Annotated in this window: 48 protein-coding genes and 1 pseudogene (1 of these 49 running past the window's edge); 24 read left to right on the top strand and 25 right to left on the bottom strand. The window is 66.2% G+C overall.

What is annotated here, in order from left to right:
- The 3 genes from XARJCFBP2528_RS06380 to XARJCFBP2528_RS06370 form a co-directional block, all read right to left on the bottom strand.
- Positions 1-163: the start of a host attachment family protein gene (locus tag XARJCFBP2528_RS06380; RefSeq protein WP_016902952.1), read on the bottom strand. The gene continues 236 nt to the left of window position 1, outside the view; only the first 163 of its 399 coding nucleotides appear in the window; its start codon is at positions 161-163; the stop codon falls past the left edge of the window.
- 102 nt (positions 164-265) lie between these two features.
- A complete protein-coding gene (locus tag XARJCFBP2528_RS06375) occupies positions 266-1,402 on the bottom strand; it encodes an alpha/beta hydrolase (RefSeq protein ID WP_026064427.1) in 1,137 nt (378 codons plus the stop codon).
- 311 nt (positions 1,403-1,713) lie between these two features.
- Complete coding sequence (locus tag XARJCFBP2528_RS06370; RefSeq protein WP_026064426.1) at positions 1,714-2,169, bottom strand: NUDIX hydrolase; 456 nt, start codon at positions 2,167-2,169, stop codon at positions 1,714-1,716.
- Positions 2,170-2,492: 323 nt separating this feature from the next.
- Here XARJCFBP2528_RS06370 and XARJCFBP2528_RS06365 point away from each other — a divergent pair, with 323 nt between their 5' ends.
- The 4 genes from XARJCFBP2528_RS06365 to XARJCFBP2528_RS06350 all read left to right on the top strand — a co-directional run bounded on the left by XARJCFBP2528_RS06365 (position 2,493) and on the right by XARJCFBP2528_RS06350 (position 6,025).
- Positions 2,493-3,149: an SDR family oxidoreductase gene (locus tag XARJCFBP2528_RS06365; protein WP_016902949.1), complete on the top strand. Its 657-nt coding sequence runs from the start codon at positions 2,493-2,495 to the stop codon at positions 3,147-3,149.
- 110 nt (positions 3,150-3,259) lie between these two features.
- The gene (locus XARJCFBP2528_RS06360) at positions 3,260-4,330 is read left to right on the top strand and encodes a M4 family metallopeptidase (protein WP_016902948.1); all 1,071 of its coding nucleotides are present in this window, start codon (positions 3,260-3,262) and stop codon (positions 4,328-4,330) included.
- Positions 4,327-4,638, top strand: coding sequence for a protealysin inhibitor emfourin (locus XARJCFBP2528_RS06355; protein WP_026064425.1), 312 nt, complete (start codon positions 4,327-4,329; stop codon positions 4,636-4,638). Before XARJCFBP2528_RS06360 ends, XARJCFBP2528_RS06355 begins: the two co-directional genes overlap by 4 nt.
- 244 nt (positions 4,639-4,882) lie before the next feature.
- Complete coding sequence (locus XARJCFBP2528_RS06350) at positions 4,883-6,025, top strand: HDOD domain-containing protein (protein WP_016902946.1); 1,143 nt, start codon at positions 4,883-4,885, stop codon at positions 6,023-6,025.
- A gap of 64 nt (positions 6,026-6,089) precedes the next feature.
- Here the strand turns inward: XARJCFBP2528_RS06350 and XARJCFBP2528_RS06345 are convergent, their stop codons facing one another.
- Positions 6,090-8,378, bottom strand: coding sequence for an ATP-binding protein (locus XARJCFBP2528_RS06345; RefSeq protein ID WP_026064424.1), 2,289 nt, complete (start codon positions 8,376-8,378; stop codon positions 6,090-6,092).
- Between the two features lie 169 nt (positions 8,379-8,547).
- Here XARJCFBP2528_RS06345 and XARJCFBP2528_RS06340 point away from each other — a divergent pair, with 169 nt between their 5' ends.
- Positions 8,548-8,727 (top strand): CsbD family protein, encoded by a 180-nt coding sequence (locus tag XARJCFBP2528_RS06340; protein ID WP_016902944.1) that lies wholly within the window; start codon positions 8,548-8,550, stop codon positions 8,725-8,727.
- Positions 8,728-8,994: 267 nt separating this feature from the next.
- Here the strand turns inward: XARJCFBP2528_RS06340 and XARJCFBP2528_RS06335 are convergent, their stop codons facing one another.
- Positions 8,995-9,372 (bottom strand): winged helix-turn-helix transcriptional regulator, encoded by a 378-nt coding sequence (locus XARJCFBP2528_RS06335; protein ID WP_016902943.1) that lies wholly within the window; start codon positions 9,370-9,372, stop codon positions 8,995-8,997.
- A gap of 92 nt (positions 9,373-9,464) precedes the next feature.
- Between XARJCFBP2528_RS06335 and XARJCFBP2528_RS06330 the strand changes: the two genes are divergently transcribed.
- Positions 9,465-9,872 carry a DoxX family protein gene (locus tag XARJCFBP2528_RS06330; protein WP_016902942.1) on the top strand — a complete coding sequence of 136 codons (408 nt, stop codon included), beginning with the start codon at positions 9,465-9,467 and terminating at the stop codon, positions 9,870-9,872.
- A gap of 75 nt (positions 9,873-9,947) precedes the next feature.
- Here XARJCFBP2528_RS06330 and XARJCFBP2528_RS06325 read toward each other — a convergent pair whose 3' ends face one another.
- The 5 genes from XARJCFBP2528_RS06325 to XARJCFBP2528_RS06305 form a co-directional block, all read right to left on the bottom strand.
- Positions 9,948-12,032 (bottom strand): S9 family peptidase, encoded by a 2,085-nt coding sequence (locus XARJCFBP2528_RS06325; RefSeq protein ID WP_016902941.1) that lies wholly within the window; start codon positions 12,030-12,032, stop codon positions 9,948-9,950.
- Positions 12,033-12,244: 212 nt separating this feature from the next.
- Positions 12,245-12,880: a hypothetical protein gene (locus tag XARJCFBP2528_RS06320; RefSeq protein WP_016902940.1), complete on the bottom strand. Its 636-nt coding sequence runs from the start codon at positions 12,878-12,880 to the stop codon at positions 12,245-12,247.
- A gap of 497 nt (positions 12,881-13,377) precedes the next feature.
- Complete coding sequence (locus tag XARJCFBP2528_RS06315) at positions 13,378-13,797, bottom strand: hypothetical protein (RefSeq protein ID WP_016902939.1); 420 nt, start codon at positions 13,795-13,797, stop codon at positions 13,378-13,380.
- A 237-nt stretch (positions 13,798-14,034) separates the two neighbouring features.
- On the bottom strand, positions 14,035-14,772 hold the full coding sequence (locus tag XARJCFBP2528_RS06310; RefSeq protein WP_230673955.1) for an RNA polymerase sigma factor: 738 nt from the start codon (positions 14,770-14,772) through the stop codon (positions 14,035-14,037).
- Positions 14,765-15,187 carry a SymE family type I addiction module toxin gene (locus XARJCFBP2528_RS06305; RefSeq protein WP_024940049.1) on the bottom strand — a complete coding sequence of 141 codons (423 nt, stop codon included), beginning with the start codon at positions 15,185-15,187 and terminating at the stop codon, positions 14,765-14,767. Before XARJCFBP2528_RS06305 ends, XARJCFBP2528_RS06310 begins: the two co-directional genes overlap by 8 nt.
- A gap of 604 nt (positions 15,188-15,791) precedes the next feature.
- On the opposite strand from XARJCFBP2528_RS06305, the gene XARJCFBP2528_RS06300 reads away from it, so the two are divergent.
- The 3 genes from XARJCFBP2528_RS06300 (at position 15,792) to XARJCFBP2528_RS06290 (ending at position 18,617) form a co-directional block, all read left to right on the top strand.
- Positions 15,792-16,013: an XAC0095 family protein gene (locus tag XARJCFBP2528_RS06300; RefSeq protein WP_024940050.1), complete on the top strand. Its 222-nt coding sequence runs from the start codon at positions 15,792-15,794 to the stop codon at positions 16,011-16,013.
- Positions 16,014-16,143: 130 nt separating this feature from the next.
- A complete protein-coding gene (locus XARJCFBP2528_RS06295) occupies positions 16,144-16,590 on the top strand; it encodes a hypothetical protein (RefSeq protein WP_016902935.1) in 447 nt (148 codons plus the stop codon).
- Positions 16,591-16,721: 131 nt separating this feature from the next.
- Positions 16,722-18,617, top strand: coding sequence for a DUF262 domain-containing protein (locus XARJCFBP2528_RS06290; RefSeq protein WP_016902934.1), 1,896 nt, complete (start codon positions 16,722-16,724; stop codon positions 18,615-18,617).
- A gap of 136 nt (positions 18,618-18,753) precedes the next feature.
- On the opposite strand, the gene XARJCFBP2528_RS06285 is transcribed toward XARJCFBP2528_RS06290, so the two are convergent.
- A complete protein-coding gene (locus XARJCFBP2528_RS06285) occupies positions 18,754-19,095 on the bottom strand; it encodes a winged helix-turn-helix transcriptional regulator (RefSeq protein WP_016902933.1) in 342 nt (113 codons plus the stop codon).
- 88 nt (positions 19,096-19,183) lie between these two features.
- Between XARJCFBP2528_RS06285 and XARJCFBP2528_RS06280 the strand changes: the two genes are divergently transcribed.
- The gene (locus XARJCFBP2528_RS06280; RefSeq protein ID WP_016902932.1) at positions 19,184-19,510 is read left to right on the top strand and encodes a nuclear transport factor 2 family protein; all 327 of its coding nucleotides are present in this window, start codon (positions 19,184-19,186) and stop codon (positions 19,508-19,510) included.
- 144 nt (positions 19,511-19,654) lie between these two features.
- Here XARJCFBP2528_RS06280 and XARJCFBP2528_RS06275 read toward each other — a convergent pair whose 3' ends face one another.
- Together XARJCFBP2528_RS06275 and XARJCFBP2528_RS06270 are read right to left on the bottom strand one after the other, a co-directional pair.
- A complete protein-coding gene (locus tag XARJCFBP2528_RS06275; protein WP_100224774.1) occupies positions 19,655-20,131 on the bottom strand; it encodes a hypothetical protein in 477 nt (158 codons plus the stop codon).
- A gap of 139 nt (positions 20,132-20,270) precedes the next feature.
- Positions 20,271-21,023, bottom strand: coding sequence for an SDR family oxidoreductase (locus XARJCFBP2528_RS06270; protein WP_016902930.1), 753 nt, complete (start codon positions 21,021-21,023; stop codon positions 20,271-20,273).
- Positions 21,024-21,161: 138 nt separating this feature from the next.
- On the opposite strand from XARJCFBP2528_RS06270, the gene XARJCFBP2528_RS06265 reads away from it, so the two are divergent.
- Complete coding sequence (locus XARJCFBP2528_RS06265; RefSeq protein ID WP_016902929.1) at positions 21,162-22,055, top strand: LysR family transcriptional regulator; 894 nt, start codon at positions 21,162-21,164, stop codon at positions 22,053-22,055.
- A 10-nt stretch (positions 22,056-22,065) separates the two neighbouring features.
- Here the strand turns inward: XARJCFBP2528_RS06265 and XARJCFBP2528_RS06260 are convergent, their stop codons facing one another.
- Complete coding sequence (locus XARJCFBP2528_RS06260) at positions 22,066-22,779, bottom strand: hypothetical protein (RefSeq protein WP_016902928.1); 714 nt, start codon at positions 22,777-22,779, stop codon at positions 22,066-22,068.
- A gap of 456 nt (positions 22,780-23,235) precedes the next feature.
- On the opposite strand from XARJCFBP2528_RS06260, the gene XARJCFBP2528_RS06255 reads away from it, so the two are divergent.
- Positions 23,236-24,327, top strand: a complete 1,092-nt coding sequence (locus XARJCFBP2528_RS06255) for an ATP-grasp fold amidoligase family protein (protein WP_026064423.1) — start codon at positions 23,236-23,238, stop codon at positions 24,325-24,327.
- Between the two features lie 159 nt (positions 24,328-24,486).
- Here XARJCFBP2528_RS06255 and XARJCFBP2528_RS22145 read toward each other — a convergent pair whose 3' ends face one another.
- On the bottom strand, positions 24,487-24,705 hold the full coding sequence (locus XARJCFBP2528_RS22145; protein WP_230673957.1) for a YciI family protein: 219 nt from the start codon (positions 24,703-24,705) through the stop codon (positions 24,487-24,489).
- Positions 24,706-24,727: 22 nt separating this feature from the next.
- On the opposite strand from XARJCFBP2528_RS22145, the gene XARJCFBP2528_RS06250 reads away from it, so the two are divergent.
- Together XARJCFBP2528_RS06250 and XARJCFBP2528_RS06245 are read left to right on the top strand one after the other, a co-directional pair.
- Complete coding sequence (locus XARJCFBP2528_RS06250; protein WP_016902925.1) at positions 24,728-25,081, top strand: winged helix-turn-helix transcriptional regulator; 354 nt, start codon at positions 24,728-24,730, stop codon at positions 25,079-25,081.
- 169 nt (positions 25,082-25,250) lie between these two features.
- A complete protein-coding gene (locus XARJCFBP2528_RS06245; protein ID WP_016902924.1) occupies positions 25,251-25,772 on the top strand; it encodes a hypothetical protein in 522 nt (173 codons plus the stop codon).
- Positions 25,773-25,890: 118 nt separating this feature from the next.
- Here XARJCFBP2528_RS06245 and XARJCFBP2528_RS06240 read toward each other — a convergent pair whose 3' ends face one another.
- The 3 genes from XARJCFBP2528_RS06240 to trhA are packed head-to-tail and all read right to left on the bottom strand — an operon-like array spanning position 25,891 to position 27,153.
- Positions 25,891-26,190 carry a type II toxin-antitoxin system RelE/ParE family toxin gene (locus XARJCFBP2528_RS06240; protein WP_016902923.1) on the bottom strand — a complete coding sequence of 100 codons (300 nt, stop codon included), beginning with the start codon at positions 26,188-26,190 and terminating at the stop codon, positions 25,891-25,893.
- Entirely contained in the window at positions 26,178-26,435 is a 258-nt protein-coding gene (locus XARJCFBP2528_RS06235) for a type II toxin-antitoxin system Phd/YefM family antitoxin (RefSeq protein WP_016902922.1), read from the bottom strand. The genes XARJCFBP2528_RS06240 and XARJCFBP2528_RS06235 overlap by 13 nt, the downstream gene beginning before the upstream one ends.
- Before the next feature lie 55 nt (positions 26,436-26,490).
- A complete protein-coding gene (gene trhA, locus XARJCFBP2528_RS06230; protein ID WP_039511099.1) occupies positions 26,491-27,153 on the bottom strand; it encodes a PAQR family membrane homeostasis protein TrhA in 663 nt (220 codons plus the stop codon).
- Between the two features lie 173 nt (positions 27,154-27,326).
- Here trhA and XARJCFBP2528_RS06225 point away from each other — a divergent pair, with 173 nt between their 5' ends.
- Together XARJCFBP2528_RS06225 and XARJCFBP2528_RS06220 are read left to right on the top strand one after the other, a co-directional pair.
- On the top strand, positions 27,327-29,822 hold the full coding sequence (locus XARJCFBP2528_RS06225; protein WP_016904859.1) for a DEAD/DEAH box helicase: 2,496 nt from the start codon (positions 27,327-27,329) through the stop codon (positions 29,820-29,822).
- Entirely contained in the window at positions 29,819-31,327 is a 1,509-nt protein-coding gene (locus XARJCFBP2528_RS06220) for a ribonuclease H-like domain-containing protein (protein ID WP_016904858.1), read from the top strand. Before XARJCFBP2528_RS06225 ends, XARJCFBP2528_RS06220 begins: the two co-directional genes overlap by 4 nt.
- 184 nt (positions 31,328-31,511) lie before the next feature.
- Here the strand turns inward: XARJCFBP2528_RS06220 and avrBs2 are convergent, their stop codons facing one another.
- Both avrBs2 and XARJCFBP2528_RS06210 read right to left on the bottom strand, forming a co-directional pair.
- Positions 31,512-33,668 carry a type III secretion system effector avirulence protein AvrBs2 gene (gene avrBs2, locus XARJCFBP2528_RS06215; protein ID WP_047124510.1) on the bottom strand — a complete coding sequence of 719 codons (2,157 nt, stop codon included), beginning with the start codon at positions 33,666-33,668 and terminating at the stop codon, positions 31,512-31,514.
- Positions 33,669-33,810: 142 nt separating this feature from the next.
- Positions 33,811-34,968 carry an ROK family protein gene (locus XARJCFBP2528_RS06210; RefSeq protein ID WP_016901601.1) on the bottom strand — a complete coding sequence of 386 codons (1,158 nt, stop codon included), beginning with the start codon at positions 34,966-34,968 and terminating at the stop codon, positions 33,811-33,813.
- A gap of 105 nt (positions 34,969-35,073) precedes the next feature.
- Here XARJCFBP2528_RS06210 and XARJCFBP2528_RS06205 point away from each other — a divergent pair, with 105 nt between their 5' ends.
- Together XARJCFBP2528_RS06205 and XARJCFBP2528_RS06200 are read left to right on the top strand one after the other, a co-directional pair.
- Positions 35,074-37,737: a TonB-dependent receptor gene (locus XARJCFBP2528_RS06205; protein ID WP_369919589.1), complete on the top strand. Its 2,664-nt coding sequence runs from the start codon at positions 35,074-35,076 to the stop codon at positions 37,735-37,737.
- A gap of 10 nt (positions 37,738-37,747) precedes the next feature.
- Positions 37,748-38,536 carry a DUF1868 domain-containing protein gene (locus tag XARJCFBP2528_RS06200; protein WP_016901599.1) on the top strand — a complete coding sequence of 263 codons (789 nt, stop codon included), beginning with the start codon at positions 37,748-37,750 and terminating at the stop codon, positions 38,534-38,536.
- Positions 38,537-38,755: 219 nt separating this feature from the next.
- Here XARJCFBP2528_RS06200 and XARJCFBP2528_RS06195 read toward each other — a convergent pair whose 3' ends face one another.
- From XARJCFBP2528_RS06195 to XARJCFBP2528_RS06185, 3 genes are all read right to left on the bottom strand, one after another.
- Positions 38,756-39,871: a saccharopine dehydrogenase NADP-binding domain-containing protein gene (locus XARJCFBP2528_RS06195; protein ID WP_323217388.1), complete on the bottom strand. Its 1,116-nt coding sequence runs from the start codon at positions 39,869-39,871 to the stop codon at positions 38,756-38,758.
- A gap of 211 nt (positions 39,872-40,082) precedes the next feature.
- Complete coding sequence (locus XARJCFBP2528_RS06190) at positions 40,083-41,933, bottom strand: M56 family metallopeptidase (protein ID WP_016901598.1); 1,851 nt, start codon at positions 41,931-41,933, stop codon at positions 40,083-40,085.
- Between the two features lie 2 nt (positions 41,934-41,935).
- Positions 41,936-42,334 (bottom strand): BlaI/MecI/CopY family transcriptional regulator, encoded by a 399-nt coding sequence (locus tag XARJCFBP2528_RS06185; protein WP_016901597.1) that lies wholly within the window; start codon positions 42,332-42,334, stop codon positions 41,936-41,938.
- A gap of 87 nt (positions 42,335-42,421) precedes the next feature.
- Between XARJCFBP2528_RS06185 and XARJCFBP2528_RS24090 the strand changes: the two are divergent.
- The 4 genes and pseudogenes from XARJCFBP2528_RS24090 to XARJCFBP2528_RS06170 all read left to right on the top strand — a co-directional run.
- A pseudogene (locus XARJCFBP2528_RS24090) lies at positions 42,422-42,836 on the top strand (trypsin); the annotation flags it as partial.
- A 133-nt stretch (positions 42,837-42,969) separates the two neighbouring features.
- The gene (locus tag XARJCFBP2528_RS06180; RefSeq protein WP_047124509.1) at positions 42,970-51,630 is read left to right on the top strand and encodes a glycoside hydrolase family 94 protein; all 8,661 of its coding nucleotides are present in this window, start codon (positions 42,970-42,972) and stop codon (positions 51,628-51,630) included.
- Positions 51,627-51,848 carry a hypothetical protein gene (locus XARJCFBP2528_RS23290; protein ID WP_026064120.1) on the top strand — a complete coding sequence of 74 codons (222 nt, stop codon included), beginning with the start codon at positions 51,627-51,629 and terminating at the stop codon, positions 51,846-51,848. Before XARJCFBP2528_RS06180 ends, XARJCFBP2528_RS23290 begins: the two co-directional genes overlap by 4 nt.
- 276 nt (positions 51,849-52,124) lie before the next feature.
- A complete protein-coding gene (locus tag XARJCFBP2528_RS06170; RefSeq protein WP_016901594.1) occupies positions 52,125-52,469 on the top strand; it encodes a hypothetical protein in 345 nt (114 codons plus the stop codon).
- 311 nt (positions 52,470-52,780) lie between these two features.
- On the opposite strand, the gene XARJCFBP2528_RS23280 is transcribed toward XARJCFBP2528_RS06170, so the two are convergent.
- Positions 52,781-52,930 carry a hypothetical protein gene (locus XARJCFBP2528_RS23280; RefSeq protein ID WP_016901593.1) on the bottom strand — a complete coding sequence of 50 codons (150 nt, stop codon included), beginning with the start codon at positions 52,928-52,930 and terminating at the stop codon, positions 52,781-52,783.
- 534 nt (positions 52,931-53,464) lie between these two features.
- On the opposite strand from XARJCFBP2528_RS23280, the gene XARJCFBP2528_RS06165 reads away from it, so the two are divergent.
- Positions 53,465-54,028, top strand: a complete 564-nt coding sequence (locus tag XARJCFBP2528_RS06165) for a class I SAM-dependent methyltransferase (RefSeq protein WP_230673960.1) — start codon at positions 53,465-53,467, stop codon at positions 54,026-54,028.
- Between the two features lie 2 nt (positions 54,029-54,030).
- Here the strand turns inward: XARJCFBP2528_RS06165 and XARJCFBP2528_RS06160 are convergent, their stop codons facing one another.
- The gene (locus XARJCFBP2528_RS06160; protein WP_026064118.1) at positions 54,031-55,332 is read right to left on the bottom strand and encodes a DNA topoisomerase IB; all 1,302 of its coding nucleotides are present in this window, start codon (positions 55,330-55,332) and stop codon (positions 54,031-54,033) included.
- A gap of 58 nt (positions 55,333-55,390) precedes the next feature.
- Between XARJCFBP2528_RS06160 and XARJCFBP2528_RS06155 the strand changes: the two genes are divergently transcribed.
- Positions 55,391-55,771, top strand: coding sequence for an I78 family peptidase inhibitor (locus XARJCFBP2528_RS06155; protein WP_016901590.1), 381 nt, complete (start codon positions 55,391-55,393; stop codon positions 55,769-55,771).
- The last annotated feature ends 106 nt before the right edge of the window (positions 55,772-55,877 follow it).

Raw genomic sequence — 55,877 nt, 5'->3', positions numbered from 1 at the left:
GCGGCGCCTTGCCGGCCGGGCCATCGTCGTCGACGTTCTGCACGTCGGTGCGCGCGTGCTGGCGCAGCACCACCTTGGCTTCGTTGCCGGTGTTGGTGAACCAGCGCGCTTCACCGCCATCGGCCACCACCACCAACGCACCCTGAGGAATTTGCAGACTCATTCGATTCTCCTGATCAACAGCGGCGTTGCATGTGCAACGCCAGTCGGCCTCAACCTAGGTCAGAGGATGTAAGCGCCGCGCCTAGCCGGTGTCAGCGTGGCGTTAGCGTGGTGCAGCCAGCGGCGGCGGCGGCAGGCCCAGGTGCTTGCTGAAGAAACGCGCGGCCACCCGCAGCGCCTGCTGGCTCTCCGGCAGTGCGCTGGTGAGGTGGAAGGCGTGCCCCAGCCCATCCCACACATGCAGATCCGATTCGCGGCCCAGATCCACCAGGCGCGCATGCGTGTAGGCGGCATTGCTCAGCTCGGCAGCACGCGTGGCGGTGAGAAACAGCGTTGGCGGGAACTGCTGCAGCACCGCATCGGAAAACACCGGCGACACCAGCGGATCGTGAAAGTCCACGTTGTCGCCGTAGTACAGGTCTTCCCAGATCGGCAACGCACCGGCCTTGTCCGGCAACAAGGCATCGTTGACTGCCGCCACCACAATGCGCGAATCGCCGCGGTAGCGCGCATCACCTGCGGCGCAGAACAGCCCGGCCGCCGCCGGCATCGGCAGCTTCTCCTTGGCAAACCACGCCAGCGATTCACCGGTGAGCACCCCGCCTGCCGAACAACCGAACAGGCCGATGCGCTCTGGCGGATAGGTCTTGAGCGCGGCGCGATACACCGCCGCCACATCCTCGCTGGCAGCCGGGAAATGGTGCTCGGGCCCCATGCGGTAATCCACCGCGACCACGGTCATGCCGGTCATCGCCGCCAGCGGAATGGCTTCCATCAAGCCGAACGAGGCCGCGCTGCCCATCACGAAGCTACCGCCATGCAGTTCGATCAACATGCGCTTGGCCTGCTCGGGTGTGCGCGTGCGCGGCTCCACCCGCAGCACCGGCACACCGTTCCAGGTTTCGGGCGTGATCTCCACCGCGTAGCGCGTACGCAGCTGCGCAATCACGCCTTTGGCCCAACGCTCGGTGTCGGCGCGGATGCTCGGCAATTGCTTGAGCAAGGTGGCGTTGTCGGCCTTGTCCAACGGATCGGCGCGGGCCACCCCGGCGGCCATATGCGCACGCGCGGCCGGGCTCAGATATTCCGACACCGGCAGGTCGAATGCGGGCACATGCCGGATGCCATCGCGGGCCGATGCGGTCGCCGGTGGTGCCGGCTCGGCGGCGGTTGCGTGCACGCTGCACGCGGTACAGATCAACGCGAGCGCCAGCGTCTTGTTCAACCAATGACGTGTCATGCAGTGCCCTCCCAGGCAAGTCGAACCAGCGAGGATAGCGCCAGCGGACGGCGCAGATGATGTGCAGGAAGTCGTGCAGACACGCGCGTTGCATGTAACGACGCGATGTACCGCAAATGCTGCAACTACGCACACCGCAGCGTGCAATCAGGCCATCGCATCAAGCGTTCGCAAGCGGTCGGCATCGCAGGCAGCGCATGTGTCGCTGTGCATCCGCGCGAACATCGCGGTCCCGCAAGCATCACCACCAACACTGCGCATGCCGGTGCATCGCCGCCGGCACCTAGTCCAGCGGCATTGATGCATCGCACTCAGGCGGCAGGTGCCGACGCCGCAGTTGGCAGGTGCTGCAACGCCTGCAACGTGGAGGTGGTCAGCGGCGACGGCAGTGCGTCCAGTGCGAACCAGCCGATGTCGGCGATCGCCTCGGGCTCGCGGCGCTCGGCGTGCTCGCGGCCCTGGATCGCGGCCAGATACACCGGCGCGACCCAATGCTGCGGCGGCGTCAGGTCCGGCTCGAAGTAGCTGACGATGCACAGCACGCCTTGCAGCTGCACGTGCAGGCCGGTTTCTTCCAGCACTTCGCGCACCACCGCGTGTTCCACCGTTTCCATCCAGTCCACCTTGCCGCCGGGCAGGCCCCAATGGCCTTGCTCGGGCGCACGCCCGCGCTGCACCAGCAGCAGGCGGCCATCGGCGCGGCGGATGAACGCGCCGCAGCCAACGCGTGGACGTAGGTCGGTATCGATTGAGTTGGACATAGGCATTCCGGACGTTGTGGCGCGTAGTGTCCCAGATGTGCGGCAGGCAGGTGGTGCATCTGCGCCTTGCATGCCGGTGACGAGGATGCCGGCAAGGCTGCGCGATGCCGCCCGGTCGATGCGGTGCATCGCACGCGCCTGCTCGCGTGATGCACGGGGCGATCGCCATGGCGCCGCACTACGCAAGCACACGCTGCATCGAATCCACGCACCTGCAAGTGCATGCGCATGCGGAGCGCCTCTCCACGCCTATCCACGCTGCCTTAGCGCCAGGTTGGCGAGGATGCGTGCAGCCCGCGCCGTGATGGCGCACCGTCTTGGAGGTTGGAATGTCGCGTATCGTCGTGATCGGTGGCCATGGCAAGGTCGCGCGTCTGCTGACGCCGTTGCTGGTGCGCGGTGGGCACTCGGTCAGCGCGCTGTTTCGCAATCCTGCGCACGCAGACGATGTGATTGCCGACGGCGCCACCCCGCAGGTGTTCGATATCGAACATGCCGACACCGATGCCATCGCCGCGCAACTGGCCGGCCACGATGCGGTGGTGTGGTCGGCCGGCGCCGGTGGCGGCAATGCGGCGCGCACCTACGCGGTGGACCGCGATGCGGCGATCCGGTCGATGCATGCCGCCGCGCAGGCACGCGTGCGCCGCTACGTGATGGTGTCCTATCTCGGTGCCGGGCTGGAACACGGCATCGGCCCGGACGATGGCTTCTTCGCCTACGCGCAGGCCAAGGCCGCCGCCGATGCGCAGCTGCGCACCACCCCGCTGGACTGGACCGTGCTGGGGCCGGGGCGGCTCACGCAGGAGCCGCCAAGCGGCCGCATCACCCGCGATCCGGGCAGCGATGCCGATGGCGGCGTGTCGCGCGCCAACGTGGCGCAGGTCATCGCCGCGGCATTGGCCATGCCGGCCACCATCGGCAAGACGGTGGGCTTCATCGACGGGCAGACGCCGATCCAGCAGGCCTTGTCGCAGCTGGAATGAACGCCAGGCCTATCGCGATGCCTGCGTGCGGCGCACCGTGCACTGGCCTAACGAATTCCTAAAGCCAGCCTCGGCATAGTCACAGACGCAGCCCATCGTGGAGGTCGCTTATGTCTGCATTCGTCACGCCACGCCGTGCCGGCATCCTGCCGCCGTACCTGCTGGACCATGTGGCCCGGGCGGCACCCGAGCGTGCACGCCAGTGCGCGCTGCTGTCGCGGCAGATCACCGCGCAGCTGCGCCAGCAGCGCGCGCTCGGCCTGCTCGCACGGGCCCATGCGCTGGCCGCCGATGCTGCCAGCGCCCCCACCGCGCAAGCCGTGCAGCGGCAGATCTACGACGCCCAACAAGGCACCGCGCTGCCCGGCACGCTGGTGCGTGCCGAAGGCGCTGCCGCCACCGACGATGTGGCGGTGACCGAGGCCTACGATTATCTCGGCGCCACGCACGACTTCTTCCAGACGGTATACGGGCGCAATTCCATCGACGGCGACGGCATGCCGTTGATCGGCACCGTGCATTACGAGCGTGGCTACGACAACGCGTTCTGGAACGGCGAGCAGATGGTGTTCGGCGATGGCGATGGCGAGGTCTTCAACCGCTTCACCATCGCCATCGACGTGGTGGGCCACGAGCTGACCCACGGCGTGACCGAGCGCACCGCCAACCTGATCTACCAGGGCCAGTCCGGTGCCTTGAACGAGTCGCTGTCGGATGTGTTCGGCGTATTGATCAAGCAGTACACGTTGCAGCAGCAGGCAAGCGAGGCGGACTGGATCATCGGCGCCGGCTTGTTGATGCCCGGCATCAACGGCGTGGGCCTGCGCTCGATGCGCGCGCCCGGCACGGCGTACGATGACCCGGCCCTGGGCAAGGATCCGCAACCGGCCAGCATGGCCGGCTACGTCGACACACAAGAGGACGATGGCGGCGTGCACTACAACTCCGGCATTCCCAATCACGCGTTCTATCGCGCGGCCGTGGCCATCGGTGGCTACGCCTGGGAGAAGGCCGGGCGCATCTGGTACCGCGCGCTCAGCGGCGGCGACCTGGCCGCCGGCGCGGACTTCGCCACCTTTGCCGCGCTCACCGTCAGCATTGCCGGTGCGGACTACGGCGCCGGCAGTGCCGAGGCAACCGCGGTGCAACAGGCCTGGCGCGACGTGGGCGTGCTGGCATGAGTCCACAGCGTCCACCGGTGGATGCAGGCGTGACCTTGCGGCTGGCACGCGAAGGCGGGGTCGCCGCCTTCCCCGCCATGCGGCGCGAACGCCAGCTGGTGATGGATGACCTGGACGAGGCGCAGCGCCTGCAGCTGCGCACCTTGCTGGACCAGTGCCTGGTGCATGCGCTGCCGCGCCCGCAGGCCGGTGGCGGCGACCGCCGTTATTTCAGCATTGCCTGGGACGGTGCCAGCGAACCGCTGCGCATCCCCGAAGAACATGCACCGGCCGCGATCGTGCGGCTGTGGAAACAGGGCACGCTGTAGCGCGTTTGTGCCGCAATGCCGCCGCAAACGATACAGCGCGCGTACCCATCGCCATCCACAAACGAAGACACCGCGCAGTGCGCGGTGTCTTCGTATCGAAAGTGGTCCAACTGCGGATGCCTGCACCCTTTAAGCTGCCTAGATGCTCTAGGGCTGCACAGCTGGTGACGCATAGTGCGGCCTGCGGCGTTAGCGCCACGTGCAGCGCAGCGGTCAACTTGAAGACACCCTACTCATCGCTGCAGTGCAGCAGGTCATTGCCGGTATCCGGCCCTGGCGCGCGCGCGTGGCGGGCGCCATTGGCATCGCACGCCGCCGCACGGCTGCCTCTGCCGCGTCTGCCACCGTCACGCATGCCGCAGCGGCGCCGCACGTGCCGCAGCCGGCGGCTGAGCAGGTGCCGCCGCCGCCGCAGGCCCAGGCGCATGCCGCCGCTGCAGCACAGCCCTTGCCGTCCGGGCCGCCACCGATGCAGCCGCTGCTGCGCCGCATGTATGCCGCGGTGATGTCCACCCCGGCGCTGGCCGACGGCTACCTGCCGACCGACCCGGCCCAGGCCGCGGTGCTGGCGGCGGTGGGCGCTGCGCTCGACCACGTGGACCTGCGTCCGCAGCTGTTGCCGCGCCGCCCGCAGTTGTTGCCGCAGCTGATGCGCGCGGTCAACGACCCGGATGCTTCCGGCCGCGGCATCGCCGCGATCATCGCGCAGGACCCGGCGCTGGCCGCCAACCTGCTGCGCATCGCCAACAGCGCGCTGTATCGCCCGCAGGGCGGCCCGCTGGAAAGCCTGGAGCGGGCCGTGGTGCATATCGGCACCGAGGGCGTGCGCCAGATCGTTGCCGCCGCGGTGATGCAGCCGGTGCTGAGCCTGGAGGGCGGGCTCTACGCGCGCCTGCCGGCGGCGGTGTGGGACTACGCCCTGCGGACCGCCGCCGCCGCGGCGGCCTACATGCGCGAGCGCGGTGGCGACACCTTGTCGGCACAACTGGCCGGCCTGCTGCAAGGCCTGGGTGCGGTGGTGATCCTGCGCGTGCTGCGCGATGCCTACGCCGAGCGCCCGAGCCTGCCCTACAGCCTGGAAGTGGCCGCCGCGCTGGTCGAGCGCCACACCGCCGCCGTCGCCAAGACCATTGCCACCACCTGGGACCTGCCGGCCGCGCTGGGCACCGCGCTGGACGAGCAACGCCCCGAGCACGACACCACCCTGCTCACCAGCTCGCTCGGCATGGCGCTGCGTTACGGCCGGCTGGCCGCCGCGCTGGCCATGCTCGCCCGCCACGGCGCCGAGCAGGAGGAGCATGCGCTGGGCGTGCTGTCCACGCTGGAGCCGGACCACGCGGCCAACGCCGCGCTCTGGCAACGGCTGGTCGCCGCCAGCGTGGAGTGAGGCCGGCCCGGTTGCCGCAACGCACCTGCCCTGACCGGCACAGGCGCAGGCGCAGCGCCAGCACTCAGCACTCGCTCGCAATCATCTCCTTGACCCGCGCCGCCAGCAGGCTGACGCTGAACGGCTTGGCCAGCACCGCCATGCCCGGTTCCAGGTGGCGGTCGTTCAACTGCGCGTGTTCGGCAAAGCCGGTGATGAACAGCACCTTGAGCCTGGGCCGGCCCACGCGCGCGGCATCGGCCATCTGCCGGCCGTTCATGCCGCCGGGCAGGCCCACGTCGCTGATCAGCAGGTCGATGCGCGCCGGCGACTGCAGGATACCCAGCCCGGTGGCGCTGTCGCCGGCTTCCAGCACGGTGTAGCCCAGCTCTTCCAGCACCTCGGTAAACAGCAGGCGGATGGACGGTTCGTCGTCGACGATCAATACGGTTTCGCCGGCCAGCGAGGGCGCCAGTTCCAGCGTGGCGGCACCGCCGTCGCTGCTGTCGTCGGCACCGGCATGCCGCGGCAGGTAAATGCACACCGTCGAGCCCTTGCCCACTTCCGAATGGATGCGCACCTGCCCGCCGGATTGCTTGGCAAACCCGTAGATCATCGACAGGCCCAGGCCGGTGCCCTCGCCGATCGGCTTGGTGGTGAAGAACGGATCGAACGCGCGCGCCACCACATCCGGCGGCATGCCGGTGCCGGTATCGCTCACGCACAGCGACAGGTAGTAGCCTTCCGGCATGCCCAGCTGCTGGCCCATCTCGCGGTCGATCCGGCGGTTGCTGGTCTGCACGCACAGGCGCCCGCCGTCGGGCATCGCATCGCGCGCGTTGATGCACAGGTTGAGCAGCGCGTTCTCCAGCTGCGGCGCATCCACCAGCGCCAGCCACAGTTCGGCCGCGGCAAGGTTTTCCACGCAGATCCCCGGGCCCACCGTGCGCTGGATCAGCTCCAGCATGTCCACCACCAGCCGGTTGACGTTGGTCGGCTTGGGCAACAGCGTCTGCCGCCGCGCAAATGCCAGCAGCCGGTGGGTCAGCGCAGCCGCGCGCGTGGTGGCGCCCTGCGCGGTGGCCACGTAGCGCTCCAGGTCGCGGAAGCGGCCTTGTTCGATGCGCAGGCTCATCAGCTCCAGCGCGCCGGAAATGCCCGCCAATAGATTGTTGAAGTCGTGCGCCAGCCCGCCGGTGAGCTGCCCCACCGCTTCCATCTTCTGCGATTGGCGCAGCGCCTCTTCCACCGTCATCAGCTCGCGCGTGCGCTCGGTGACCCGCTGCTCCAGCGTGTCGCTCAGCTCGCGCAGTGCCGCCAGCGCGCGGTCGCGCTCTTCCGACAGCGCGTGGCGCGCCTCAATGTCCAGCAGCACGCCGGGAAAGCGCAGCGGCGTGCCATCGGCGCCCTTTTCGACCCGGCCGTTGGCTTCCAGCCAGTAATACTTTCCGTCGCGCCGCTTGACCCGGTACTGGTGCGCGTAGGCACCGCCACGGGCGAGCGCTTCGCCAATGGCCGCGCGCAGCCCCTCGCGGTCGTCCGGGTGCACGGTCTGGATCACCTGCTCCAGCGACAGGCCGGTGCGGCTGGTGGACGGATCGAAGCCGAAGTTCTGCGCAAACGCCTCGTCCACCGAAAACGCGTCGGTGGGCAGGTCCCAGATCCAGGTGCCGATGATCGCCCCGGCCGCCAGCGCCAGCTGCACGCGCTCGGCATTGCGGCGCGCCACGGTTTCCGCCTCCAGCGCGCGATCGCGCTCGCTGGTGCGGTTGACCACCTCGTGCACCAGGTGGGTGTTCTCGTTGCTCAGCATCGCGTGCTGGATGTCGCGGTTGCGGTCGGCCGCCACCTGCGCGGTGGTTTCGATGGCGATATTCATCAGCCCCACGATGCTGCCGTCTTCGCCGCGGATCGGCGAGGCGGTGGCATTCCAGTAGGTCATCTCGTTGACGCCGTTGCGCAGCATCGGCAAGGCGATGACCCCCTGGCCGAAGCCCTCACCGGTTTGCATCACCCGGGCGAAGTCCTGTGCGATGGGCGCGTAGGTTTCCTTCCATACCTCGGTCACCGGCTGGCCCAGCGCCTGCGGATGACGGTCGCCCATCGATTGCACGTACACGTCGTTGTAGAGCAGGCGCAGCTCCGGCCCCCACAGCACCGCACCGAGCAGGGTGGAGTTGAGCACCACCGACAACGACGAACGCAGCGACTGCGGCCAGGTCTCCGGCGCCCCCAGCGGCGTAGTGGCCCAGTCGTGTGCGCGCATCAACGCGCCCATCTCGCCGCCCCCCGCAAGAAACTCCAGGCCGGCGGACTCGATGGCGGGGCGCTGTGTGCTCACGTGACGGCATTGCCTGGCGGAAAGTGCGCGCATTGTGGCACGCAGCGACCTCAGCAAGCCGTGCAGACGCGCGCGTGCCCCGCGGTGGCGCTGCGCGCGCCAGCTGGGCGTGCTGACGCGGGGATGACGGCATGCCCACGTCGCACTCACGTCCTGCGGGTACAGACTGGGCCGCAACATCCCCAACCGTATGAGGCACCCCGTGGACAAGAACCGTATCGAAGGTACCGCCAAGCAGGTCAAGGGTTCCATCAAGGAAACCGTTGGCCGTGTCACCGGCGACAAGAGCACCGAGCTGGAAGGCGCTGCCGAAAAGAATGTCGGCAAGGTGCAGAACAAGGCTGGCCAGGTCGCCGACAAAGTGCGCGACGCCGCCAAGTAACGCTGGCAAGTCAGCAACGTAGGCAGGCATTACGCCCGCCGCGCTGAAGCAGTGAATTGGCCGTCAGGCGTCAGGTTTGACGATGCAGACGCTATACCCCACTTCGGCGAGAGATCGCACCAACGCCCCGACCTGATCGGGGCGTTGGCGTTTTTGGGTTTGTAAATCGTTTTTGATTTACCAGGCTGACGGCCAGGATTGTTTGCACGTCGCCGCAACAATGATCAAGCCACGTGCACGCGCACAACGCACTCCCGGGCGTGCGTCCTAAACGCTGGGCTTGCGGCCGCGTGCAGCGGGCCGCTTTGCAACGCTGTCGCCATGTTGCTGCCACCACGCGGTCAGCGCCTCCATCGTTGGGCCCAGTCCGCGCGCCTTTGGCGTGATGGCGTATTCCACGCGCGGTGGCACCTGCGCAAACACGGTGCGCGTGACCAGGCCATCTGCTTCCAGCTCGCGCAATTGCGCGGTGAGCATGTGTTGGGTAACGCCGGGGATGGCCTTGCGCAGCTCGCCAAAGCGATACACGCGCTGATTGAGCAGCCACATGATTTCCAGTTTCCATTTACCTGACAGCAACGCAAATGCACGGCGCATCTGTTCGTGCATGTTGCGCTCGCCGTCCTCAATGGTCTGCTTTTTCATACTAGGCCCTGGTAATTCATCCTACTTTTCAATCGGTATCTTAGGCGACATTCTGATGGCCGGTTGCATTTAAATATTAACTGGCAAACAGCATGAGCATTTCTATTTACTGGATCAGTACCGCCCTGCTGTGCCTGTTGTACCTGGCCTCTGCCGGCATGTATCTGGCCAAGGGCGAGTTCGTGCGCAAGGCGCAGGCCGAGCTGGGGTATTCGGCACCGTTACTGGTGCCATGGATGATCGTCATCAAGATCCTGGGCCCGGTGGCGATTGTGTGGCGCTTCAACACCGCGTTGAGCGATCTGGCCTACGCCGGCATGTTCTACCACCTGCTGTTGTCGGGCATGGCGCATCTGGGTGTGCGCAAGCCCAAGGGCGCGGTACCGGCCGTGTTGGGGCTGCTCTTCCTGCTCGCTTCGTTCGGTACGCAAAACGCCGCGCGCCAGCCGCCCTCGCCCTATGCACCCACTGCAGCGGCCATCCACGCAACGCTGCAGTGAGGCAACACAGGGTTAGGCGCTGCCGGCTGGGTGGCTATACCGCACCAACTCCCAGCCGGCACCCTCACCCGCAGGCTAATTCCGGATCGCCTGCGTATGCGTCTTCAATGCATCGGCAAGGCCATTGATCTGCTCGGCGCCGGCGGGCACGGTGATGCTGGAGCCGGTGAGGTCGCTGCCGATGGGTTGCACGCGGCCGCCCAGGCACTGGCCCAGGAAGGTTTCGGCCACCGCGTTGAAGGCTTTGCTGTTTTCCGGGCGCTTGAAGCCGTGGCCTTCGTCCGGGAACAGTACGTAGGTCACCGGGATGTTCTTGGCCGTCATCGCGTTGACGATCTGCTCGCTCTCGGCGCGGTTGGTGCGTGGGTCGTTGGCGCCCTGGCCGATCAGCAGCGGCCTGCGGATCTTGTCCACATGCGTCACCGGCGAGCGTTCGGTGAGCCACTGCTTGCCCTGCGCGGTGGCCGGGTCGCCCATGCGTTTGATCGCCTGCTTGTAGAACCCCGTCCAGTACGGCGGGATGGTGGCCAGCAGCGTGTTGAGGTTGGCCGGGCCCACGATGTCCACCGCGCACTTGAAGGTGTCCGGGGTGAAGGTCAGCCCCACCAAGCTGGCGTAACCGCCGTAGCTGCCGCCCATGATGGCCACGTTGTCCGGCGTGGTGACGCCCTGGGCGACCGCCCACTGCACCGCGTCGAGCAGATCGTCGTGCATCTTGCCGGCCCACTCGCCGTTGCCGGCATTGGTGAAGGCCTTGCCGAAGCCGGTGGAGCCGCGGTAGTTCACCGCCAGCACCGCGTAGCCGCGGTTGGCGAACCATTGCGTATAAGCGCCGTAGCTGTTGTAGCTGTCACGCAGCCAGGGGCCGCCATGCACGAACACCACCAGCGGCACCGGCTTGTCGGCCTTGCCATCGTGGTTGGCGTCCGCATCGGCCGGCAGGGTGAGGTAGCTCACCAGACGCAGCCCGTCGCGCGCAGTCAGCGTCTGCGGCCAGCTCGGCACCAGCGGCTTGCCTTCCAGGGCGGGATACGCAGAAAACAGCTTGGTCAGCTTGGCCGTGGCGCGGTCGTAGCGGTAGTAGCGCAGCGGCGTTTCTGCAGCCGAATAGCTCACGATCCAGGTGGCATCGTCCTGGGTGCGTGCTTCCACCTTTGCATCGCCCGGGCCCAGCGCCTTCAAGGCCTGCAGGTCCTTGGCGATGCCCTTGTCCAGCACGGTCCATTCCCGGCGCAGGTACTCCACCGAGGCGGCCTGCACGGCACCGGTGGTTGGATCTTTCAGCACGCTGTCCACATCGGCGCGCGCGTCTTCTGTGAGCAGCGTGCGCGCGTGGGTGGCGGTGTCCACCGCGTACAGCGCGGCGGTGTCGCGGTTGCGCGAGTCGCGCAGGTACAGCGTGTTGCCATCGTTGCTCAGGCCCACCACTTCGGTGGTCAAGACATCTTCGAACGGAACGCGTTCCAGCGTTTTCCAGGCGCTGCCCTGGCGGGCAAGCACCTCAACCCCACCGTCTTCGGTGACGCGTGTTGCGTAGCGCAGCTGCAAGTCACCATCGAGCAGATAGGTTTCGATGTGTTGGGTGTTCTTCTCCACCAGCGTGCGTTGGCCGATGGCCAGATCCACGCGATACAGGTCGTGCCACTTCGCGTCGCGGTTGTTGATGCCGACCATGAGCTGATCCGGGTGCTGCGCGCTCAGGCCGTACAGCTCCACACGGGTCTTGTCGAACGGGGTCAGGGCCTTGCTGCTGCCGTCGGCCAGGTTCAGCGCATACAGGTGGAAGTTTTCATCCCCGCCCTGGTCGCGCTTGTACAGCAGCGTGCCGGCACGGTAGCTCCAGGAATACTCGCTGATGCCGCGCCCGCTGTCCTGGGTGACCGCGCGCGCCTTGTCGGGCGCGTCGATCGGCGCCACCCACAGATTGGGTACGCCCTTTAGCGGCGCCACCCAACTGATGTACGCGCCGTCCGGGCTCACCAGCACGTGCACCTTCTCGGCGGCGCCAAACAGCGCCTCGCGGGTGAGCAACTCGGGCGGCGCAGCGGTCTTGGCGGGCGCTGCGGTGGCAGCGCCGGCAGGCGTGGCGTGCTGTGCGGATTTGTCGCTGCAGGCACACAGGGCCACCAGCAGGCTGGAAACAAGGAGCAGGCGTTGCATGAAACCTCCGCTGCGGCGCCGGCCGGGTGGCCGAAATGTCCCGCTGGGCGCGCAGCATAGGGTGGCCCCTGCCCGATAGCTGAACCCCATGCGCGCTGCTACGCGTCTGCGGTCATATGTTCCGAAACGGAACCACCTGCCCGCAGTCACTTTTTGGTTACCGCGATAGGTGCCACTTGTGAACGGGCTCGTGCAGCTGGTGCACGGCTCGCTTAATCGGATTTCTTCCAGTTCGGGTTATTTCCCAATGTCGGGTACCGCCTGACCAGCGTGTGCAGTGCGCCGGCCAATGCAACCGGGTCTTTGCGCAACGGCCAGACGATGTCCAAGAGTCCCCCTGACAGGGCCGCTCCCTCCGTAAGCTTTCTAAGAAGATTCTGTATGCGTCTTCCATGTTCTTCGCTCGGCGCGTCGTAGGTCTCCTCGACTCCGGACACCAGGTTCGCAGCCTGCGCTGCCACGTCTCGATCGAGGACCAGGCCCTCCTTGAACCGCAGGAACTTTTCATCGCCCCCTGCCTTGGCCACCTGGATCTCAAGATCGACATCCGCCGCAAGTTGCCGCATCTTTTTGAACGTGGCGCGGCCCGCGTATTGCTCGATGCCCTCGACAGGCGGCGCAGCTGCGTCCGGGTTCGCATAATGATTCGCGATCCGGTTCTGGATCTGCTCAATTCTTTCAGCAATATCGTCGCTACCGCCAACGGCCCGTTTTCCGAGTGCGCAGTCACTCATGTGCTTGAGCAGCCTAAGCGCTGATTTGTGTTCGGCACGGAGCGCTTCATTGTTGAGGATGGGACCAATCTGATTGAGCAACGCGTGCGCCATCCCCTGCATCTGCAACAGCATGCGAGTTTCCACGCCCGAGCGCTGTGGCCGCGTTGGCTGTGACGTCGTTGATCGCGATGTAGTTGGCCGTGACGTTGGCCGTGATGGAGTTGTCGGGCGCGACGGGCGCGGCGAGCGGCGCTGCAGGCCCTGCAGTGGCGACTGATCCGGCAAGGGTGTGGATGGCGTCGGCCGCTGCGGCGTCGCCTGGGGCGTGGGTTCGTGCTGCGCGTAGGTCACATGCGCATGCGTGCTACTGACATTGTTTGAAAAACAGTTGCCCATCGCTTTTTCCTGAGACGCCAATGCCGGGCGGCAAGTAGACCAGGGCTTACCCCGGCACTGCGCAAGCACACGCGAATGGGCGATTGTGTATCCGAAGCGACGCACTGCTGCTCAGCAGGCATGGAGATGCCAGCACATAGACGAAGTCCACGACGGGTTGCGGCCCGTTGAAGACCAACTCAGAGCCAACCTGGAGCACGGGGCGGCAAGGCACTGCTCTGATCCCGGTGCAGTTAGACCGCGCTGACGCCGACCAAAACCCGCGTCAGTAGTACATAGGCGATCAGCGCCAGCGTTGCGAAAACAAGACCATTCGCTATCAAGTGGGAGCGGTTGCTACGGCTGCCAGCTGCAGCACGTTGCACCGTCTGTGCCCGGTTAACACGGTAAAGCAAGAGCGCCAGGCCAACCATGATCACTGCGCTACAGCCGAAGGCGGCAGGATGATTGGAGATGAGATAGCCCTGCAAGAATTTACCGTGACTCGGAACTGCAGCCTCCCAGCCGGCTGGTAAGGATTTACCTTGAAGATCGAGAGTAGCGATGGGTTTGGCTGCAAGGAACGTGGACGTAACATAAAACGAGATGAGCAACGGCAGCCATATCAATAGCTCAACTATGTATAGGAGTGGGAACTTTACATTTTTCAGCATATCGTTCTGCTATCTCAACCTAATAATCAATACTTTGAATAATCGAGATTTCGCTCCCAATCGTGCCTCGAGCGGATTTCCTCGCGACCTCTGGTTGAATGAGCGTCACCTACTTGTGATCCGTAGGGCCGCGTGCCACAACCGCTGCTAACTTAGCCGAATACCTAGGTGCGATGAATCCTGGCAGTGCCCGCTGGTCGTGACGCACCGCCACCTGCACGGTGCATTGCCCTGGCGTTACTCGCTCACCGCCGCGCGGCAGGCGGCCAGGGCGCGGCTGATGTGCTTTTCCACCATCTTGACCGAGATGCCCATGACGGCGGCGACTTCCGGGTAGGTGAGGCCGTGGAAGCGGTTGAGCATGAAGGCCTGGCGGCACTTGGGCGGCAGCGCGGGCAGCGTGCGGGTGTGCAGGTACTGCAGGGTGCGGCGGGCGTCCACCAGCTGGTCCACCGCCGTGCCGGCGGCGGCGAGCGGTTCGCTGCCCTCCAGCGGCACATGGCGGGAGGCGTGCCTGCGGTGGCGCGTGCGCCAATGCTCCAGCACCACGTTGTGGGCGATGCGGTACAGCAGCAGCTTGTAGCTGTGGATGTCTGGCGTGTCGCGGTAGGCCAGCAGGCGCAGCAGCGCTTCCTGGGCGAGGTCGGCGGCGGTGTGCGGGTCGCGCAGACGCCGCCGCATGTAGGTGAGCAGCTCCGCCTGCAGCTGCACCACGGCCTGGTCGAAGCGCTCCCTGGCTGGCGCGGGCTCCTCGCGCACCTGCCAGCGCGTGGTGAAGCGGCCAAGCGCGTAGATGCCCGCCATGGGCGCGCGGGCCGGCAACTCGCGCACGGCGTAGGCGCTGCGGTGGCGCCACGGGCGGCTGCCGTATCGCTCAACCGGCACCGCGCTTGCGGCGTATGCGCGTGCCGCGATCACCTGGTCGATGACACCGTGGCGGTCTGCATGCGACGCGCCGGTCATGCCCTCACTCATCATGCGACGTCTCCAGCAACGGGCCGGGCACATGTGGTGCGCACATGCGCTGCGGCGTAATCAGCGTGGGTCTTACAACGCTGATGACCAGCTCGCCATCGCGCTGGCGGATGTGCAGCTTGCTGCCGATGGCAAAGCCCAATTGTTCCAGCCAGCGGCCGCGTAGGCGCAGGGTGGGAATGCGCTGGTGACTGTCGGGATAGTACCCATAGCCGACGGTGCACTGCTGCGGCGCACGCGGGCGGCCGGGCCGTCGTGGTGTGTGGGGTTCGGCGCGAGCTTCGGGGATGGGCGTGCGCTCGAGGTAGCGCCGCGGCTGGATCGAGGGATCCAGCGAGCGCCAGACGACTTCGGTAGGCGGTGGTGCCGTGGCGCGCTTGCGCGATGGCTTGGGACTGGACGTGGACCGACGCATGGCAAAGCCCTCCTTGACGAACAGGCCCCGTCGCACGACGCGACGGGATGTCGGGAGGCTAGAAACCACACACAGACGGCGGGCGTTTTCCCAAAGGGATTCGCATTAGACGCTTTTCGACGCAAGTGTCACGCCGATTACGCATGCAAGAAACTGCAGGCACAAAAAACCCACCGGTTTGACGGAGGTGGGTGCCGCTGTGTGAGGAGTTTCTAGGCTCCTTGCAGCGAGATTGCTACGCGTTGGGTAGTGTGTCAACTGGTTGCAGCGACTCATTGCAGTGCTGCGCTTAGCCAAAAAGTTCTTTTATGCAGGCGGCTTCTCCGCACTCGGACAGTCGACTCAGCTTGACCCTGCCCTGCGCCACCCGCACACTTCCATCCGGAGCCTAGAAACTCACCACACAGCGGTACCCACCTCCGAGTTTTGGTGGGTTTTTTGTGCTCGGCCATCTGGCCTGGCACTGCTCGGCGTTCCTACGCCGGGAGGGCGGCGAATACAACACCCGCAAGGGGAATAAGCCCGCCGGCTGTGTGCGGTTTCTAGCCTCCCGGCATCCCGCTGCGTTGTGCAGCGGGAGCTGCCTCACGGCAAGGAGAGCGGCATGCACAACGAACCCGGTTACTGGATGTCCGAAGGCACGCAATACCACCTGCTGCGCGTACGCGACCAACTGCGCCTGCTCGCTACCCTGGCCACACCACGTACCCGCGACGAAGCCACGCTTTGGACGCCAACAATTCCACTACAGCAATGGGCCCATTGCCTGCAGCACTTGGCCGAGCAGGTGGATGATGTGCTCAGTGATCTAGGCAGCGCGAAGTAGCGGCACCATCCTTGTGTGCATTGGGAAAAAAACGCACCCAAAGACAGCGCCCCGAATACTAAGCGGACTGAACCACCCACGTCTCAACAACGTAGGCTAGGATCGGTGCGTCAAAGGGGGGGGGAACACCATGGACAGGGTCATCAACGCGCACCGTGTCGTGCTGGCACTAACAACGCTGTGCTTGCTTGCGTACGGACAAGGCGTGGCGGCGCAGAGCATGCGCTCAGCCGCAGGTAAGGCGAACAGCAAGTACATCCCGCCAACGCGGCAGCCGTACAACTCCATGGCGCGCGACACCACGCCCTTCAATTGCGAGCAATACCGCGCGCACCCGCACCCGGGCATGGTGCGTTACTGCCAGGGCATCGAGAACATGACCCTTCGTAATGAGGCACGTAGCCAGGGGCGTCCCGCTCCATCGGATTCGATCATCTTGCTGCCGGGACTGGGCACTACAGAGGCCAAACAGCTTGGCTATACGTGCGTGGCTGGGCAAGCGATGAAGCGGCTACGGAATGGATGGGAGCAGGTTTCGGCTGCTGCGGGTGGGTGGCAGCGCTGTCGGGATGGTTAAGTGAAGCTGACCAAGTTGCAGAGCTTGGCCTTCACTGATGCGCCGTTTCCTGCTTCAGAGCAATGCGTGCCACATTGACACGAGATTACTGAATCAAACAGATTTTACTTTTAGCCAAGGATAGCGAGACGATGCAAATTACATTCGATAGAAAAACCGTGAACGAGTGCTTGCGTCAGAAATTCTCGTTACCTACCTTCCAGCGCGATTACAAATGGGAGCTAAAGCATCTAACGGATCTTTTGACGGATATCCAGGAATCGTTCGCTGCCTCTTGGAAAAACACCGACAGTCGGACCGAGGTTCTTGGTTACCCCGTTTACTTTCTTGGCACCATCATCACTACCGATGCAGGGCATGGCGCTAAGGCTATAATTGATGGACAGCAGCGGGTGACAACGCTTCTTCTTCTAATGAGCTATCTCGATCGAGTGGCTTCTAAAAATCCTGCACTTGGCATGTCTCCAGTCGAGGAAGCGATTAGGCGGCGCATTGCCGGCACAAGTCAGTTTAATCTTGAAATGGATGTCAATCGGCGACAACTATTTGACATTTTGTTAAACCACGCTTTGAACGATGAAGAACTCACCGAGGCGGTCGACTCGATACTTAATATTGATCCGGGAACCAAGCGGCTATGGGAACTATACCAAGGCATTCCCAGCATGATTTCTGACACAATTAGTAGTAACAACCTGATCCCGCACTTGGCAGACTTCATAACCGAACGCGTGTGCCTTTTCGAAATTGGTGTGCCGAAGGAACAAGATGGGCATCGCGTCTTCGTGACTATGAACGACCGAGGTCTGAAGCTTACTCCGATTGATCTACTTAAGGGATTCCTGCTGTCAGGAATATCGGTCGATTACGAGAACAAGCAGGCACATGCAGCTTGGATAGGGGTTATCCGCGTTCTGCAAGAAATCGGCAGCGACGAAGACTCAAACTTTTTCAAGACTTGGCTTCGCGCACGCTTTGCAAAAACGATTCGCGGTAAGAATCGTGGCGATGCGCCAGCCGATTTCGAAATCATAGGTGACAGTTACCATCGATGGGTCATGGATAACAAGTCTTCGCTCTGCCTGAAGAATGGCGATGACTATTATCGGCTGATGACGCGAGAAATACCTTTCTACGCCGAAATTTATCAACGGATCAAAAAATATGAAGAGAGCTACGATCATGAGTACCGTCACGTTTTTTACAACGGTGCCCGTTCGCTAACGCTGCAGACGATGGCGATCCTTTCCGCTATCAAGCCAAGCGATATTGAGGATGATGTTAAGCGAAAAATAAAATGCATTTCTTATGTTCTAGACCATCTTGCCACAGCGAGAGCATGTCAAGGAAAGGAGAATACTTACGACAACGTGCGTGACATCATCTTTGATCTTGCTTTAGAGATGCGCGATCTCGACAGCTCTGCTCTTTCTGCGTTAATTGACGCAAAGATTGCCACTGGCGATTACGTCGTCAATCTGAAATTGGTAAATTTTGATCAAACAAAGAAGCAAGATTTGCTGCACCTGATGGCGCGGCTCGCCGATTCTCTAGAGCGCGGGATAGGCATTACTGGTGCCGTCGGCTTTAGCGCGTACGCTGATAGAACTGTTGGAAGCAGAACTTTTGACGTGGAGCATTTACTTCCTGTCCCGATGGCAGAAACTGCGGCTGAAATCATCGCAGCTGGCGGCACCTCTTTTGCCAGCACGAGCGACTACCAAACTCGCCGTTCAATGATTGGCGGCCTTATCCTTCTTCCCCGAGGAAAGAACAGGTCGCTGAAGTCAATGAAATACACAGAAAAATTGACAAGGTATGCCTCCGAAAATGTGCTTGCGCAGAGCCTGACAAAATCCTTCTACCTGAACAATCCGAACATCATTCGCTATACCTCCACCTCTGGGGTGCCGCTCACTGCTCATGACTACGTGGACCCGCTCATCATTGATGCCCGAACCAATATGTATCAGGCGGTTGCCGCTGACCTTTGGAGCTCTGGGACCCTCAAGAGCGTCATGGTTTGAGGGGTGAACCTCTATCAGCGGAGCTGCTATTTAGCAGTTCCGCTGGCCGACCATCGCGGATCGGCTGCTTCGACCAATTACCGTGACTAGAACTTTTATCAACTTTGAAAGCGTGTGACTGCATTTCTAAATATTATTATCGTGACAAAAACTGCGTCGTCGACGAACTCACGAAGTCTAGAAATTCATTCAATGCAGGACACAATGCCAGGCCCCATGGTGTGAGGCGGTAATCCACCTGCGGCGGTACCTGCGCGTAGACGGTGCGCAGCACCAGGCCATCACGTTCTAGCTGGCGTAGCTGTTGGGCCAGCATCTTCTGCGAGATGGCGGGAATCAGCCGCTCCAGGTCCGAGTAGCGCTGCACCTTGCCGTCGAACAGGTGGAACAGCAGCAGCAGTTTCCAGCGGCCTTCGATGAGTTTGAGCAGGGCTTCGACATCGCACGCGGCGGTGTCCGGGGTGTGCGGCTTTCCCATGGGTGCGTGACTTACCTTTGCGTGCGTTCTTGCGGCAGGTGATGCCGCTGCCGATCATGGCATACCGTTTCCACCGAGCACCGCCGCCATGTCGCTTGCCCTGCCCGCCGCCATTGCCTGCTTTTTTACCGCCAGCAACGCCGGCGATGCCACGGAGCTGCTGCCGCACCTGGCCGACGATGCGGTGGTGCACGACGAGCACCGCCAGCACCGTGGCGCTGCCGCCATTGCGGCCTGGCTGGCACAGGCGCAGGCCACCACGCCGTATCGTGCGGTGCCGGTTGGCGTGCACACCCAGGGCGAGCAAGTGAGTGTGACCGCGCAGGTGTCCGGCGATTTCCCGCAGAGCCCGCTGCAGCTGGAGCATGTGTTCCAGCTGGTGGGCGGCAAGGTTGCGGCGTTGCGGATTCATTGACGCGGCATGCCGGCGTGTTGCGCCGGTAGCACGTGCCCGGATGCGGACCTTCCATAGCCGCATGACGCAACCGCACGCGTGGTTAGTGAGCGATTGCTTGGTATCTCGACGCGCGTTGCGCCTCTGAGCAAATGTAGGGCGGCGCTAGTCGCCTTCTGCCTGAAGTCGAAACACCCTGCCGCCCTGTTCCGTCTCTTCGCCAAAGGTGACTGTGACCGTCGCGCCTGCGTTGATGGCCTCATGACGAAAGGACAGCTCGGCGTGATGCAGTCTCACGCTGCTGTCAAATGTGGTGCCGCTCGATAGGCAGGCCACCGAGTCCATTACCGTGGCGTCTGCAAGCTCTGTTTGCCCATGCTGCATCAGGTAGGCGCAGACGGCCTGCGCGGCGGGGTCCCCACCGTGCTCACACCGTTTGGCGGAAAGCGCCTGCTCTTGCGCATGCTTGAAGTTGGTTCCCCATGAGGTGTGGAACGCAAAACTACGCACCTGGCCCGGCTGTACTGCACCGACAAAGGCGCGCAAGACCTCGCATAACTCAGCGGCAGGGGCCGCGTGGGCGGTTGCCATTGCTGTTAGCAGGATCGCGGGGACAGCGGCATAGACGAATAAAGCGCGCACGTGTCATCCGCTGAAGAGGGCGTGCGCATTATTGAGTCGCTGCACTTGCGCCGCAACGTGGACCCACGCTGCGGCGCTCGGTGTCGCGCCTGAAGGGTGTGTGGGCGTGGCCGTTCGCCTGCCACTGCCTTCGAAACGCTCAGCCGTTGAGCGTGCGGCCGCCGTCGACGATGAGTTCCGAGCCCACCGTCCAGCGGGATTCGTCCGAGGCCAGGTACAGCACGGCCTTGGCCACTTCGTCCGGGGTGCCGAAGCGGCCGAGGGGGATGGTGGCGGCGATGTCCTGGTTGACCTGGTCGCGGTATGCGTCGGGGATGCCGAGCTTGTCGTAGAGCGGGGTTTCCACCGGGCCGGGGCTGACCGCGTTGAGGCGGATGCCGCGCGCCAGCAGTTCGCTGGAGAGGGTCCTGGCCATGCTCAGGAACGCCGCCTTGGTGGCCGCATACACCGATGAGCGGGCCGCGCCCACATGCGCGTTGATGGAGGTGTTGAGCACCACTGCGGCGCGGTTGGCGAACACCGGCAGCAGCGCCTGCATAAGGAAGTACGGGCCTTTGACGTTGATGGCGAAGGAGGCGTCGAAGGCCTGCTCGGTCCAGTCTTCGATCGGCGCCCACACCGACACGCCGGCATTGAGGAAGGCGATGTCGAGCTGGCCGTAATGCGCCTGCACCGCCTGCGCCAGCTGCTGCTGCGCGGCAACGCTGGCCGAATCGGCCCGCAGCACCAGCACCTCGGCACCCAGTGCGGCCTTGGCGCTGGCGATGGACTCGGGGTTGTTGCCGGTGACGATGACGCGGGCGCCTTCGGCCAGGAACTGGCGGGCGGTCTCCAGGCCAATACCGCTGGTGCCGCCGGTGATGAGGGTGCGTTTGCCTGCTAGACGGGACATGGGGTGCTCCTGGGAGGTGGCAGGCCCGCCGCGCGTGGCCGGCCTTCATGGGGTGCAGCGTGCGCCCATGCCCAATGTGGCGGAAGACCGCGCCGGCACATACCATTCATGCGTTCTGCGCATGAATGGGAGTGGGCGATGGACCGGTTTCTGCTGATGACCTGCTTTGCGCGTGCGGTGGAAACCGGCAGCTTTTCTGCGGCCGGGCGCGACCTGGGCCTGGGCCAACCCAATGTCAGCCGCCACGTGGCAGCGCTGGAAGAGCACCTGCACACCCGGCTGCTCAACCGCTCCACCCGCAAGCTGGTGCTGACACCGGAGGGAGAGCGCTACTACGCGGAAGTGCGCCGCATCCTGGATGCGGTGGGCGAGTCGGAGATGGCGCTGCACGACAACGTGCAGCCGTCCGGCTTGCTGCGGGTGGCCTGCCCCACGGCGCTGTCGCACCACTATGTGATGCCGCTGGTGCCGGAGTTTTTGCGGCGCTTTCCGGGCCTGCAGCTGGATCTGCAGATCAACGACCGCTTCGTCAATCTGCTCGACGAGGGCGCGGAACTCGCCATCCGCATCGGCCACCTGGAAAACAGTGCGCTACGCGCACGGCGGATCGGCACGTTCAAGCGCGTGTGCGTGGCAAGCAATGCCTATCTTGCCGAGCGCGGCGTGCCCCGCGTGCCCGAGGACCTGCGCCAGCACGATTGCGTGCTGTACACCCTGCTGGCCTCCGGGGCGACCTGGCGTTTCAAGGATGTGGAAGTGCCGGTGTCCGGCCGGATCCGGGTCAATTCGCCGGAGGCCGCGCGCGAGTCGGTGAGTGCGGGCCTGGGCATCGGGCAGGGGCCGGAGTGGTTGTTCGAGCAGGGGCTCAAGGCCGGGCAGCTGCAAATCGTGCTGGGCGAATTCTCCGCACCTGCGGTGCCCATGCACATCCTGTATGCGGCCAACCGGCTGATGCCGAAGCGCGCGATCGTGTTTATGGATTTTATTGCCGAGGCGTTTGCGAAGATTCCGCAACTGAATGTGGGGGGCTGATCGCCCGGCGTTATTCCAGCGGCCGTGGCGAGGGGCGCTGATACTTGGAAAACGTCTTGTGCAGGGACGCGGCGCGCTCGTCGGCAACGACGTTTTCAACACTGCTCAGGCCACGCGATGCGATGACGGCCGAGGCTTTTGCATCGCCCAGCAGATAGGCCAGACGCAGGTAGGCCAGGCTGTCGACCAGGTTCTTGTTTGCGGTGTCGCTGACGTACACGTCCGACAGCCCGTAGTACGCATACAGGTTCCCCGCCACCGCGGCCCGCCGCAGGATGCCGATGCCCTGATAAAAACGGCCCGCCAGTGCGGTCTTTTTGCCGTAGATCACCGTTGCGGGCTGGTTGCCTGCCTGCGACTCGGCCTTGAGCTGGTCCAGCGTCAGGGTTTCCAACCGGGCCAGTTCGTGTTCCGTCGGGTAGCCGTGGCGCAGCAGCCACTGCGCCTCTGCATCGGAGTTGGCGATCAATGGCCCACCGGCCGGGCAGGCATTGGGGCCCTGCGGGCAGAGATAGCGCCTTGCCTGCTGGCTGACCGAAGGCGGATGGCTGTTGGCCGCCTGGGCGGGCGGCAGTGCGGCGGCGTTGCCATCTGCGGTGGCGGGGCTGGCTGCTGCCTGCGCCGATGTGGGCGCCTTATCGGCTTGTGCGGGCTGGTCTGTGTCTGCGCAGGCGGCAAGCGCAAGGCACAGCGCTGCCAGGGCCAGGAATTTGGTGACGTGCATGGGCCATCCGTTGCGGGCTGCAGTGGTATCGCCTGATATTGCTCGATCCTGGGCGGCGATGCGACTGCGTCCCCTGAGTGCGGGCCTGCGCTGGCATTCAACGCCTGGCGCTTCCCCCTGGGTGCACCTCCCCATCGTGGCGCAGCGCACACGCCGCCATTTGAGTTACGCGACCTCCGCCTACGCCCCTGACCGGCGCTGTGCCCAAGCGGCGCCCGGCCGTGGCTGCGTCGTCCTGGCTCGCGCGGCTGCCGCAACGCAGCAAAGCGGACGCAACAGCAGCCGCCAAGCCCGTCTTCAAGCCCTAAAACGCACTGATCTTTGCGAAATCGGTCTGCTTGAGACGTTTCGCAACCCTCTTCTTACTTTTCCCGTATACCGTGACTAGCATCACACTTAATTGTGACTTGCGTCTCACTAAACGACAAGAAGAGGGATCTGGCGATGGACAACGGGATGGGGCTGCAGACGCAGCCGCTGGGAGCGCGGGTTGGGGCAGCAGGTGAGCCGTGGGCTGCGCTGCTGCCGGGGTTGACGCGGTTTGCAGGCGACGCCCGCCCGGCCGCATTGCCTGGCGCAGCTGCGCCGGCCACCGACGCCATCAGCCTCAAGCGCCTGCTGCGCAAGGGCGCGCGCGGCCTGCTGCGCACCCTGCCCTGGCGGCACCAGGACCGGCTGTACTACCTGCACACCTTCGGCCGGCTGCCGGATCTGTACGCGCCCAAGTGCTTCAACGAGAAGGTCCTCTACCGCAAGTGCGTGCACGGCGATTACCCGCTGTACCGGCGGCTGGCGGACAAGTTTGCGGTGCGCCCGTATGTGGCGGCCAGGATCGGCGAGGCGCACCTGATCCCGCTGCTGCTGGACAGCACCGACCCGCAGGAGCTGCTGCGCCTGCCGCAGTGGCGGCAGACCGTGATCAAGGCCAACCATGGCGCGGCGATGGTGGAGGTGGTGCGCGATGAGCCGGACGCGCAGCAGAAGCGCCGCATCATCGAGCGCTGCGGCCAATGGCTGCAGACCGACTTCTCCGACAAGGTGCGCGAGATCCATTACCGCGATATTCCGCCGCGCATTTTGGTGGAGCAGTACATCGGCGATGCGCAGCAGGTGCCGGTGGACTACAAGTTCCACATGTTCCGGCAGGCCGATGGCAGTTTCCAGTACGTGCTGCAGGTGATCTACGGGCGCTTCGACACGCCCAAGCTGGCGATGACCTTCTTCGTGAACAACCTGCACACGGCCTTCCACCGCATCCGCGACGACGGGCGCACCCCGCCCTGCGCGCCCGCGCTGCTGGAGCAGGCGCTGGGCCTGAGCCAACAGCTGGCCGGCGACTTCGACTACGTGCGGGTGGACTGGTACATCCAGCATGGCCAGGTCTTCTTTGGCGAGCTGACCTTCACCCCGGGCGCGGGGCTGGTCACCGGCCTGGACCGCGGGCTGGACCGGATGATGGGCGACATGTGGGTGCAGCGGCGTGCGCCGGTGGAGGCGGCGTTTCCCAAGCGTGGCTTGGGGGCCAGCGCGCGGGTGCCGGTGCGGTGAGAGCGCTCGCCCGCCCCATTCGAAAGACTGGCTACTGACAGCGTGGCCTGAGCGCAGCCCGCCTGCGGCCGCCATGGCTTGCTGCAAGCGCGGCGCACGCTCGCCACCGCAACGTGCTGCTGCGATGACGATTTGAGCGTGCCGCCTGCAGCGCGGCGTTTATCCGCGCGCCTTCAAATGCAGCATGGGGTAATGCGCATACTGCCCGACCCCGTGTTTGATGATCGGGTCTTGTGCGGTGATGGCGGCAATGTCCTGGTCGTCGGCAATCTGATACAGCGACAGACCAAAGCCGCCGGTTTCATCGATGACCGGGCCATGCGCCAGCAGGATTCCCTCGGCCAGGCGCTGGTCCAGAAACGCGGCATGCTGCTGCATCAGGGCTTTTTCCTGATCCGACATGGTGGCCAGAAAGTCCGGGCTGACCCGCTTCGATCAGTTCCGGCAGAGCCTGGGGATTGCCCCGACCATGCTGACCAAGCGGCTGGCGACGCTGACCGAGGAGCGGCTGCTGGAAAAGCGCCTGTATTCCACCCGCCCGCCGCGCGAGGAGTACGTGCTGACCCAGGCAGGGCGCGACTACCTGCCGGTGCTGTTCATGATCGGCGCGTGGGGCCGCAAACACCGTGGCGAGGGCAAGTTGCTACGTTTTCTGGATGCGGAAACCGGCACCGAGCTGCAGCCGGTTGCCATCGACGCAGTTACCGGTGCAGAGATCGGCACGCGCGCGATCCGCATGGTGATGCCGGAATGAGCGCGGCGGCGTGGTTGATGGCTCTCAGCATGCGTTGACGCCTGACGCGCTACCCTCGCGCGCCCTGGCTGCCCCGACCTGGGCGATTGCGTGACGCGTTGACGGCATGTTGCGCGCCGATGTCGAGGGCAGCCGCGCCGCTCTTCCATTCACTACAAGGACGTCACCGTTGTCGCACGTTTCTCTACGCCGCTTCCTGCCGCTCGCCTGTCTGGGCCTGCTGTCTGCCTGCAACGGTGGCACGGCCACCCCCAGCGCGCCGCGCCCGGAGTCCGAGCACTTCACCCTTGCCGAGCTGCAGCAGCTTGGCTGCACCGTCACCGCCACGCCCAAACGCGATGTCCGCAAGATCCCGTTGCTGGGCGAGGTCGATGGCTATGGCGTGACCAGCACCAACGCCTGCGCGACCCACATGATCAGCCTGCTGCAGCCGATGAGCTACGAAGACGCGGTGTGGGAGGGCGCACGCAGCGCCGCCGGCACCTTTGCCAAGGAGCACGGGCTGGAGCGCGAGAGTTATGAAGGCCGGCTCGGTGAGTACAGCGAGATCGAGGTGTTCAGCCGCGGCGGCAAGCCGGTGGGCTTTGAATACAACGTGCAGGCAAAGGGCACGTTGCATTCGGTGGTCGTGCTCTCCGACAGCATCGCGCCGGATGCGGCGTTCGAAGCGGTGATGAAGACCAAGCTGTGAGGGTGTGAGCCGCTTTTTAATTGAGCGGGTGGCGCTGTAAGCCGTGCCTGCGCGCGGTGTGGGCGCATGCGCCGCAACGCGTGTGCAATGCGATGCAGTTGGAAGATGGACGCGCCTGTCAGCGCGAAAGACGATTCTTCCGAAGTAACCGCTCCGAGCGCATCACGTGAACCACGACAACGCGTTGCCCGTCCACACGGTAGAACACGCGGCAAGGTGGCTCGACGATTTGACGGTAGCGGGAGCGCTTGAGCTCCTGCGGCCGGCTTCCACTCTCCGGGTGTTCGGCCAATTGCTCGACATGCGCAAACACCCGTCTCACCAGTGCCGCTGCGGCGGCAGCGTCCTCAAGCGCAATGTAGTCGGCAATCGCGTCCAGGTCGGCCACTGCCGGCTCAGACCAGACTATTTCAGCCATCGCGCCAGGCGTTGTTTGGCTTGCTCGTGGCTCAGGCTGCGGCCTTCGGCTACCGCCATTTCACCACGGGCAATTCCTTCGAGGATCGCCATGCGCTGTTGCATGCGTTCATAGCTGGCGACGTCCACCAGGTATGCGCTGGGCAGGCCATGCTGGGTGATCAGGATCGGCTCCTTGTCGCGCTCGACATCTGCGAGGAGCTCGGTGGCCTGCCGCTTGAGCGTGGTGACAAGTTCTGTGCGCATGCAGTGACACTAAAGTATCACTGCGGGTGGGGCAAGTCGGCTGTGCCGGGCGAGGCTACACCCCGCCCAACGGCTGCAGGCACAACCAGATTGCGCACCAGTGCGAGAGCGCGCCGCCCAGCACGTGGGCGTGCCAGATGGCGCGGTTGTAGACCAGCGACTTGCGCACGTAGAAGGTGACGCCCACGGTGTAGAACGCGCCGCCGGCGGCGATCAGCCACAGCACCGTGCTGTCCAGGCCGGCGAGCAGTGGCTTGATCACCACGATGCCCGCCCAGCCCAGCAACAGGTAGATCACCACCCAGAAGCCCTTGGCGATGCCGGGCAGGAACAGCTTGGCGAACACGCCGAACAAGGCCACACCCCACACGCCCAGGATCATCGCCCAGCGCCAGGTGCCGTCGAGGGCGACCAGCAGGAACGGGGTGTAGGAGCCGGCAATCATCACGAAAATGCCGGCGTGGTCGAACTTGCGCAGCATCGGCTGGCGTTGCGGCGGGGCGAAGTTGTACGCCGCCGAGCAGCCGAACATCACCAGCAGCCCCAGCGCGTAGACGCAGGTGGCCAGCAGCATGGTTTGGTTGGCATGCGCGCGCCAGACCATCCAGGCGCCGCCGACGATGGCCAGGAACAGGCCGGCGGCATGCACGATCACATCGGCACGGCGGGCGGAACGGGTCTTGTAGTGCGGCGCGGTGAGGCTGGGAGAAACGGGCACGGCGGTTCTTCGAGATGGGGGAGCCACAGCGTGCAAGGCAACGGTGACGCGGTGGAGGCAATAGAATACCCGGCTTGCTGAATCCGCTCAGTGACACAGGCTCGCTGGTTCGGCGCTGGTCTCATACCCTGAGACACCTCCCCTGTCTCATGCCCCTCTTTGGGAGCCGCCGTATGCCTCCGTTTGCCCTCGCTCCCCGCACCGAAACCGCCGAGCGCGCGCTGGCCACCACCGATGGCCGGCCCAGCCGCGATGGCGCACTGCTCACCGAACGCCTGGAACGGCGTTACCACGACCGCATCACCGGCAGCTTTACCCTGCCCGGGCGCGACGGCCGTTATGCGCCGATTCCCGCCGACGTGCCGGCCGCGCTGGCCGACGCCTTGCGCGCGCGCGGCATCAGCCAGCTCTACAGCCACCAGGCCGATGCCTGGGCAGCCACCCAACGCGGCGAACATGTGGCGATCGTGACGCCCACCGCGTCGGGCAAATCGCTGTGCTACACGCTGCCGGTGGTGAGCGCGGCGATGAGCTCCGGGGCCAAGGCGCTGTACCTGTTCCCGACCAAGGCGCTGGCGCAGGACCAGGTGGCCGAGCTGCTGGAGTTGAACCGCGCCGGCGAGCTGGGGGTGAAGGCCTTCACCTTCGACGGCGATACGCCCGGCGATGCGCGCCAGGCGATCCGCCTGCATGGCGACATCGTGGTGAGCAACCCGGACATGCTGCACCAGGCGATCCTGCCGCATCACACCAAGTGGGCGCAGTTCTTCGAGAACCTGCGCTATGTGGTGATCGACGAGATCCACACCTACCGCGGCGTGTTCGGCAGCCACGTTACCAATGTGCTGCGCCGGCTCAAGCGCATCTGCGCGTTCTATGGCGCCAACCCGCAGTTCATCCTGTGCTCGGCCACCATCGGCAACCCGCATGCGCACGCGCAGGCCCTGATCGAAGAGCAGGTGCATGCGATCACCGAATCCGGCGCGCCCACCGGCGACAAGCACGTGCTGCTGTGGAACCCGCCGGTGGTCAATGCGGATTTGGGGCTGCGCGCATCGGCACGCTCGCAGAGCAACCGCATCGCACGCATTGCGATCAAGAGCGGCCTGAAGACGCTGGTGTTCGCGCAGACGCGCCTGATGGTGGAGGTGCTGACCAAGTACCTGAAGGACATCTTCGACCACGACCCGCGCAAGCCGCCACGCATCCGTGCGTACCGCGGCGGCTACCTGCCCACCGAGCGGCGCGAGGTGGAGCGCGCGATGCGCGCCGGCAATATCGACGGCATCGTGTCCACCTCGGCGCTGGAGCTGGGCGTGGATATCGGCGCGCTGGATGTGGTGATCCTCAACGGCTACCCCGGCAGCGTGGCGGCGACCTGGCAGCGCTTCGGCCGCGCCGGGCGCCGCCAGCAACCGGCGCTGGGCGTGCTGGTGGCCAGTTCGCAGCCGCTGGACCAGTACGTGGTGCGGCACCCGGATTTCTTTGCCGATGCCTCGCCCGAACATGCGCGCATTGCGCCGGACCAGCCGCTGATCCTGTTCGACCACATCCGCTGCGCGGCATTCGAGCTGCCGTTCATTGCCAGCGAACCGTTCGGGCCGATCGACCCGCTGGTGTTCCTGGAAGCGCTGGCCGAGAGCGAAGTGATCCACCAGGAAGGCGACCGCTGGGAGTGGATCGCCGACAGCTACCCGGCCAATGCGGTGAGCCTGCGCTCGGTGGCCGACGGCAACTTCGTGGTGGTGGACAAGAGCGACGGCAAGCAGCAGATCATCGCCGAGGTGGATTATTCGGCCGCGGCGCTGACCTTGTACGAAGGCGCCATCCACATGGTGCAGAGCACGCCGTACCAGGTGGAGCGGCTGGACTGGGAAGGCCGCAAGGCCTATGTCACGCGCACGCATGTGGACTACTACACCGACAGCATCGACTACACCAAGCTGAAGGTGCTGGACCGCTTCGACGGCGGCGTGGCCGGGCGCGGCGACTCGCATCACGGCGAGGTGCATGTGGTGCGGCGCGTGTCCGGCTACAAGAAGATCCGCTATTACACGCACGAGAACATCGGCTACGGGCCGGTCAATCTGCCCGACCAGGAACTGCACACCACTGCGGTGTGGTGGCAGTTGCCGCAGGCCACGTTGGGCAAGGCGTTCGCCTCCAAGCAGGATGCGCTGGATGGGTTCCTGGGTGCGGCCTATGCGCTGCACGTGGTGGCCACGGTGGCAGTGATGGCCGATGCGCGCGACCTGCAAAAAGCGGTGGGCAATGGCGACGGCGCGTGGTTTGCGGTGGCCGACCAGACCGGGCGCGGGCAGCTGCGCGGCGTGGACGAGGGCGAAGAAGGCGCGGTGGAATTGCAGCAGGCCTTCGTGCCCACGGTGTATCTGTACGACAACTTCCCCGGCGGGGTGGGCCTGAGCGAGCCGCTGTGGCTGCGCCAGGCCGAGCTGCTGCAGCGCGCCGACGAGCTGGTGCGGCGTTGCGACTGCAGCGCCGGCTGCCCGGCCTGCGTGGGCCCGGTGCTGGCCGCGCATGAGGAAGGCAAGGGCGAGTCGCCCAAGTCGCTGGCCTTGACCGTGCTGGCGCTGTTGTTCGATGCGGATGCGCCGTTGCGGCATGCCACCCAGGTGGACGATGACCTGGCGCTGGACGTGCTTGCATGAGCGTGAGTGCGGACCGGTTGCGCTTGTTGCGGCGTCAGGCCGGGCATGCCGATGTGCCGGCGCCGGCGGCGCTTGCAGATGGCGCTGCAGTGGATGGTGCGGATGTTTCCGCTGCGCGCGATGCGCAGGCCGATGCCCACCCGCTGCGCGCGGCGGCGGTGGCGCGCACCTCGGGCGAGGCAGTCGGTGCGGATGCAGTGGCAGGCGATGCGCGCACGCGTGCCGCAGGTGACATGCCTGCGGCGGCGCAGCCAATGCGTGCGCTGGCAGCGCCGGTGCCTGGCAGCGATCCTGGGGTGAGCGCAGAACGCTTGCGCCTGCTGCGCCGCCAGGTCGGCGGGCTGACGCCCACGGCGCGCAAGGACGATGCGGCGATGCCGACGCGCGCGCAACGCCAGCCTGCGCCGGGTGCTGCTGCGTCTGGGTCACGCGCTTTGCCGCGCGAGGCGGCTGTGCGAAGCACGCAGCCCGGCAGCGCAGAGGCTGCCGGTGCACCGCGTGCCCCGCCCAGCGCACCGGCCATGACGCGCCGCGCCCTGCAGGCACCGGTTGCTGCAGCGCCTGCGCGCGATAGCTCGGCGTTTGCCTGGGTGGACCACGATGTGCGCCACAAGCCGGCAGGTGCGGCGGCCGATGCGGCAGCGCGCGTGCCGGCTGTGCGCGCGACACCGGCTGCGCCCACATCACTGCCGGCACCGCAGCGCCGCACCGATATCGCCGGCCTGCGCAAGATGATCGGCCTGCGCGAGCGCGCGGTCTCGACGCACGCGCCGGTGCGCGCGGCGTCCACCGATCGGCATCTGCCCGGCAACGAGATCGCGCCCGGCCTGCACCTGATCGAAGCCTTCCTGCCGCAGGCGATCCCGCGCCAGGCGCTGTCGCTGGCGTTCGCCAAGCGCGAGGACGCGGTGGACCCGATGGATCTATTGTTCTTCGATACCGAAACCACCGGCCTGGCCGGCGGCACCGGCACGCGCGCCTTCATGATCGGCGTGGCCGATTGGTACACCGACGCTACGCAGGGCAGCGGGCTGCGCGTGCGTCAGTTGATGATGTCCACGATGGCGGCCGAAAGCGCGATGCTGGATCTGTTCCGCAGCTGGCTGTCGCCGCAGACGGTGCTGTCCAGCTACAACGGCCGCTGCTACGACGCGCCGTTGTTGAAGACGCGCTACCGGCTGGCGCGGCGCGGCGACCCGATCTCTGCGCTGGATCATGTGGACCTGCTGTTCCCCACCCGGCGCCGCTATCGCGGCACCTGGGAGAACTGCAAGCTGGCCACCATCGAACGGCAGCTGCTGCGCGTAGTGCGCGAGGACGACCTGCCCGGCTCCGAAGCGCCGGCCGCCTGGTTGAGCTACCTGCGCGGCGGCAGCGCGCGCAACCTGCGCCGCGTGGCCGAGCACAATCACCAGGACGTGGTGACCCTGTCGCTGCTGATGCAGCGCCTGGTGGCAGTGGACGCGCAGGACCGTGACGTGATTCCGATGCTGGAGACGCCGTAGCGCCGTAGCGGCGGACCACGCGCAGTGGTGGCGCAATGCGGGCATCCTGGGTGCGCGCGCCAGTGCAGTTTGCCGGCAGAGGCGATGTCCACCGGCAACACTGCAAGGCCACCACCCATTGGCGGCCACATGAGCGGTCAAGCCGCCAAGTCACGCGCGCCGGCGCAGCATCAGTGCGCCGGCATCACTCGCCCGGCTCGATCTGTTTGGCCTGCTCGTTGAGGTAATGGGTCACCGGTGCGCCACGGTACTGATCGGTCAGCCGCCCCAGCGTGTCGGCGCGTGCATCCACCGCCTGCCTGGCGGCGGCATCGTGCGGATGTTCTGCCGAGCGATCCAGAAGCCGGCCTTCGCGCACAGCCGCGATATGCGCCGGGTCGGCAGGCCTGGACGCGGCGAGGAATTCGCTGGTGCGCTGCTCCACGATCGCCGCATCGCGTGCGCTGTCGATGGGGGTCTCTGGCGGCAGGTCCAGTTCCATGCCGGTATGACCGCGCGCCAGGGTGCGGTTTTCCAGCAGCGCGAGCAGTTCTTCTTCGGGCCGGTCGGTCAGCAGGCTTTCACCGGCGTCGCGAAAGGCGCCGGCGGTGGTGCGCTTGATGCCGAAGGCTTCGCCGCTGAGCTTATGCATCTCGCCGAAGTTGCTCCAGACGTAATAGTCCTTGTCGTGGTTGGCGCGCGGCAGCGAGAAATCCTCGTAGCGGTAGCTGGACGAGAATGCCGCCTGCGCGTAGGACGAGTCGGGCTGGCGCAGGCGCGTGCGTGTCAGCTCCATGGCCTTGCCCGCAGCGCTTTGCTGATCGGTGGGCACCGCCTCCACGATGACCGGGCGCATCCGGTTCCAGCTTTCCAGCCACTGCACCGCCGTGTCGGCGAGCCCCTCCGGGCCATCGTCCTTGCCCGGGAAGAAATCGCGCAGATGCGCGTCGGCGAGCATGCCCTGGCTGAAGACCGGCACCACGTTGATCTTGGCCAGCAGGCGATCGAGCGCGGCACGGCGGGGCGCGTCCTGCGAGTACAGCGGATTGATCTGGTAGTGCTTGTACAGATTGGACAGAAACTGATCGAAGCCGCCTGTGTAGTACTTGGCATACAGCTTGATCGCGGCGCCCTGGCGCAGGTCCGGCCGACGCATCAGCAGCATCGCCACCGCCTCGCCGGTGTCTTCCTTACAATCCAGTGCCACCGACATCGCTTCCGGCTTCTGAAACGCGTGCTCCAGCGCCTGCTCCACGGCGGCAATGCTCTGATCGGTCTTGACGAAGTTGCCGTCGACCGGGTTGCGGATCACCAGCGGCATCTCGCGCAACTGCGCGAACGGTACCTGCGAGACCAATCTGTTCTGCGGGTCGTCGGTCATGCGGCCGATGCTGAAGTCGTGCATCAGCACCGGCACGCCGTCGGCGCTGACCTCCACATCCAGTTCCAGGTTGCGATAGCCGTGTTCGTAAGCGCGATCGATGGCGGCCAGCGAGTTTTCCGGGATGCCGGCGTGGTTGTTGAACAGGCCCCGGTGGGCCATCACGTCCTTGCCCAGCGCGCGCGTGCTGGGCGTCTGGAAATACGCGTCGTGGACGAGCTCCTTGCGGTGCTTGCGCAGCAGGGCGTCCTTGCCGGCCACCAGACGGTGGTCGTTGCGCTTGAAGAACGCTACGCCGCCGTCGCGCGCCGGCACCTCGTGGCCGTGGTAGCGCGCGGCCTGCTGCAACTTGCGCCGCGGCTGCGCGGGCGTGGGCGCGGCGGGCTTTAGCCAGCCCGGTGTTTCCAACCCATGGGCGCGCAGATCCAACGCCTTGCGCAATGTGGTGCGTGCGGCATCGCTGAAGGTATCGCCAGGCGCAAACGCGTGGCCCAGATCGAAGACGATGCGGCCCTGCTGCGCATCGACCAGCACCGGGCCGGCCGCTGCACGCGAGTGCTCGGGCAAGCTGGCGGTCATCTCGTCGAACGCGGCGGTGTCCAGATACACCGGCTGCAGCGTTCCGGCGGCAAAGAGCGCCGCGATGCTGTCGGGCTTGGGTGCGGGAGTGGCCTGTGGCAGCTGCTTGGCCAGCGCGCTTTGCGCGGCCTGCAAGGTGATCTGGTGCGCCTGCACTTCGGCCAGGCGCTGCTCGGAGAACTCGCCGTCCAGCGCCACCAATGCCTGCTTGCCGGTCATCGCGCTGTCGTCCAATGGCACCAGCGGCGGTAGCACGGCGGCCTGGCGACGCGGGCGTGCGCGCAATGGCGGGTTGCCGCCTGGCGCGTGCGGCACCTCCATCGGGGTGATCGCGCTGGTGTGCGCCGGTGTGGCCAGCGCGGTGGTGGGCGTGGCGGCGGGTTGCAGGGGAGCAATACGCATGACGACCTCAAGAGCGCTGCGGGCGGCCAGTAAACCGCTTGGCAGATGACAATGCGCAACCGAGGCGAACTATGCCGCCGCGATGCGAAACGATGCCCCGCCGCAACGCCGGCGCACTACGCCGGCTGGTCCATCGCCTGCGCTAGAACAGCGTTTCCTTGAACGGCAGCATGGCCGCGCCCAGCACCGTGGCGTGTGCCTGCACCTGCCCGACCAGCAATGCCGGATACGGCGATGCGACGCCGCGCCGTGGCGCCGGCTCGAAGGCGACGCGGGCGATCAGCCGCTGCGCAAGATCTGCCGGCAGGCGCGCGCCAAAGACGATGACGCGCGGGTCGATCAACGCGATGATCGCCGCCACCGCCAGGGTCACGGTGGGTTGCACCGCATCCAGCCAGGCCTCGATCTGCAGCCATGCCGGATCGTAGTGCTGCAGCATGGTGTGCAGGTCCGGCAGCGCATGCCCATCGGCGACCAGCGCCTGGCGCAGGCTTTCCAGCGTGGGCCGCGCACTGCCGGTGATGGCCGAGATGCGCCCCAGTTCGCCCACGTTGCCGTGCGCGCCGCGGTGCACGCTGCCGGCGGCGATCACGCCTGCGGCAAACCCGTCGGCGATGGTCAGATAGACCAGATCCGGCGACTGGCGGCCGACCCCGTACAAGGCCTCGGCCAGCGCGGCGCAATGGGCGTCGTTGTCCATCCAGACCGGCAACTGCAGGCGTTCGGCGATGAAGCGGTCCAGCTCGACCTGCATCCACTCGGCGGCCAGCGTGAGCGGCGGATTGACCCGCGTGCCATCGCCGATGCGCGGGCCGGTCATGCTGACGCCCACCCCGAACAGCCGCCGCCGGTCGACACCGGCCGCCTGCAGCAACTGCTCCACCAGGTGCGGCAACTGCGCCGCGACCAGGTCCAACGTCAGCGGGAACGCCGTGAGCTGGCGCATGCCGCGCACCTGCCCGGCGAAGTCGATCAGCACCACCGCGATGCCATCGACCATCAACGAGACCCCCACGCTGAATGCGTAGTCGGGCACCAGACTCAGCTCGACGCTGGGTTGGCCGCGGCCCCGGCGCAGCGACGGGCCGAGCTGGAGCAGGCCGTGTGCGACCAGCGGGTCGATAATGCCCTTGGTGCCGGGGACGCTGAGCCCGCTGGCGCGCGGCAGATCCGCACGCGCCAGCTGGCCGGCACTGCGGATCAGATCCAGCAACGCGCGCTCGCTGGAACCGGCGGCCTGGCCGTCGCTACGACGGCGGTAATGCGAACGAATGGCCGCGTGGGCGAAGAAGGAAGACATGGAAGGCAAAAGAACCGGGGGTGTCACATAAGCTTAAATTAAGCAGATTAATTTAATCGGCTTGCGGCCACCACGTTGGGGCTGCCCGACAGTGCGGATCGTGCCATGCGTCTGTTTCATCGCTTTCCCTGTGGCTTCCTGTGTCTGCCCGGTCCGGCCTGCATCGCGCAGCGTCGCACATTGTCGCTCGCGCTGGGCATGGCCGTGGCGGGCTGGATGCAGGCGCCGGCGCAGGCCGCCGAGGCGCCCGCCGATGCCTCGCCGCATACCCTGGATGCGGTGCAGGTGCGCACCTCGTTCCAGTCGCAGAACACGCGCGCGATCGCCACCAAACAGGCCGCGCCCACCGTCGTGGACTCGGTCGCCGCCGACAGCATCGGGCAGCTGGCGGACTTCAATGTGGGCGATGCGCTGCGCCGGGTCACCGGCGTCAGCACCGTGGAGTACCAGGGCGAGCCGCGCTACGTGACGGTGCGCGGCCTCAACGGCAACTACAACAGCATGCTGATCGACGGCTTTGCCTTTGCCAGCAACGACATCGGCAGCCGCCAGGCGATGATGGATGTGCTGCCGGCCAACTTTGTCGACCGCATCGATGTGGTGAAGTCGTTCCTGCCGGAAAACGATGGCGGCGCGATCGGCGGTGTTACGAACCTGGTCACCGCCACCGGCTTCGGCCGCCCGGACGGCCTGCTCACCTTTTCGGCCAAGGGCGGCGCCAACCTGATGGGCAGCCGCTACGGCGGCCGCTCGCCGGTTGGCGAGGGTGATCTGAAATGGGGCAAGCGCTTCGGTCGCGACGGGCAGTTCGCCTTCCTGGGCGCTGCCAGCCAGTGGCGGCGCGAGATCTCGGTGCCGCAGCAGGAAAACGGCGGCGGCTTGAACTGGTACGCCGCCGACGGCACGCGCGACCCGGTGCCCTACGGCGGCACCGGCGCTGCGGTTCCCGGCGAACGGCGCTGGTACAACTACGCCAACACCCGCGAACGGCGCGGCCTGACCGCACGCGTGGACTGGCAGCCGGAAGGTCCGCTCAGCGGCCATGTGTCCGGCTACAGCTTCCGCCAGCGTGAGGCCTCGGACCGCAATACCCAGAACGCCCAGGTGCAGAACAGCGCACGCCTGACCCGCACCGGCGCGCAGAGCGGCACGCTCGACAACCTCAATCAATACGTCGAACTGGGGCAGTTGCGCTGGAAGCGCGCACTGACGGGCATCAATGGCGAGCTGCTGGCCGAGTTGCCGGCGCAGTGGCGCGCCGCGCTGCGCGCGAGCACCTCGCGCGCCACGGTGGACAACCCGCAGACCTGGGACCGCTTCCAGCAAAATCGCCTGGGGTACGGGTTCGACTGGAGCGGCACCCTGCCCGCTTTCACGCCCTTGAACCCGGCCCTGGCCGACGACCCGGCGCGCTACCCCAACGCCTATCACCAGCAGGAGCGCACCGGCTACGCCGAACGGGTCGGCGACCTGCAGCTGGAGCTGCGTCGCAACATGGACGAGGACAGCCGCGGGCTGGGGCTGGCCGTGGGCGCGCGGCAGGTCCGCACGCATATGCGCACCACTGTGCAGCGCACTACCTGGAACGGCCTGCCTGACACATTGGCCGACGTGCTGGGCCGCCCGACCTGCGCCCTGGGCTGCAACAGGGAGATGATGACCATCGACCCGGCATTGGCCGATGCACGCTGGGATGCCCTGGCCGGCCAGGCGCGCGGGGTGGTGGACACCACCGCGCAGAACAGCGGCAGCTACGGCGTCGACGAACAGGTGCGCGCCGGCTTTGCCCAGGCGCAATGGCGCGGCGAACGCTGGCTGCTGGCTGGCGGCATCCGTCTGGAACAGACACGCTTTGCCAGCGCCGGCCAGCAGCTGAGCGGAACCACCTGGACACCGGTCGGCGCGGTGCGCACCTACCGCAACTGGTTGCCATCGCTCAGCGGGCAACTGCAGACCAGCGCCAACGGCACGCTGCGCGTTGGCGTCTCGCGCTCGATCGGGCGCCCGCGCCTGGACCAGATGGCCTTGAACGGCGGCGTGCTCACGCTGGGCAGCACACCGCCCACGCTCAACCAGGGCAACCCGGACCTGCAGCCGCGCCGCTCGCAGAACCTGGACCTTGGCCACGACTGGAGCTTCGACGACGGCGGCAGCCTGCTGTCGGTCGCGCTGTTCCACAAGACCATCGACGATGAAATCTTCCGCTACGGCCAGATGGACAGCATCGACGGCGAGCAGGTGCTGGTCACCCAGCCGCGCAATGTGGACCGGCCGGTGCGCCTGCGCGGCGCCGAGCTGGGGGCCATCAAGGAACTGGGGCCGTGGCTGCCCGCGCTGGCCGGCTTGTCGGTGACCGCCAATGTCACGTTCCTGGACGTGGACTACCCGGTGGTGCTTGGCGATGGCACCCGCACCACCCTGGACGTGCTGCCGCAGCAGCCCAGGCAGTTGTGGAATCTGACCCTGAATTACGCCCGTGGGCCGCTGCGCGCCGCGCTGGCCTGGAGCCGCACCGGCGAGCTGTGGGATGACCGCTTTCCCAATTACAGCAGCCTGCAGGAGTTCTATCGCAACCGTTACCAGCAGCCGCTGGACCGCATCGATCTGAAACTGGGCTGGGACGTGTCCCCGGCGGTGTCGCTGAGCCTGGACGTGCTCAACCTGGCTGGCCAGGGCTACCAATACCGCATCGGCCGCGATCAGGAGTATGTGCAATCGGCCTGGAAGATGGCCCCCACCGTGATGGTCGGCGTCAACGTCAAACTTTGAGGAGCTAAGCATGTCGTCATGTCTGGATACCACCTTCAGCCGCCGTCGTCTGCTCACCGGCGCCGCCGGCGCCTCGTTACTGGCAACCGCACTACCCTCGCTTGCCGGTGCGGCGCCGCCTGCGGATGTGGGCCGCAAGTTCCTGCGCTCCAGGCGGCCGATGCCGTTTGCCGGCAACACGTTTGTCGGCCATCTCGAGCAGCAGGGCGATGGCTACGCCAGCTTCGACCGGGTGCTGGACATCTACCGCGAGCTGCCCGAGCACGGCTTTGCCGACAAGCTCGCCGTGCTGCCGCCCAGCAGCTATCACGTGACCTTGCTGGGCGGGGTCAATGAAACCGACCGCGCGCACGGGCCGTGGCCGAGCGATCTGGCGCGCGATGCGGCGCTGGCCGACATCAACGCCAGCTTCCTGTCGCGGTTGCAGCAGCGCAACACCACCCCGCTAGGGGCATGCCGGTTTGTGGTCGACCCCACCGCGGCCATGACCGGCAGCAACGACAATCTGCTCATTCCGTTGCTGCCTGCCGATGCGGCCACCGCGCAGCGGCTGGAGACGGCGCGCAAGGGCCTGATGGCGTTGACGCTGCTGCAGAGCCCGGACTACAGCCACTACCGGTTCCACATCTCGCTGGCCTATCTGTGCGAGACGCTCGATGCCGACGAACAGGCGGCCTACCACGGTGCGGTGGGCGTGTGGCTGAAGCGGCTGGCTGCCGCCGGCCCGATCACGGTGCCGCGTTTCCACTTCTGCACGTTCAACGACATGTATGCGTTTCGTACGCTCCGCGAGGTGTGAAGTTGAGTGCGTATGGCCATCTGTTGTGCGTGTAACGACACCTGCTGCGGCACTGCAAGCTGATCATTGGCCGTGTGTATGGACGCGCAGCGCTCTAAAGCCCCTCTCTCCTCGGGAGAGGGCTCTACTCGCTTGCACGTTGGTTGTGACTTACTGGTGTTAGGTGTTGCGCACAGTGTGGTGATTCGTGCGTCTGCGGCGGTCGTGCACAGCGTGTCCTCACACACGCACGTCCGACACCTCGGTCTCCATCTGCCACGCTGCAAACTCCTGCTCGAATTCGGCCAGGGTCAACAAGCCCATGCAGGCATGCGCGCCGATCGGTAACGCCTGCCCTGCGGCAAGCTTGCGCACCAGCAGGATTGCGGCGAAGCAGGGAATCTCCGGGCCGTGCAGCATCGCGGCGGTGAGGTCCCACTGCAGTCGCAGCGGCCGGGGATCGCCGGTCTGCGGATGGCTTGTGCCACGCAGCTCCACGCGCATGCCACCGAGGTCGGTGCCGAAGCGGTCAAACCAGCGTGCCGCACGTGCAAACACCTCGGCCAGGCGCGCCATCGGCAATGGCACACCGTGGTGACGCAACCAGGCGACACCGGCCAGGCAGCGCTGCAGGAACGGCACCTCCAACGCGGCGCGAAACTGCACGCTCTGCACGCCGGGATAGCGCTGTGGCAGCAGATCGTGATCGGGCACATCGCAGGGCGACGCAAGCCGCGGCGCGCGCTGCGCGAACTGCACGCGCGTGGGTCTGGCCCAGCCCACCACCGTTTGCCAGCGGCCCTCATGCAGCCATGTGAACGGCGTGCCGCAGTACGACAACACCGCACGCACGGTGGCCAGGCCAAGCGGCGTGCCTTGCGCGGGCGCGATGACCATGCGGATGCCATGCAACGCCGAAAAACGCGGCAGCAAGGCATCGATGACCGCGCTCGACAGCGCGGGCAAGGTGCTGGCGCCGCTGATGGCCGCACGCTGCGCTTGCCTTGCCGCTGCATCCATTGCCGTGGGGAAACGCACGGCCGTCGGCCAGGTCGATGTAGTGCCTGCCTGCAGGCAGGTGTGCGCCACGGCGTAATCCTGGCCCTGGAACGGGCCTGCGGTATGCACCACCGCATCGGCGGCAGTGGCCGCCAGTTGCGCGGCAAAATCGCTTGCGTCGATATCCAGGCGACAGCACGCGATGCGACCGGGTGCCACATCCGGCCACCTGGCCGCCACATCGCCGGGATGCCGTCCGGCGGCGATCACCCGCAGTTGCGCCGTTGCCGCCAGCGCCCGCACGATGCGCGCGCCGAAATGCCCGAAGCCCCCCAACACCACCACCCGGTACGTCATTGTCTGCTCGCCGTCTGCGCCTGTTGCACAGTATCGGCGAGCAGCGGGGTCACCGAATCACCGGCGCGGTGTGTCGCCCGCCGCACGTGCCTGCATGGCGCGTGCGGCGCCGAGCCGGTTTGACGCCAGTCACTGCCTCCGGCCGAGATGGCGCCAGCTGCTCGCCGTCTGCGCGTGCTGCACAGTCCCGACGAGCAGCGGCCTGCGACGATCAGCCCTCGATCCGCGTGGCCAGCCCCTGTGCGATCGCCTCGCGCATGATGCGTTGGGCTTCCTTGTCGGCACGGACGCTGGCGGCGGCCTGCTGGCTGGCCAGATCTGCCTGCTCGGTGGCGAGCGCCGCCTGCTGCCTGGCCAGCGCCTGCATCCGCTGTTGGGCGCCGCTGCGCTGCATGGCCTGTTCGGCCTGGCGTACTGCGCGTTCTGCTTCCCGCGCCGCACGCTCGGCGGCCTGCTGTGCGCGCGCATCGGTGTCGAGCAAGGAGGCATTGACGTGCTTTGCGGCCGCGTCGGCAGCACGTGCACCCAGCTCACCCATCTGCGCACCCAACTCGCCCAGCTGCTCGCCGAGCTCGCCCTGGCGCTCGCCCAACGCGCCCTGCGCCTGGCCCAATTTGGTGACTGGCGCATACACCGCATTCAGGCGCTTGAAGGTGTCGGGATCGCGCACGACGTACTGCTTGCCATCCTTGCGGAACCACATCAGCTGGCCATCCTTGCCGGCCAGACGACGCACATGCTTGAGATCGTCCACCGAGCCATTCATGACGCTGTCGTTGCCCTGCAGCAGCACGTAGGCATCGCGGTCGGGGTCATGCGACAGGTTGATCTGGCCGTGCGTAGAGGTGGTGGTGAAGGTCTGGCTGGTGGATGACGCCGCTGCAGCCGGTGCGGCGGCGTTTGCCGGTGCGGCGGTTGCTGCCGCAGTTGCCGGTGCAGTTGCAGCGACGGCGGCGGCAGTGGCCGGTGCCGCTGTGCTGGACACGCCGGCAGCTGGTTTGGCGGGTGCGGCCGCTGATGCGGCAGCAACAGCCGGCGCGGCGGGCATCGCCACCAGGCGCAGCGGCAGCACGCCGGTGATGGCCACCGCGCCCAGGATCAGGGCCGCGCCAAACCGCGGGAACGAGGTCGGGTTCTGCAACATGAGCAATCTCCGTTTGAGGCTGAGGAAGGACGGCGAGGCGCTGGCCACGCCGCCGTGCGGGCGCGGTGCCACGCCCAGTTGCAGCAACAGCCGGCCATAGTCGTGGCGGCAATGACGGTGGCCTGCGACCACCGCGGCATCGCAGGCGGCCTCGCGGGCAGTGGCGTATTCGCGCGCGGCCAGATGCACCAGCGGGTGGAAGAAGAACAGGTGCTGGGCCAGCGACGGCAGCAAGCCCCACCACAGATCGCGCCGGCGCAGGTGGATCAGTTCATGGGTCAGCGCCATATCCAAATCGTCGTCGGCCATGTGCGGCAGGCGGGCGGCGGGCAGCAGCAAGACCGGGCGCCAGGGCCCGATCAACTGCGGCGAGGCGATCTGCTGCGACAACCGTATTTCCGGCGGCTGCGACAGGCCATGCGCTTCTGCAGCCATGCGCAGTGCGGCGGCCAGGGCACGATCGGTGCACGGTGCAGCAGCGCGTACCAGGGCGCGGCTGCGTCGGTATGCGCGCACTGTGCCGAGCGCCATCACTGCGACGCCGGCAACCCACAACGCGGCCAGCAACAGCGCCCAGGACGGACCGCTTGCACCCTGCAGCACGTCTGCCGCGCCCGCAATGGCGACCGCGCTGGCGCCGGATACGCTGGCATTGGCCATCACCATCGGCGCCAGGCTGTCGCCGGCAATCAAGGCGGGCGTGGGCGTGGCTGCGGGCAACACCGGCAACTGCAGCGGCGCGTTCCACAGCAGGCCGACCACCGCCTGCACTCCCACCAGCCACCACAGCCAGGTCTGCGTGGTGGCCGGCAGTCGCCGCACGCTGCGGCACAGCGCCCACACCGCCAACGCCAGCACGGCGGTCTGCACGCTGGTGGCACCCAGTCTCCAAAGCAAGGCTTCGATCATCGGCGACATGCTCAATCCTCCTTGCGCTGCGACTGCAGCTTGGCGACCAGGGCTTCGAGCTCGGCCAGCTCGCTGTCGCTGACCTTGGCGCGCTGCGACATCCACGCCACGAACGGCGACACCGAGCCCTGCAAGGTCTTTTCCACGAACTGCCCCACCGCCGAGCGCACGACCGCGTCCTGCCCGCTGGTGGCGCTGTAGCGGTACATGCCGTCCACCTGCTCGCGGCGCAGGAAGCCCTTGGCGCGCAAGCGCTCCATCATGGTCAGCACGGTCGAGCGCGCCAGCCCACGCGGCTCACCGAACGCGGCCGCCACTTCGCCGACACTGGCCTGCCGTTGTTCTTCGATGTGTTGCAACAGGGCCAGCTCCTGGTCCCCGATGGTCTTGCCACGCATGCCGCTCTCCATGACTACAGTTGTCGCTACCGTAAGCGTGACGACAACTGTAGTCAATAGGTCGGATGGCAGGGGTTGAATGGGACGCCGCGATAGAAGTATCGAGGCGGCGATGAGGTCACCGAAGTCGCCATGTTTGTAGGAAGGGGGCAACCGGCAATGGCATCGAGGGGCAGATTCCCGGCTCTCCACATCGTGGCGCATTGAGGCGGGCCTACAACGCCATTACGGGAGCGAACGACCGCTATCTCTGGTATCGCTTCGATCCCCCTGCACAGGGGCTGCCCCTCGAAGGTGTATTGGGAGGCGGTGACAGCGGCGGCCCGCTCGTGGTGCAAGCTCAGGGCGCCTGGCGACTTATCGGGTGGGATCATGGATCACCGCAGTTCCGGAACACGCGCTAGAGGCCGGTTTCTATGGGCAACTGGTCTATAACGTCCGCATCTCGCGATATGTCACCTGGATCGATGACGTGATGTGTGCGGCAGATGGAGTCTCCTGTGCGAAGAACTAGCCAGCGCCACTGCCACTAGCGCGTGCCAGGGAGAAACCATCGCGATGAAGCGGGCTGCCTTCACGTGCGCCACCATGCCGGCGCGCATGATCACAACCTCTAGCGGCGCATATGCTGCACAGGTCATGTCTCGATGCCGCCACAGCGGAAGGCTTCTGCGTTCTCCCTCTGGTGGCGGTCGATTACGCAGCCAGCAGCAACCCTGCAGCATCCGTCGGTGCGCGATGCCGTGCCTGAAGGTGCGGCCTTGCTTGGCGACGAGCAGATGGAGGCGCTGGGGCAAAGCCTGGCGCAGGCGCATGTGCTCTATACCGGGCCAACCCGCGAGCTGCTGCTGTCGCAACTCAAATTCAACGAGCGCTCGCTCGGCACGGCCGCAGCGCGATTGGCCGAAATGTCTGCCGATGGCTTGCGCCTGCATCCGGCCGGCGAGTGGTTATTGGACAACTATTATCTGGTGGAAGAGCAGATGCGCCTGGCGCGACAGCATCTTCCGCCCGGATATAGCCGGCAATTACCGCGTCTGCGCACGCCAACGTCGGTGGGCCTGCCGCGCGTCTACGAGCTGGGCTTGCAGGTGGTGGCGCATGGCGACGGGCGCGTGGATGCGATCACGCTGAGCCGTTTCATCGCCGCCTACCAACAGGTGGCGCCGCTCAAGCTCGGCGAGCTGTGGGCGATTCCGATCATGTTGCGGCTGGCGCTGATCGACAATCTGCGCCGCATTGCCGAGGACATCATGCACGACGGGCGCGACACCCGCCTGGCCGCGCATTGGGCCGCGTTGCTCAACGCCACGGCGGCGGCGCAACCCAAGGACGTGGTGGTGGTGGTGGCCGATCTGGCGCGCTCGCAGCCACCGGCCACCGGTGCGTTCGTGGCCGAGCTGACGCGCGGCATCCAGGGCCGTGGGCCGGTGTTGTCGATGGCCAGCGCCTGGGTGGAGCAATGGCTGGCAAGCGAGGGCCACAGCGTGGAAGGCCTGGTGCACGCCGAAAGCCAACGCCAGGCGGCCGAGCAGGTGGCGATCAGCAACAGCATCGGCAGCCTGCGGTTTCTGGACGACATGGATTGGCGCGATTTCGTCGAGGCCATGAGCGTGGTCGAGCAGACCTTGCGCAAGGATCCGGCCGACGTGTATGCGCGCATGGATTTCCACACCCGCGATAGCTACCGGCATGTGGTGGAACAGCTGGCGCAGCGCCTGGAGCGCGACGAGCCGGACGTGGCCGAGGCGGTGCTGCAGCTGGCGGCGCACGCAGATGCCGCGATGCCGGTGGCCGGCCACGTGGGCTATTACCTGGTGGATGCGGGATTGCCGCTGCTGCGCGCGGCATTGCGCGACCCGGCCGCAGCCGGCACACCGATACCACCGCGCCCACGCGCGCGACGCGTGGCGCTGCCGGTGTATCTGCTTCCGATCGCCGTGATCGCCGTGCTGTGGAGCGGCGTGCTGCTGCAGGGCGTGAGCGCACTGCCGCCGGCGCTGTGGTGGATCACCGCTGGCATCGCGCTGCTGGCCGCCAGCGAGCTGGGCATTGCCCTGGTCAACTGGGTGGCAACGCTATGGGTGCGCCCGCATCCGTTGCCGCGCATGGACCTGCGTGCCGGCATCACGCCCGATTGCCGCACGCTGGTGGTGATGCCGAGCATGCTGGCCAGTCACGAGGCCATCGACGAGCTGGTCGGCGCCTTGGAGGTGCATTACCTGGCCAACCGCGACGAACAGTTGTACTTCGCGCTGCTCACCGATTTTCTCGATGCCGCGCAAGCGCTGTTGCCTGGCGACATGGCATTGGTGGCACATGCGGCGCAGCATATCGACCGGCTCAATGCAGCCTATGCCGATGCCCACGGCGATCGTTTCTTTCTGCTGCATCGCGCACGCCAGTGGAACGCGGGCGAAGGCTGCTGGATGGGCGCAGAGCGCAAGCGCGGCAAGCTCGAAGCGCTCAACCGCCTGCTCTGCGCCGACGCTGCGCCGCTGCAGGCAGCCCACGAATTCCTGCAGGTGCAAGGCGATGTCGCCGCGCTGGTGCAGGTGCGTTATGTGATCACGCTCGACAGCGACACCCACCTGCCGCGCGATGCGGCACGCGCGCTGGTCGGGGCGATGTCGCATCCGTTGAATGTGCCGCGCATGGATGCGGCCGGGCAGATCGTCGAGGCCGGTTACGGCATTCTGCAGCCGGGCCTGGGCACCGGCATGAGCGAGGGCGGCGAGTCGCGGTTTGCGCGCATGTTCGGCATCGAGCCGGGCATCGACCCGTACACGCGTGTGGTCTCGGACGTGTATCAGGATCTGTTCGGCGAAGGCTCCTTCATCGGCAAGGGCATCTATGCCGTGGCCACCTTCGAGCAGGTGCTGGCCGGCCGCTTCCCCGATAACCGCGTGCTCAGCCATGACCTGCTGGAAGGCTGCTATGTGCGCGCCGGTTTGCTCAGCGACGTGCGCCTGTACGAGCGCCACCCGCAACGCTATGCCACCGATGCCAAGCGGCACGCGCGCTGGGTGCGTGGCGACTGGCAGTTGCTGCCGTGGTTGCTGCCGTGGGTGCCCGACCGGGGTGGCCGGCGCACGCGCAATCCCTTGTCGTGGTTGTCGCGCGGCAAGCTGCTGGACAACCTGCGCCGCAGCCTGGTGGCTCCGGCCGCGCTGAGTCTGTTGCTGATCGGCTGGTTGTGTTCGCCCACGCCATTGCGCTGGACGCTGTGGCTGCTGGTGCTATGGCTGCTGCCAGGGCTGTGTTCGGCGCTGTATGCGCTGGCGCATCCGCCCGAGGGTCTGGGGCTGCGTCATCACGCGCGCCAGGTCGGTGTGGGGCTGCGTCAGCACCTGCTGCGCACCGGCGTGGTGCTGGCATGCCTGCCGTTCGAAGCAGGGATGCAGCTGGCCGCCATCGCCCGCACGCTGGTGCGGATGTCGATCACCCGGCGCCATCTGCTGCAGTGGGCGCCATCCAGCGAAGTGGAACGCAGCGCGCGCAGCGGCAATGCCGAGCAACAGTTGATGGCCGGCGCCGCGTGCAGCGCGGCATTGGCGATCGCCGCGGTGGCATGGTGGGCGCCGTTGGCGCTATGGACGGCATTGCCGCTGGGGCTGGCGTGGATGGCCGCGCCCTGGCTGATGGCCTGGCTGGGCGAACAACCCGCCGCACCGGTAGCGCAGTTGTCGCAGGAACAACGCGCTTTCCTCGGCGGATTGTCGCGGCGCACCTGGGCGTTCTTCGAAAGCCATTGCACCGCGCAGCACCACTGGCTGCCACCGGACAACGTGCAGGAATACCCGGTCACGGTGGTGGCCAACCGCACCTCGCCGACCAATATCGGGCTGGGCCTGCTGGTCAATCTGGCCGCCTACGATCTGGGCTATCTGACGGTGGCCGGCGTGATGACCCGCGTGGCCAATACGCTGACCACGCTGGAAGCGCTGCCGCGCTATCGCGGCCATTTCTACAACTGGTACCGCACCGAAACGCTGGTGCCGTTGTTGCCGCGCTACGTCTCCACCGTGGACAGCGGCAACCTGGTCGGGCATCTGCTGACGCTGCGGCAAGGCCTGCTGGCACTGGTGGATGCGCCGGCGGTGGCGATGGCGGTGTTCGATGGGCTGGCCGACACCCTGGGCGTGCTGGCATCGCGAGCGCAGACACGCAGCGACGCCGCCGCCAATGCGCTGGACGCAATGTCGCAGAGCTTGCAGAGCATCCGCAGCCAGCCCGCGCCGAGCCTGCACCAGGCCGACCAAGCGCTACGCCTGCTGCTGGCGCAGAGCCACACGATCCTGGCGCTGATGCCGGACAGCGACGACGACGAGCCGTGGCCGCAACGCTTGATCGACAGCTGCGAGGCGGCCCTGGCCGAAGTGGGCCATTGCGCAACCACGCTTGCCGGTACCGATGCGCACGCGACGCCGCCCCCTGGCGCCACGGTCGCCACGCTGCGGCAACTCGCCGTCAGCGACCACGCACCCGGCGTGCAGACCTGGGCCGCCAAACGCGTGCAGGAGCTGCAACGGCTTGCGCATATCGCCGGGCAGCTGGCGCAGCTGGACTACGACTTCCTCTACAACCCCGCCCAGCAGTTGCTGTCGATCGGCTACAACGTCGACGACCAGCGCCTGGATAGCGGCCATTACGATCTGCTCGCCTCCGAAGCGCGCCTGGGCATCTTCGTGGCGATCGCCCAGGGCAAGTTGCCGCAGGAGAGCTGGTTCGCACTCGGCCGCACGCTCACCGACACCGGCGCCGAGCCCACGCTGCTGTCGTGGAGCGGCTCGATGTTCGAGTACCTGATGCCCGATCTGGTCATGCCCAGCTACCCGCAGACCTTGCTGAGCCGTTCGATGCGCGGTGCGGTACAGGCGCAGATCCGCTATGGCACCGCACGCGATGTGCCGTGGGGCGTGTCCGAGTCGGGCTACAACACCGTCGATACGCGGCGCAATTATCAATACCGCGCATTCGGTGTGCCCGGCCTGGGGCTCAAGCGCGGCCTGGGCCAGGATCTGGTGATCGCCCCGTATGCCAGCGCGATGGCGCTGATGGTGGAGCCGGATGCAGCCTGCCGCAATCTGCAGCAGCTGCAGGCGCTGGGATTTGGCGGGCGTTTCGGCTTGTACGAGGCGATCGACTACACCCCCTCGCGGGTGCCGCGTGGCGAACAGCATGCGCTGGTGCGCTCGTTCATGTCGCATCACCAGGGCATGGCGCTGCTGGCGCTGGACCACGTGTTGCGCGATGCGCCGATGCAGAAGCGCTTTGTCGCCGACCCGCAATTCCAGGCCACGCTGTTGCTGTTGCAGGAGCGTGCACCGCGCGCTGGCGTGTATGTCAAAGGCCTGGCCGACGCCGCCGAGCGCCCGGTGGCCACCGAAGCCGGCATGGCCTTGCGCATCCATCGCGACCCCCATCTGCCGCAGCCGGCGCTGCAATTGCTCTCCAACGGGCGTTACCACGGCATGCTGACCTCGGCCGGTGGCGGCTACAGCCGCGCGCGCGACATGGCGGTGACGCGTTGGCGCGAAGACGGCACCCGCGATCACTGGGGCACGTTCTGCTATCTGCGCGATGTGGACAGCGGCGAGGTGTGGTCGGCCGCGCATCAGCCCACCTGCGTGCCGGTGGAGCGTTACGAGGCGATCTTTTCCGATGCCAAGGCCGAGTTCAAAGGCAGCCACCAGCGTTACGACAGCCATCTGGAAATCGCCATTTCCGCCGAAGACGATGTGGAGCTGCGCCGCTTGCGCATCCGCAACCGCTCGCGGCAGACGCGGGTGATCGAAATCACCACCTACGCCGAAGTGGTGCTGGCACCGGCGCAGGCCGACGAGGCGCATCCGGCTTTCAGCAACCTGTTCGTGCAGACCGAAATCCTGGCCGACAAACAGGCGCTGCTGTGCACGCGCCGCCCGCGCGGGCACGACGAAGCGCAGCCGTGGATGCTGCATCTGGTGGCGGTGCACGATGCCGATGTGGCGACGATTTCTTACGAGACCGATCGCGCTGCATTTGTCGGGCGCGGGCGCAGCACGCGCAATCCGCTGGCCCTGCGCGATCAGGCCAGCCTGTCCGGCGCGGCCGGCTCGGTGCTGGACCCGATCGTGGCGATCCGCTGCCGCATTTCGCTGGCGCCGGATCAACAGGCGCAGGTGGACATGGTCTACGGCGTCGGCACCCAACGCGCGGCCTGCACCGCGTTGATCGACAAGTACCGCGACCGCCGTCTGGCCGATCGCGTGTTCGACCTGGCGCTGACCCAGAGCCAGGTCATCCGCCGGCAGATCAACGCCTCGCTGGAAGACGCGATGCTCTACGAACGGCTGGCCGCACGCGTGCTGTTCGTCGACCCGCAACTGCGCGCCGACAGCGAGGTGTTGCTGCACAACCATCGCGGCCAGTCGGCGCTGTGGAGTCACGCCATCTCCGGCGATCTGCCGATCGTGCTGTTGCGCATCACCGACCCGGACAATCTGGATCTGGTGCGCCAGCTGGTGCAGGCGCACGCGTACTGGCGCCTGAAAGGACTGCGCGCGGATCTGGTGATCTGGAACGAAAGCCAGGCAGGCTATCGGCAGCAATTGCAGGACGCGATTGTGGGCCTGATCGCCGCCGACCCCGAAGCCAATGTGCTCGACCGCCCCGGCGGCATCTTCGTGCGCGCCATCGAACACATCTCGCAGGAAGACCGCGTGCTGCTGCAGACCGTGGCGCGCGCGATCCTCAGCGATGCCAACGGCACCCTGGACGCGCAATTGCAGCGCCACCCCAGCGCGCGTGCGCATCCGCCGTTGCTGGAGCCCATCCAGCAACTGGACAGCGCCGATTACCTCAGCAGCACCCACGCCGCCTACCTGGACCGAACCCTGCAGGCCGCCGCCGAAGAACCGGTGCTGTTCGACAACGGCCTGGGCGCCTTCGCCGCCGACGGCCGCGAATACCGCATCACCCTGGACGAAGGCACCGCCACACCGGCGCCGTGGTGCAACGTGATGGCCAACGCGCAGTTCGGCAGCGTGGTCAGCGACAGCAGCCCCGGCTACAGCTGGGCCGAAAACGCGCACGAATTCCGCCTCACGCCGTGGCATAACGACCCGGTCGGCGATGCCTCCAGCGAAGCGTTCTACCTGCGCGACGAAGACACCGGCCAGGTGTGGTCGCCGATGGCGCTGCCATGCCGCGGCAGCGGTCGCTACACGGTGCGCCACGGCTTCGGTTACAGCGTCTACAGCCATATCGAACACGGCATCGGCAGCGAGCTGTGGGTGTTCGTGGATGTGGAGCGCCCGATCAAGTTCAGCCATCTGCGGTTGAAGAATCTTTCCGGCCGCCCACGCCGGCTCAGCGTCACCGGGTACGTGGAATGGGTGCTGGGCGATATCCGCGCCCGCTCGCAGCTGCATGTGGTCAGCGAGGTGGATCTGGGCAGCAGCGTGCTGACCGCGCGCAACCCGTACAACACCGAGTTCGACGGGCGCGTGGCGTTCTTCGATGCCGATGCACCCAGCCGCAGCATCACTGCCGACCGCAGCGAATTCATCGGGCGCAACGGCAGCCTGGCAGCACCGGCCGCGCTCACGCGGCAGCGTTTGTCCGGGCGCGTGGGTGCCGGCCTGGACCCGTGCGCGGCGATCCAGATCCCGGTCACGCTGGCGGCCGAACAGAGCTTCGAAACGGTATTCCGCCTGGGCGCGGCGGTGGATCGCGACACCGCACTGACACTGGCACGCCAGAGCCGTGGCGTGGCCGCCGCGCACACCGCCTTGCTGGCGGTGCGCGCGCATTGGCAGCAGGTTCTGGGCACCGTGCAGGTGACCACGCCCGATCCGGCGGTGGATCTGCTGGCCAACGGCTGGCTGCTCTACCAGACCATCGCCTGCCGGTTCCTGGCACGCAGCGGCTATTACCAGTCCGGTGGCGCATATGGGTTCCGCGACCAGCTGCAGGACAGCATGGCGATGGTGCACGCGCAGCCGGCGCTGGCACGCGCGCATCTGCTGCGCTGCGCCGCGCATCAGTTCGTGCAGGGCGATGTGCAGCATTGGTGGCACCCGCCACAGGACCGTGGCGTGCGCACGCAGTGCTCGGACGATTTTCTATGGTTGCCGCAGGCGCTATGCCGCTATCTGGACGTCACCGCAGATACCGGCGTACTGGACGAGCGGGTGAGCCTTATCGACGGGCGCGCCCTCAAGCCCGACGAAGAATCGTATTACGACCTGCCGCAGATCACCGCCAACATGCAGTCGCTGTACGCGCACGGCGTGCTCGCCCTGCAACGCGGCATGGCACGGCTGGGCGAACGCGGCCTGCCGTTGATCGGCAGCGGCGACTGGAACGACGGCATGAACCGGGTCGGCAAGGACGGCAAGGGCGAGAGCGTGTGGCTGGGGTTCTTCCTCTACGACACGCTGCTAAGGTTCGCAGACGTGGCCGCGCAGCGCGACGATGCGGCATTCGCGGCGACCTGCCGCACGCATGCGCAGGCCTTGCGCACCGCGCTGGAGCAGCATGCCTGGGATGGGCGCTGGTACCGGCGGGCCTGGTTCGACGACGGCACGCCGCTGGGTTCGAGCGATTCGGACGAATGCCGCATCGATTCGCTATCGCAAAGTTGGGCTGTGCTGTCCGGCGCGATGGACCCGGCACGCAGCGCACAGGCGATGGACGCGATGCACCAGCAGCTGGTTGATCCCGACGCCGGCATCGTCAAGCTGCTGGTGCCGCCGTTCGATCGCACCGGGCACGACCCCGGCTATATCCGCGGTTACGTCCCCGGCGTGCGCGAAAACGGCGGCCAGTACACGCATGCGGCGGTGTGGGCAACGATGGCCTTCGCGCATCTGGGCGATAGTGCGCGGGCCTGGCAACTGGCCGGCCTGATCAACCCGATCCACCACGCCCGCGACGCAACGGGCGTGCAGCGCTACAAGGCCGAACCCTATGTGCTGGCGGCCGATGTCTACGCAGTGGCGCCGCACGCCGGCCGCGGCGGCTGGAGCTGGTATACCGGCGCCGCCGGCTGGATGTACCGCTTGCTGACCGAATCGCTGCTCGGCCTGCAACGCCATGGCGAGCGCCTGCACCTCGTGCCGTGCATCCCGGCCAGCTGGCCCCAGTACCAGCTGCGCTATCGCTTCGGCACCAGCACCTACGTCATCGACGTCACCCAGCGCCCCGGTGTCGAGCCAGGGCTGGAAATCGACGGCATAGCGCAAGCCGAGCTTGCTTTCACTCTGGTCGACGACGGTGCGGTCCACGCTGTCGCCCTGGACTGGCCGGGAGACGCGACATGAGCACACGCATACGCACCCACACCAATCACCAGCTTTCCGATCTGGGCAGAATGTTGTCGGTATGGCCGCAGCGGGTGCGCGACCCCAGCCAGTTCTGGCAGCAGTTCGATGCCCTGGCCAAAGGCATCCTGGATGAGGCGGCTGCAGCCGATCTGCAGCGGGTGCAATGTCGCCTACGGCAGCTGCTGCGTCGTCACGGACTGACGCGTACGCAGTAAGCACGCCGGCAGTCTCCACGGCATTGTCTGCGTTGCCACAGCTGCGCACTGACAGGCTCGGCCTTTGCACCCGCCAAGGCCGCTGGTGCTCGATCTCGGTGACATTGCGCTGTACGTGCAGATGGTACGCAGCGCCAGTTTTGCCAGGGCCGCGCGCCGACTGGAGCGCCACGCCCAACAGCGTCAGCCGGCGTGTGCACGGGCTGCGGGCAGTCTTCATGCCACGCCAACAACGCTTTCTTCACGCTTGCGTCATTCTTCCCCTGGAGATCTCCCATGATCCGCACCCTCGCCCCGCTCGCTGCCGTGTTGTTGCTCTCGGCCTGTGCCTCCAACCAGGTCGCGCAGGTGCAGCCCATCGACGGGGCCATCTCCGGCCAGTGCCATATCGACAAGGTGCGCGGCGCAGTCGGCCTGGCCGCAGCGGCACAGACCATCGAACGTGCGCGCGTGGACAGCGACAGCCTGCAGGTCAGCGTGCGCCGCGGCGAGCGCGCCACCGGCGGCACCACTGCCAGCGGCCTGGCCGACCCGGCCCAGGGCGCCAGCGAAAGCGGCGGCGATCACCTCACCGTCGAGACCGGCCCGAACAACAACATCACCGCGATCTACTGCGGCTGAGCGGAGCCGCTGGCACCCGGCGCAACCGCGTCGCCGTCCCAGGGACGGTGACGTGTGCAGCAGGCACGTGCCACATTGCCTGCTGCCGCCGGGACCATGACCAGAGATCGCGCTGGCGAACAGCCGGGACCATGACCAGAGATCGCGCTGGCGAACAGACGGGACCATGACCAGAGATCGCGCTGGCGAACAGACCAGCGCGCTGCTCGGCTCAATCTGCACGGGCTTGCAGAAGCTGCCGTCGGCCTTGGCCCCGATGCCAACGGCACCATGCCGCGCCGTCGGCACGGTGCTTATCACCGTCGAGCGGATCAGAGCACGTCCGCCGGTAGATGCTGGACACAGGCATCCGCGTTGGACAGCACCAACGCCGCGCGCCATTGCAGGTCGCCAGGATCGGCGCTCAGCGTGACATCGCACTGCCGGTCGTAACGGCTGCTGTCGCTCGTCCCGCTTTCCATTGCCAATCCTGCATGCTGGATGCCGGCGCCAAAGCGTAGTGCGATTGCACGCGTGGGTTGGACAACGAATGCAGAGCGCTTGGATGCGCTCGGGCTTCGACATACCAAACGTGATCTGCCGATTGTCCAGAGTGCGCGTTACACGTTGCGGCGCGCTATCGCCGTTGCTGTTGGTGCGCAGCTTCTAGCCGATTGACGCGTTGCTCCACCCATAGTGCGGTTTGCCTGTCGCTCGCCTGTGCAACACAGGCGTTGGGCACGTGACGCGCAACGCATTCGGTCATCGCCTGCATCAGCAATCACTCAGAAAATTGCTCGTTGATGGCACTGCATTGCAGCGCCAACGTGGCATTGCCAAGGTGCCAATACTGATAAGAACCTGAACTCTCGTGGCCGAATCGCAGCGAGGACCGACTACGGACAGCGTCTTGCTTTAGCCTTGTTTTCCGCACAATCGCGCGTCTGCGTCGATGTGCGCAGATGTTGCTTGAACGAACTCTTTCAATGTTGTGAGGATAGATGGCTCGTTCGTATATGACGTCGTTTTTTCGCGAATGGCTCACCGCACCCTGCTCCGTTGCCGCGATACTCCCCTCCGGACGCGCACTCGCCTCCATCATCACTTCCGAGTTGTCGGAGCGTACTGGCCGTGTCCTCGAACTCGGGCCGGGCACCGGTGTGTTCACCCAGGCGATGATCGACAAGGGCGTGCAGGAAAAGAACCTCACCCTGCTCGAGTACAACGCCACCTTTTCTGCGCTGCTCAAACAGCGCTTTCCGCGCGCAAGACTGCTGCAGATGGATGTTGCCGAGCTTGAATCGGTCCCCCGCATCGATGGTGCGTGCGTCGATGCCGTGGTCTGCGGCCTTGGCTTGTTGAATATGCCGGCGCATCAGGTGGCTGCGATCTTGCGTGGCGCCTTCATGCAGTTGAAGCCTGGTGGCCGGCTGTATCTGTTTACCTACGGAATCAGGTGCTCGGTTCCGGCACAGATCCTCGACGCGCTCAATCTGGAAGCGGTCAGGATCGGGCGCACGTATCGAAACGTTCCGCCTGCGACGACCTATCGCATCCAACGTCGCGCATGCGCAGCATAGCCTCAGGCAGATTTTGCACGGCGCAGGCTCGGCCCGGCCGCCTTGCGCGGTTTGCTGCTGGTCTTGCGTGGCTTGCTGCGCGAGTCGGTCAGAAAGCGTAGCGTCGCTGCCTCCCATTGGCGCTCGCCGCGCACGCCGGTGGCCATGGCCTGCAACTGACCGGCGCGCCAGCCTTCGAATACGCACGGGTCGATGTAGGCCTTGCGACACACCGAGGGTGTATTGCCCAGCGCATCGGCTACTTCGCGGATGACATCGTTCTGCACCTGGGTCAGCGCGCGTTCGCTCATGCGCTCGGGCAGCGGCAAGCGTGCCAGACGTTGCAATGCCGCCAGTGTGCCGCCCCAGGTGCGGAAATCCTTGGCGGTGAAATCCTCGCCCATCGCCTCGCGCAGGTAGTCGTTGACCTCGCCCGAATCCACCGGCTGCAGCTGGCCGTCGTCATCGCGGTACTGGAACAGCGATTGCCCCGGCAATTGCTGGCATTCGCGGATCAGTTTGACCAGTTGCTTGTCGTCCACCTCGATATCGTGATCCTGGCCGCTCTTGCCGCGGAACTTCAGCCGCGCGCGCCCGCCGCGCAAGAATTCCATGTGCCGGTTGCGCAACGTGGTCAGCCCGTAGGAACGATTGCTGCGCGCATACTCCGCGTTGCCCACGCGCACCAGCGTGTCGGCCAGCAACGCCACCACGATCGCCAGCACCTTCTCGCGCGGAAATCCCGGCAAGACCAGATCGCGGCGTAGCCGGCGGCGCAGCTTGGGCAGCGCCTGGCCGAAGGCGATCACCCGTTCGAACTTGCCTTCGCCGCGCACCTGCGCCCAATCGGCGTGGTAGCGGTACTGCTTGCGCCGGCGCGCATCGCGGCCGGTGGCCTGCAGATGGCCGTTGGGCTTGGCGCAGATCCACACCTCGGTATATGCCGGCGGAATCGCCAGCGCGCGGATGCGCTGCAATGTGTCGGCATCGGCTACGCGTTGTCCATCCGCGCTGCGGTAACTGAAGCTCTTGCCCGCCTTGCGGCGGCTGATGCCGGGCTGCTGATCGTTGACGTAGGTGAGCCCGGCCGCGCGCGCGGTGGCCTTGGCCTGTGCAACCGCGGCCACGCTCGCCACCGCGGCGGTGGCGGCCACCGCGCCGGCGGCAACGGTGGCCAACTTGCCGGCCGCGCCGGCGGTGGCAGCGGCATTGCGAAGAACACGTTTGGCTTTCATTGCGCACGGATCGAAGGACAGGCGCCGATTGTTGAGCCGGTCAGGACTAGGCCGCGTCAACGCTGCGACAACGCCATGTGGGCAAGCGATGCCCGCGAGCGGGTTTTCTGCTTATGCTTGGGCCTCCCCTACTGTGCTGGAGTCATCGATGCGCGCTGTCCTGCCTACCGCCCGTCTGGCCTGTACCCTGGTCGTGCTGGCGGCATTGACTGCCTGCGGTTCGCCGCAACCGGACGAGCAGGAAGCCGTCTCCGCCAAGGCGCAGCAAGCCGCCGAACAGGCCGCCGCACCGGCACCGGCGGCCGCGCCCGAAGCGCCGCCGATCGGCAGCTGCGATGCCACCCAGGTGCAATCGCTGGTGGGCCAGGCGCTGACCGATGCGGTGAGCGACCAGGCCCGCACCGACGCCGGCGCCAAGTCGGTGCGCGTGCTCAAGCCCGGCCAGATGACCACGATGGAGTTCAACGGCGAACGGCTCAATCTGGAAGTGGATGCCAAGAACGTGATCGCTTCGGTGCGTTGCGGCTAGTACCGGTTGGCGCCTGTTGGCGAACAGGCGCCAAGCCAGCTGGCACAAGGCCTTGCGGCCGCCCTCGTTGCAGCTGTAACGGTGTATTGCGGCACCGCATCAACTG

This window comes from Xanthomonas arboricola pv. juglandis (assembly GCF_001013475.1).
Classification (GTDB): domain Bacteria; phylum Pseudomonadota; class Gammaproteobacteria; order Xanthomonadales; family Xanthomonadaceae; genus Xanthomonas; species Xanthomonas arboricola.
The sequence above is the reverse complement of the archived record's forward strand: the minus strand, read 5'-3'. Positions and strand labels throughout refer to the sequence as shown.

Excerpts from the sequence above, each read along its gene's own strand:
- XARJCFBP2528_RS06180 (WP_047124509.1), top strand. The coding sequence starts at position 42,970 with ATGCCGCCACAGCGGAAGGCTTCTGCGTTCTCCCTCTGGTGGCGGTCG.
- XARJCFBP2528_RS06375 (WP_026064427.1), bottom strand. The coding sequence starts at position 1,402 with ATGACACGTCATTGGTTGAACAAGACGCTGGCGCTCGCGTTGATCTGT.
- XARJCFBP2528_RS06170 (WP_016901594.1), top strand. The coding sequence starts at position 52,125 with ATGATCCGCACCCTCGCCCCGCTCGCTGCCGTGTTGTTGCTCTCGGCC.
- XARJCFBP2528_RS23290 (WP_026064120.1), top strand. The coding sequence starts at position 51,627 with ATGAGCACACGCATACGCACCCACACCAATCACCAGCTTTCCGATCTG.
- avrBs2 (WP_047124510.1), bottom strand. The coding sequence starts at position 33,668 with ATGCGTATTGCTCCCCTGCAACCCGCCGCCACGCCCACCACCGCGCTG.
- XARJCFBP2528_RS06280 (WP_016902932.1), top strand. The coding sequence starts at position 19,184 with ATGTCGCTTGCCCTGCCCGCCGCCATTGCCTGCTTTTTTACCGCCAGC.
- XARJCFBP2528_RS06345 (WP_026064424.1), bottom strand. The coding sequence starts at position 8,378 with ATGCGCGCACTTTCCGCCAGGCAATGCCGTCACGTGAGCACACAGCGC.
- XARJCFBP2528_RS06270 (WP_016902930.1), bottom strand. The coding sequence starts at position 21,023 with ATGTCCCGTCTAGCAGGCAAACGCACCCTCATCACCGGCGGCACCAGC.
- XARJCFBP2528_RS06195 (WP_323217388.1), bottom strand. The coding sequence starts at position 39,871 with ATGACGTACCGGGTGGTGGTGTTGGGGGGCTTCGGGCATTTCGGCGCG.
- XARJCFBP2528_RS06285 (WP_016902933.1), bottom strand. The coding sequence starts at position 19,095 with ATGGGAAAGCCGCACACCCCGGACACCGCCGCGTGCGATGTCGAAGCC.
- XARJCFBP2528_RS06290 (WP_016902934.1), top strand. The coding sequence starts at position 16,722 with ATGCAAATTACATTCGATAGAAAAACCGTGAACGAGTGCTTGCGTCAG.
- XARJCFBP2528_RS06305 (WP_024940049.1), bottom strand. The coding sequence starts at position 15,187 with ATGCGTCGGTCCACGTCCAGTCCCAAGCCATCGCGCAAGCGCGCCACG.
- XARJCFBP2528_RS06240 (WP_016902923.1), bottom strand. The coding sequence starts at position 26,190 with ATGGCTGAAATAGTCTGGTCTGAGCCGGCAGTGGCCGACCTGGACGCG.
- XARJCFBP2528_RS22145 (WP_230673957.1), bottom strand. The coding sequence starts at position 24,705 with ATGCAGCAGCATGCCGCGTTTCTGGACCAGCGCCTGGCCGAGGGAATC.
- XARJCFBP2528_RS06250 (WP_016902925.1), top strand. The coding sequence starts at position 24,728 with ATGGTGGCCAGAAAGTCCGGGCTGACCCGCTTCGATCAGTTCCGGCAG.
- XARJCFBP2528_RS06260 (WP_016902928.1), bottom strand. The coding sequence starts at position 22,779 with ATGCACGTCACCAAATTCCTGGCCCTGGCAGCGCTGTGCCTTGCGCTT.
- XARJCFBP2528_RS06360 (WP_016902948.1), top strand. The coding sequence starts at position 3,260 with ATGTCTGCATTCGTCACGCCACGCCGTGCCGGCATCCTGCCGCCGTAC.
- XARJCFBP2528_RS23280 (WP_016901593.1), bottom strand. The coding sequence starts at position 52,930 with ATGGAAAGCGGGACGAGCGACAGCAGCCGTTACGACCGGCAGTGCGAT.
- XARJCFBP2528_RS06255 (WP_026064423.1), top strand. The coding sequence starts at position 23,236 with ATGGGGCTGCAGACGCAGCCGCTGGGAGCGCGGGTTGGGGCAGCAGGT.
- XARJCFBP2528_RS06200 (WP_016901599.1), top strand. The coding sequence starts at position 37,748 with ATGTCGTCATGTCTGGATACCACCTTCAGCCGCCGTCGTCTGCTCACC.
- XARJCFBP2528_RS06300 (WP_024940050.1), top strand. The coding sequence starts at position 15,792 with ATGCACAACGAACCCGGTTACTGGATGTCCGAAGGCACGCAATACCAC.
- XARJCFBP2528_RS06225 (WP_016904859.1), top strand. The coding sequence starts at position 27,327 with ATGCCTCCGTTTGCCCTCGCTCCCCGCACCGAAACCGCCGAGCGCGCG.
- XARJCFBP2528_RS06315 (WP_016902939.1), bottom strand. The coding sequence starts at position 13,797 with ATGCTGAAAAATGTAAAGTTCCCACTCCTATACATAGTTGAGCTATTG.
- XARJCFBP2528_RS06295 (WP_016902935.1), top strand. The coding sequence starts at position 16,144 with ATGGACAGGGTCATCAACGCGCACCGTGTCGTGCTGGCACTAACAACG.
- XARJCFBP2528_RS06235 (WP_016902922.1), bottom strand. The coding sequence starts at position 26,435 with ATGCGCACAGAACTTGTCACCACGCTCAAGCGGCAGGCCACCGAGCTC.
- XARJCFBP2528_RS06325 (WP_016902941.1), bottom strand. The coding sequence starts at position 12,032 with ATGCAACGCCTGCTCCTTGTTTCCAGCCTGCTGGTGGCCCTGTGTGCC.
- XARJCFBP2528_RS06165 (WP_230673960.1), top strand. The coding sequence starts at position 53,465 with ATGACGTCGTTTTTTCGCGAATGGCTCACCGCACCCTGCTCCGTTGCC.
- XARJCFBP2528_RS06330 (WP_016902942.1), top strand. The coding sequence starts at position 9,465 with ATGAGCATTTCTATTTACTGGATCAGTACCGCCCTGCTGTGCCTGTTG.
- XARJCFBP2528_RS06335 (WP_016902943.1), bottom strand. The coding sequence starts at position 9,372 with ATGAAAAAGCAGACCATTGAGGACGGCGAGCGCAACATGCACGAACAG.
- XARJCFBP2528_RS06370 (WP_026064426.1), bottom strand. The coding sequence starts at position 2,169 with ATGCCTATGTCCAACTCAATCGATACCGACCTACGTCCACGCGTTGGC.
- XARJCFBP2528_RS06190 (WP_016901598.1), bottom strand. The coding sequence starts at position 41,933 with ATGTCGCCGATGATCGAAGCCTTGCTTTGGAGACTGGGTGCCACCAGC.
- XARJCFBP2528_RS06355 (WP_026064425.1), top strand. The coding sequence starts at position 4,327 with ATGAGTCCACAGCGTCCACCGGTGGATGCAGGCGTGACCTTGCGGCTG.
- XARJCFBP2528_RS06265 (WP_016902929.1), top strand. The coding sequence starts at position 21,162 with ATGGACCGGTTTCTGCTGATGACCTGCTTTGCGCGTGCGGTGGAAACC.
- XARJCFBP2528_RS06365 (WP_016902949.1), top strand. The coding sequence starts at position 2,493 with ATGTCGCGTATCGTCGTGATCGGTGGCCATGGCAAGGTCGCGCGTCTG.
- XARJCFBP2528_RS06205 (WP_369919589.1), top strand. The coding sequence starts at position 35,074 with ATGCGTCTGTTTCATCGCTTTCCCTGTGGCTTCCTGTGTCTGCCCGGT.
- XARJCFBP2528_RS06220 (WP_016904858.1), top strand. The coding sequence starts at position 29,819 with ATGAGCGTGAGTGCGGACCGGTTGCGCTTGTTGCGGCGTCAGGCCGGG.
- XARJCFBP2528_RS06155 (WP_016901590.1), top strand. The coding sequence starts at position 55,391 with ATGCGCGCTGTCCTGCCTACCGCCCGTCTGGCCTGTACCCTGGTCGTG.
- XARJCFBP2528_RS06310 (WP_230673955.1), bottom strand. The coding sequence starts at position 14,772 with ATGAGTGAGGGCATGACCGGCGCGTCGCATGCAGACCGCCACGGTGTC.
- XARJCFBP2528_RS06320 (WP_016902940.1), bottom strand. The coding sequence starts at position 12,880 with ATGCTGTTGCAGATGCAGGGGATGGCGCACGCGTTGCTCAATCAGATT.
- XARJCFBP2528_RS06185 (WP_016901597.1), bottom strand. The coding sequence starts at position 42,334 with ATGGAGAGCGGCATGCGTGGCAAGACCATCGGGGACCAGGAGCTGGCC.
- XARJCFBP2528_RS06210 (WP_016901601.1), bottom strand. The coding sequence starts at position 34,968 with ATGTCTTCCTTCTTCGCCCACGCGGCCATTCGTTCGCATTACCGCCGT.